Consider the following 57671-nt stretch of genomic DNA (forward strand, 5'->3'; position numbering starts at 1 on the left):
CAGCGACCTCGGCCACGCGATGGCCGCGCTCTACCACCTGCTTGACGGCTTCGATTTTGAATTCTTCAGTGTAGCGGGGATAGCTCATGGTTCCTCCTAGATACCTTTAGTATAAGGCCTGGAGGTGTCTACGAAACCTGGGGCGATTCAGTAATCATCTCAAAAACATCTAGTGGTGCCGTCCAGGGCTTCGAGCCGTTATAAAGCACCACTGGAAACACAGGTGGCAAGCCTTGGCTTGGGGTAATGACCTTCTGCTTGAGCAGCTCGCTGTAGAAACAGGCCACGTAATGCATTAATCGGATCGGCATCGTGCGATCTACCGAGGACTGAAACTCCAACAAGATATACAGATAGACCTCCTGGGTTACGCCTTCCCAAGTGACGTTAACCGACCACACCACGTCCTCGATCTTCTCTTCAAACATCGGGGTGATGTAGTAGCCGCTGTGTTGCTTCAACGTGGCGAACTCCATCAGCTGGGCAATCTCGGCGGGTGCAAAGCCTTCAATCAACTGCTGAACGAACTCCGGATAGCTGAACAACTCCTTGTAGCCGGTATCATGATGTTTGTGAGTAGTATCGGCCATGCACACTCCTGTCTTTATCGTCTAGTCCGGTTTTGAGCATTATTCCAACACACGTTATCTGCCTGCACCCACGACATTGATCAGGAGCTTGCCGCGACAAGACCGTTAAGGTTTTAGCTACGTCAGTCCAGCCTGAACCGTTTAACTTTCATTTCTCGCCCAAGCGCTGTCATCGCTCGAAGACAATGTCGACGTCGCAAATTACGGCATCACGAGTTACGTGAGAAGGCTTACCTCTAGTCTTCAATGATATTCACGCCGACTTGATGCTCAGCGGCAGCCTAACGGTCACTTATGCTGTAAATTTTGAATTTAATTTTGTGACAAAGATAAGCGTACGCAATTGAGCTTAAATTACCTAGCCAGCATTTTAAAAAAATCGCTGAAACCCTTTCCTTCGGCTATTTTCGGCAATTAAAAACAAATTATGAAACTCAAGGAAATCCAAATAAATCCGGCTCATAACCCGAAGGTCATCGGTTCAAATCCGGTCTTATCGCGGGCTTGCTTGCCATCTTTGCGCTTTAAGCCACAGGGTCAATGGCTATTGATTCGCTGAATATACCCTGCTGTCGGTGTGCGGCAGCGGGGCTCTTCCGAACACAATCCATGTGTCCAATGCGGGCCCTAGCTCCTTGACGACACGTAGCTGCTGGGGGTTCTGGGACTGTATTTCTAAAGCACAAATACCAGCGTCGTACTCTCCGTTCAACAGGCCTTGCGAGACGTTGACGATCGATGGCTTTTCAATAAGTACTTCGTAGTGCGATAGGTCTGTGTAAAAACGCGTAGCAGGCTGTAGGGCTAGCGTTTTGGGGGTATCGACACCTGCCCGCGCAACAATGGCCAGGGGTTTGCTGCCAGCAATGAATGCATCCACCGGGAAAGCGCGATGCATATAGCGACCCACGCAGTTTCCGTGCTCCGCGTGGGCAGAGCACTGCAACACATAGTCAACGCTGCTGGATAGCAGCGCCTCGAACGCGTCTTCAAACGCGGTATAGAGCATAATGCCGCCTTGTTGCGGAGCATGCCTATCAAGATAGCGGTTCGCTACCAGTTCATGGTTGCTACCTGTGGGGCCCTAGCGTTGCTATACGCACGTTATTTTCCTTATCTTTGTTAATTTAGGTAGTGAGTATTCCCACCCCTTCCAGGCCTTCTTCCAGTGTATCTCCGCCCCCCAATGGCCCTACTCATTAAGTGCTCCGGCCATAATAAGATCTCCTGACTGTAAGCGGAATAGGCATGACAGCTGGTCACTTACGCTTTCTTGGATCCTGGATTCATAGAGTAAGCACAGCACTTTGGATCACAAGGTAGCGGCAGGAGGACCAGCGCCGGCACCCTCTCTGCCTTACCTACCAAAGTGAAGCAAAATATGAGATACCGACAGCTAACCCAGGGCCAACGATACCCAGTTTTTGCCTATCTTGAGACAGGTATTAGCCAGCGCCAGATCGCTAAAAACGTTGGTGTTCACAGCAGCACCATTAGCCGCGAGATAAAGCGCAACGGGCGAGCCCGTGGCTATACTCACACAGGACGAACGGCAAGTAGTCAGCGACGACGTGCCGCCTAGAAAGTGACAAAGCGACTGCCCAGCCTGATTCGCTGGGTAACAGGCCAACTGATGGACGAATGGAGTCCTCAGCAAATCAGTGGCTTTATGGCCAATGCCAGCGGGGCTTACGTGAGCCATCAGTGGGTAATCTCCCGAAAAACCAAGGTCCTCAAAAGTAGGATTTTCTGTAAGCTAAACGCAGGAGGGAATCGGGTGAAACTGCCTGACTCAAATAAAAAAGTCTTCAGGATAACCGGGGCGGTTCAATACGAGAAAAACAGACAACGGAATTAAACGCCTGCCAGTGGCTCAAATCTCGTGTGCTTTTGCTTTTTCCTTGTTAAAAACAGCCATATAATAATATAAATTAAAATAATCGCTTAAGAGTCCCCCCAGCATGTTCCCACGCTCTACCAAACATTTGAACGATGCGCTCAAGCAGCACACAGCATGTATTTACTTTTCACCCGACGGTACTATTCAAGATGCTAGCCCACTCTTCCTCAAAACGGTGGGCTACTCGATAGAAGAAGTTCGCGGTAAGCACCATCGTATGTTTTGCTTTACAGAAGATATTCAGGACGTGGCCTATGCGTCTTTTTGGGAAGCACTAGCAAAAGGTGAAAGCCAGCAAGGCCGCTTTCGCCGTGTCAATGCACATGGTGAAGAAATATGGCTGGAAGCAACCTACTTACCTGTTAGAAACCGTCGTGGCAATGTGGTGCGTGTATTTAAAATCGCCAACGATGTCACGACAAAACATCAAAATGCGGCTCGTGAACGGGCCATCTTACAGGCACTTGATAACTCTATGGCAGTGATTGAATTCACTCCAGACGGTTATGTTATAGATGCCAATCGCAATTTTGAAAACACAATGGGCTACTCGCTTGTTGAGATTCGCGGCCAACATCATCGGCTGTTTTGCGATAATACCTTTTATCAGCAACACCCAAATTTTTGGGGAGAGCTTAGCAGTGGTGATTTTAAACAGGGCAAATTTCTCCGTTTAAATGCGCGTGGGCACGTTGTATGGCTTGAGGCCACGTACAACCCAATCATAGGACCCGATGGTAACGTGGAAAAAGTGATTAAGTTTGCAACGGACATCACTCAAGAAATGCTTGCCTCTGAAGCGGCCAAAACAACGGTAGGTAGTGCACGCACGTCGTCTAGCCAAACCGAACGTATTGCTCAAGAAGGCCTGGAGCATTTACAACAGGTTGTCTCCCACTTTCAACATGCTGATGACACCCTCAGTCAAGCACAAAGCCTGATTAATGCACTGAGCGCTCAGGCTGAACACATTAATAAAACAGCCAACACAATTGCTCAAATTGCCAGTCAAACTCATCTACTTTCCCTGAATGCTGCTGTGGAAGCGGCAAGAGCCGGAGAGCATGGGCGTGGATTTGCCGTCGTTGCTAATGAGGTTCGCCAGCTTGCCAAAGGCTCAGGCGAAGCGGTCAATGAAATTACCCGCGTGCTAAAAGAAAATAGCGCGTTGGTTAGCAATACTGCTAAAGCCATGCGACTCGTCGTTGAGCAAGGGCAAACCAGCCAAAAAAGCGTACAAGAAATTGAAGCGATTGTGACTGAGATTCTCCAGGGAGCACAGAGCGTCTCCAGCTCTATCGAACAACTAACACTGAGCCCGCCTCATTAATAAGCAGTCCAACACCTATAGGCTGGCCTTTACGTCACTTGCCTCATCAATGCATAGCTATCACCCTGCCTACCTTACTTATCGAAATTAAGTAGATGGCTTCACTAATTAGCGCAGCGCGTGTATACGAATAGCAGAAACACCATAACGATTCGTGTGGAGTAGGAAAAATGACCGAGCTGTCGCAACACTTTTTTTTGACAGACCCCAGCCAGGTAGCACTTTTGCACGGCCACCATAATCATGGCCTTATGGTGCTGTCGATCCTGATTGCGGCGGGTGCTGCTTATGTTGCGCTTGCGTTGGCTGACAGTGCTAAGAGCAGAAACATGCGCAATATGCGTCAGCTGCCCATTCTGTCTGGTGCTATAGCGCTCGGCGCAGGGGTATGGTCAATGCATTTTATAGGCATGATGGCCTTCCAGTTACCTATCCCTGTTAACTATGACTTCGCAGTCACTATTTTTTCCATGTTGCCAAGCTTCATTGCTGCTTGGTACACCCTCAACTTACTGTCGCGCGGAACCATTAACAGCACTCGCTTAATCCTGGGCGGAGTGGTGGTCGGATCTGGTATTGGCTTAATGCACTATAGCGGTATGGCCGCCATGATGATGGACGCCGAGCTTCGCTATAACCCATGGTGGTTTGCGCTTTCGATTATGGTGGCCATCGGGTTAGCGATGCTAGCACTATGGATTAGCTTTGGCTTGCGAGAGCGCTTGAAGTTGCGTTCTAACCAAGTTCGTCTGATCGCCGCAGCAGTAATGGGGCTGGCAATTAGTAGTATGCATTACACTGCCATGCATGCCGCCCTATTCGTGGGCTTCGTTCCAGACAATATATCCATAGATGGGCACGCGCAAAGCAACTTAGCGTTGCTGGTAGCGCTGGTTGCAATCGTCATCGGGTTATTGGTAGCAGGGTTAAATGCCCTAGTAGGCTACCGCCGACTCTACATGAAAAGCAGCGAAACAACGGCGCGACTTCAAGCGATTTTTGATACCGCCGTGGATGGTCTGATTACTATTTCTGAAGAGGGCATCATTCTCAGTTACAACAAAGCCGCTGAGCGCATCCTCGGCTATAAGGCGGAGCAGGTAGTCGGTTGTAATGTTAGCGTGCTTACCCCCGAACCACACCGAAGCCATCACGATAACTACTTGAAGCACTACCTGCACACGGGCGATGCCAAAATTATTGGTACTGGCCGGGAAGTAGAAGCTGTTCACCAAGATGGCCATATAGTGCCAATCCGGCTTGCTATCGGTGAGTCTAAGCTACATGGCCGTAGCACCTTTGTGGGGTTTATTACCGATATTTCTGAGCGCTATGCCATGGAAAAGGCCTTGCAGCAGCGCGAAGAGCAGTACCGCACGCTAATGGCCAATATACCAGGGAGCACCTTCCGTTGCCGTGACGATGCACACTGGTCTGTGGTGTTTGTTAGCGAGGCCATAGAGAAGTTAACTGGGTGGACAGCGCACGAATTTATGTCCGGCAAGGTCTCTTTTAGCGGTTTGATTCACCCTGATGACATACCGAACATTAAAGAAAACCTGCAACACGCCATGGACGAAAAGCGGTCGTACAGCATCGAATATCGCATGCGTAATAAAGAGGGCCAATATCGCTGGGTGTCAGAATCAGCCACTGGCGTCTGGGTAGAAGATGAGCTGCAGTTTATTGACGGTGTCTTACTGGACTTAACCGATCGTAAGCTGATGGAGCAGGATCTGGTAACGGCCAAGAATCGTGCCGAGCAAGCAGCTGAAGCCAAAAGTGCGTTCCTAGCCAATATGAGTCATGAAATTCGCACGCCGATGAACGCCATTATAGGCTTTACCGATCTGTTACTTGATAGCCAGTTGGAACGTGAACAAAAACAGCATCTAACAACCGTGCGAAGCTCTGCGCGCTCCTTATTGAGTTTGCTCAATGATATTTTAGATACCGCAAAACTGGAAAGCGGTGCCACCGAATTAGAAACAGCCGACTTCTCGCTGCGCTCCATCTGTGAACTTCTTACCTCTTCCTTTAAGATCACCGCAGATAAAAAAGGGCTGGAGCTGCACCTGGATTACCCTGATAGCGTGAGTGATTTCTTTCAAGGTGATGGGCTACGTGTTCAACAGATCATCACCAATTTATTATCCAACGCTGTTAAGTTCACCGAACAGGGAGAGGTACTGGTTAAGGTTCGCCACGATGAAAACATGGTACATATCAGCGTACATGACTCTGGTATTGGTATTTCAAAAGATCGGCTAGAGAAAATTTTTGACCCCTTCTCCCAAGCGGATGCCAGCATAACGCGCCGCTATGGCGGCACTGGGCTTGGCACTACGATCGCCCGGCAGTTGGCCGCACGCATGAAGGGGAGAATTGAGGTTGACAGTAAAGAGGGGCGCGGCTCGATTTTCACTGTTTCTTTACCACTTCCTATCGGCAAACCTGTCCAGCCACAACTTGATCAACAACCCGAACCAGATTTACCGCCATTGCATATCCTGGTCGCTGATGATGTGCCACAAAATGTACAGCTACTGCAGGGAATGCTGCAGCGCCGGGGCCACCAAGTCGATACGGCGACCGACGGTAAGCAAGCGCTGGAGCGGTCGACGGCAGAGCGCTACGATATTGTACTGATGGATGTCCATATGCCGAACATGGATGGTCACACAGCCACCAAAGCGATTCGTAGCTGGGAGCAAGAACAAGGACACCCGCGCCTACCCGTGATTGCTTTGACCGCCAGCATTATGGAACAAGATCGGGAACAAGCACATGCAGCTGGCATGGACGGTTTTGCGACCAAGCCCATCGATGCGTCGCTGCTGATGCAGGAAATCGCTCGAGTCATTGGCTTGCAGGCCGCACAGAAACCTGTGCCGCAAACACCAGTAGCAGACAGTAAGAAAACATTAATTGACTGGCAGCGCGGCACTCAGCTTTGGGGAGATGTGCAACAGCACTGGCAGGCCATCAAGACCTTTATTGCAGAACCTCGTAACCAGCCATCGGTGCTATTAGCGACTGGGCAACCAACCCTGGTCGATATCAAAAGTTATGGCCATCGACTGCGGGGAGGCGCTGCCAATTTGGCGCTGACCAAGCTGGTAGCTATCGCTACCGAGCTAGAGCAAGCAAACCTAGAAAAACATAAGCACTTCATCAAACAGATTGAGCAGTGTTTTGAGGAGATCGAACAGGCCTTACAACAGAACAGGCCAGACACTAGCGAATCGTCAGCGCCTGATGCTGCCACGCCTGCTTCTGCGACTGAGCTTGACGTGGAGCAACTGATTAAGCAATTGCAGCAGGGAGAAGCGCCCGCTCAGAAAATGCAAGCCCTAGAACAGCGGGTACCCGCAGAGCTTTACTCACGCTTGATTGAGGCCGTCAATAATTTTGAGCCAGAGCAAGCCGCTGCCTTGTTAGCCGAATACATGTCATCAAACGAGTAAGATGCTGAGCTTCAATTTTCTTTGGCACCGCTTAGTATGAACGGGATAGCAATGACTGAGTTAAAAACACTACTGTTAGTTGATGATGAGCCGATCAATCTACAGGTGCTTCAGAACATTCTGAACAGCAGCTATCGACTGCTATTCGCTAAAAATGGCGAGCGTGCGCTGCAATTGGCCCGTGAACAGCATCCAGACTTAATCCTATTGGATGTGATGATGCCAGGCCTAAGTGGACATCAGGTATGCCAGCAATTAAAAACCGAACCCCACACTGCAGATATACCGGTGATATTTGTCACTGCTTTGTCTGATCCGCAGGATGAAGCAAAAGGCCTTGAGCTCGGCGCAGTAGATTATGTGACTAAACCGGTTAGCGCTCCAGTAGTCAAAGCCAGAGTCAAGAATCATTTGTCGCTGGTACGGTTAGATGAGCTTAAACAAACCCGGCTCGCAGTGGTGCAAAGGCTAGGCCGTGCCGCAGAATATAAAGACAACGAAACTGGCCTGCATGTCATTCGCATGAGCCTTTACACTCAGTTACTAGCCCTACGCCTAGGGTTTAGTGAAGCTGCCGCAGAAGAACTTTTGAATGCCGCCCCTATGCATGACGTTGGAAAAATAGGTATTCCTGATGCCATTTTAAGAAAACCGGGACCGCTTGATGCTGATGAGTGGCGCGTTATGCAAAGTCACACCGCCATAGGCGCGGAAATTCTTGGTGATGACGATTCAACATTGATGACATTAGCCCGTAGCATTGCGCTTTATCATCATGAAAAGTGGGATGGCAGTGGCTACCCCAAGGGGATTAAGGGCGAAGACATTCCTATCGAAGCGCGCATTGTGGCATTGGCCGATGTATTCGATGCCCTGACGAGTGAGCGTCCTTATAAAAAAGCCTGGGCCGTAGAGGATGCAGTGGCATTAATCGAAAAAGAGCGCGGCCATCATTTTGACCCAGACATCGTCGATGCATTTCTACAAAGCTTGCCAGAGTTGCTAGCGATTAAAGATCAGTGGCAACAAGAAGCACCCAAAAGTTAAGGCAGTGCCATCAACAACGCATTACTGTGTCGCCACTCAATCAGAAAGTGGCGTCGTCCAACGCAGGATGGGCACATCAGTCTTTGATCTATGTGCCCCCGGACGTTAGTAGCATAGAGAGTGCAGAAACCTGGGGGCCATTACAACCCAGTATGGAACTCCAGCGCTTAACATCATAGACTCAGTATATTGAGGTGAAAAAGTATGGGATGCCCCTGACCAGCTCTTAAAGTGGTTAGGTTATAGCCAGAGGGAGTGCAATGAGCGATTCAAACAACCACAAAATGGAACAGCTACTCTCTGCATATAGAGAGCGCCTAATGCTCTATAAAACAGAACTTGAAGCCCTTTGGCAGACAGCCGATCATGACGTTAGAAGCGTTCAACATATAATGAGCATTGCCCATAAGCTGAACGGCTCTGGAAAAGCTTATGGCCTTGTGGAGCTGTCCCAGTTGGCACGCGAGCTAGAGCAAGCATGTGAGACTGCAAAGGCTCTCTCCCTCAGAGAGCTAAGGGCAAGCTTATCAATCCCGATACACGCTTTACTAGCGACTCTTGAGCGTGAAACGATTGCACGACACAGCAATCGCGCGCCAAATTGCCAGCCGAACAGTGCGCTTCAGGTAAACGATACTTCAAATACCATTGATATCTTATTGATAGATGACGACCCTGATTTTTCGAATCAGTTGAGCGAAGTACTTAGCCAATATGGCTATCAGGCTCATTGCCAAGATGATATTACGCAGTTAGATCAAGCTATCGCAGACTATGACCCCGTGGCTTTGATTGTTGATATGGACTTTTCCGGCCAGCGCTTTGCCGGTGCCAATCACGTCAGTAGCTGGCGTCAAAGCAGTGGCGCTCCATTACCTGTTTTTTTCGTGTCTGGGTATGACTCTTTTGAGCTACGCCTCGCATCAGTTAGGGCCGGAGGAACGCACTACCTTCGAAAGCCTCTGGACATACCTAAGCTGGTCTCGCTGCTCAATTCAGAATTAAACATTGCCCCAAGCGAGCCTTATCGCGTGATGTTAGTCGACGATGACAATGACTTACTCAAACTCTATGACGAGTTTTTAACTAACGCAGGTTATAACGTCACTATCGCCACCAGTGCTCAGGATGCATTAAGGCTATTAGAACAAAGCCACCCAGAACTGATATTAATAGACGTATATATGCCTGGCTGTAACGGCATTGAGCTCGGTAAAATCATCCGCCAGCATGAAGAGTTTGCAACTATACCGCTGTTATTCATGTCTGCGGCAGCGGATACCGATATGCAATTAGCCTGTGCTCGGTTAGCTAACGATGAGTTTATCAATAAGCCCATCGAGTTATGGCGTTTATTAATGGTCGTCAAGTCGAGAGTTAAGAAAGGGCGCCACCTGCGCTCCCACATAGGCACATTGACTGTCGCTGATGCACAAGCTGCTCATGACTCACTGACAGCGTTGCCCAAACTTGCTAGCTTGCTGCGTGATATTGAAAAAGCACTGCCAAGCCAAACGCCAGAAAACGTAATAGCGGTTGCGAAAATCGACATTCGTGACTTTCACACTATTAACAACCTCCACGGCTATTATTTTGGCGATGAAGTCTTACAGCGACTTACCTGGGAGTTAACCCAGCGTATAAACCCAGGCGATACGCTATATCGGGAAAGCGGAGATGAATTTCTGCTTCTAACCCAAGCGCATACAAACCAAGCATCTGTAGAGCGCTATATTAGCAGCCTTATAAAGGCTATCGAGGACGCTCAAATAGTGTCGAAGCACGGCATGATGGTTCTTACAGCAGACGTGGGCGTCGTGTTTTCTACAAAAAACAGCACCGCAGGAGAGCTACTCGACCATGCCGACATGGCGATTTTTAAAGCAAAGAAATCACCCACTGCAGAGGTCTGCTATTTTGATGAAGCTCTAAAGCAGGCTCAAAAGCAATGTTTCCTTTTAGAAAACGCAATTCAAAAAGGGCTTGCTAATGATCAGTTTATCGCCGTGTATCAACCAATTTACCAGGTAAACGACAATAAACTCGCTGGTTTTGAGGCCTTAGCCCGCTGGCAACACCCCGAGAGAGGGCTGCTTGGCCCAGGCGAATTTATTCCTTTGATGGAAGAGAAAGGCCTAATATCTCGTCTTACCTACCAGATGTTAACGCAGGCATTATCACAGTGCGCTACTTGGCATCGTAAGCACCCTCATTTGTTTATGTCGCTTAACCTGTCTGCTAGAGATATCCAGAAACCACTATTTTTAGATCATCTAACATCCTTATTGTCCCATTACCAGCTAAACCCATCTCGTATTGTGCTAGAGATAACAGAATCCCTACTGCTTTTCGACTGGCAACAGGCGAGTTACCTGCTTCGGCAACTCGGAGATTTAGGTGTTCAGCTAGCACTGGATGATTTTGGCACCGGATACAGTTCATTAAGCTACTTACAACGCATTGATGCCGCCAAGTTAAAAATAGACCGAAGCTTCATACATCAATGGTCTTTGACGGGCGATGCACGACTGTTACAAACCATGGTGCAGTTAGGCAAGACAATGAATATGTCTATCATCGCTGAGGGTGTAGAAAAAACAGAAGAGTTGTCATTTTTACGTCAGCTAGGCTGCGATCAGTACCAGGGCTTCTTGGCCGCTAAACCTATGATGGCAGAAGAAATAGAGCAAACGCACTGGGCCTAGCGAAATAACTGCCCTTTAAACCCTAACCATTGTGCAGCTAATGACATAATTCAAATGCGGCCTAGTGCACATCGCGCACACTAGGCCACTTTATAGCGGCTAGAAAAAATTAACTAAGTTTATCTCTCGACAGTCGCGTAGACCGAATGCGTGCTTTAATACCATCAATTAGCGTATCTGCCGATAGCCGAGATTTAAGTAAGACGGCCTCAACCTGCTCATGCTGCTGATGCGTCATATCGCTCCCTGATAAGATGACGATTTTGGCTTCAGGTTGGCTAGCACGAATTTCAGGGATTAGTGTCCAACCTGACCCATCAGGCAGCCCAATATCGAGCAATACCACGTCATACGCCTGCTCTTTCAAACGCGAGCGAGCACTCTCTAAGGTATAGGCTGCCTCAAACGTAAACGACTCACCGGCCATCGCCGCTACCACTTCATGTAAGTCGAGATCATCTTCAACATGCAGAACCCGTGGGTGATGCTCGCGATTAGCTGACAACTGTTGTTGAACCATGTCAATTAATCGAAGTTGATCGATGGGTTTAGCTAGCCAATCGATATTGGTTGCATCGCCATTGATCGCTAAGCGCCCTTGCTCTACTTTCGCTGAAACCACAACAATCGGTAAATCAGCGGTATCAGGGTGTCCACGCAAGGTACGGATAATCTCCAATCCGCTGGTGTCTGGGAGCATCAAGTCCAAACTCACAAGGTCATACTGCGTGTTTTGAAGCACGCTCAGTGCCTCTGCCCCATTAAAGGCAATATCGACCCGATACCCTGCATCGCTGAGCATCATGCTTAACAGAGTGGCCACATCCTTATCATCTTCAACCACCAAAATACGGGGCGCGTCACGGTTCTCAGCGTCCATCTCCAGCGGCTGAGAGGCTTTTACCGCCGTTTGCGCCAATGGTAATTCAAAGAAAAACCGCGAGCCTTCACCCTCTGTAGACTCAAAATCAATGCGCCCTCCCATATGCTCTATTAGTTCTCGCGTAATGGCGAGTCCAAGGCCGGTTCCCTCTTTAGCACGGGTATCCGAGGAGTCTGCTTGAGCAAAACGCTGAAACACTTTGCTACGAAACGAGTCAGCAATGCCTGGGCCACGATCAATCACGCTGACGACTGCGTTATGATTTGAGGTTTCAACAGTCAGCGTGACCTCCCCACCTTCGGGTGAGAATTTAATGGCATTGGATAACAAATTGGCCAGCACTTGCATCAACCGCGAAGGATCGACATTTACCATCAAATCAGGTGATTCATCAGCCAGCAGCAGTGTCACCCCATTCTCACTGCCATAATGGCGATTAGCCTCTAGGGCCTGCTCGATCAACGGGGCCAACGCATGCACTTGCATATCGAAATGCAACTTTCCTGCAGCGATTTTTTCGATATCTAGTAAATCATTGATTAAATGGGCTAAACGCTTACTATTACGATGAGCTGTCATTAACAGCTTTTGAGCTTTTTCTGGCATCTCACCAAATGCCCCTCCCACCATTAAACCGAGGGCGCCAGAAATAGACGTTAACGGCGTGCGAAGCTCATGGCTAACAGTGGAAATAAACTCACTCTTAAGCTTGTCTGCTTGCTTACGCGCTGTAATATCCTCCGCGATACCCAGGTAGCCGCTAATATTATCGGCGCTATCGCGCATGGGGGTCACGACTAGCGATACCGGTATACGACGGCCACTCTTATGAACGTATGTCCACTCTCGTGTCTCCGAGCCATCTCTCTCGGCGTGTTCTACAAATACCCTAAACCCTTCAACCGTTCGGTCTAGCTCAGCACTAAGCTGTTCTGAGCGCAGCTCTACTTCGTCTTTGAGGTGTAATATAGCCGGGGTTTGCTTACCTACCATGTCTGCCTTACTGTAACCCAGCATATTCTCGGCACCTTTGTTAAAGGCGGTAATCATGCCGTTCGTATCTGTCGCAATAATGGCTACTTCAGATGCCGCTTCTAGAATGTTAAATAAAAAACGTTCAGCGTTACGAACAGCAGTATCCGCCGCTTTCCGCTCATAAGCTAAACGGTTCATCGCCCGCGCGAGGGCTCGTGCCTCTGGCCCGCCCCTTTCACGGAAGTCATCATCAAAACGTGCGTGGTCGGCCATTTGCTCGATACGCCGTGTGATTCGTTCTATGGGGTGCGTTAAGCTTCGTGCAACCCAGGCCCCCACTAGAGCAACGAGCACCATGGCGAACAGTGCAATCCATAGAAACTGTCGAAAGGATGCTTTTACAGGTGCGATGGCTTTCTCATAAGGAATTGCTCTTAGTACGACCCAACCGAGAGAATCCAATTGTTGGCTGGCCGTAAGATATCGTTGCTGCTGATATTCAACGATGGTTCCCGGTGGGTTCAGTGCCAGAGCGGCATCGACAAATGCGTCAGCACCATCATCTGGTAACGACGCTACCGTATCGACACGCTCTAACATGGAGACGTACAAGCGGTGTCTCGGGTCAATGATTAGAGTCGTACTAGATTCAGCCTCCTCTAAGCTAAAATTATCGATAAGCGGCGTGCTGGAAAGATCTAAGACTCCGCCCACATACCCCATAAGACGATCGTCTGAAGACAGCATAGGCTGCAAATAGGAAATAAGCGGCAGCCCCGTTGCACGTCCAATAATGGGCTCAGAAATCACTGCATCTTTAGTTTGCCAGGCACGCTGGAAGTGAGGACGGTCGGCATAGTTGGTGCCTATACGCCCAGGAACGTGGCGGTTTTCTGCGATAGCCGTGCCATCCGCATCAAAAACCAGCAAACCATCAGGAAACAGGTCGCCAGCAACCGAAGGTTGCTCCAATAAGGTTTGTAGCTCTTGATCGCTACGTAATCTGCCATCGTCATTGAGTAAGCGCGTTGCAAAGGCTTCTAAACCAAGTTTTCGCTGCTGCTGGGATAGCTCCAGCTCAGAGGCTAATCGCCTGATCTCAGACGCCTCACGCTCCACCACAATAGACTCATAATCAGCAACCATGACTTGATACACGGTAACTAGAATCCCGCCAACGAGAATACCGCTGGTGGCAAATACGAGCAGAACAATACGCACACTCAGCGGGATTTTCAGCATTGGTGATACCTTGGTAAGGATATAAAGAAGTCAGCGCCCTCACCTACCGCATCACGGTAGCCAATGTCGCCCCTCATCTGTTGGCAAATTTCTTGGCTAATGGCTAAACCAAGGCCGGTTCCTGACAGCTTGCGCGTATTGCTGCCATCTGCTTGCGCGAAACGCTGGAACAAACTGGCACGAAACTCAGGGGCAACGCCAGCACCATAATCGCGCACGGAAATCTCGACAGTGTCTTGATGCAGCTTGACCGCTATCTCCACCGCTTTCCCCATGGGAGAAAACTTAATCGCATTGGATAATAAGTTATTAAGTGCTTGAATAAAGCGAGGGCCATCAACCTCAACCCAGACACTTGGCACAGCGTCCGAGAGCTGAATAAACACCTGATGTTGCTTACTGTAGCCATGCATGGCTTCGATGGCTTCGTGCAGTAAAGGGGCCAGGGGCTGCACGCTTACATTCATCGGCATTTTGCCAGCAACCAACTTTTCTATATCCAGCAAATCGTTAATCAGTGTTGTCAAACGTTTGGCATTGCGTTCCGCGGCATTGACGAGCGACTGCGCTTTTTCGGGTAACGCGCCTGCCGCCCCCCCTTTAAGTAATCCAAGTGAGCCTTGGATAGACGTGAGAGGCGTACGCAACTCATGACTGACAGTAGAAATAAACTGGTCTTTCATTTTATCCAGCTTACGGCGCTCTGTTATATCTTCAATCAGCGACCAAATTACCTGCTGGCCGTTCTGCTCTCGGCTTAGCATGCCTTGTAAGCGGACTGGATAACGACTGCCATCTTTACGAATATACTCTTTTTCGAAAGGACCATAGCGTCCCGTCGTTTTTAAACTTAAAAGCGCCTGCTCTTCTTCGGGCAGATACTCTTTTGGCGTAACGTCCCAATAGCTCAATGACACAAACTCATCGCGTGAATAGCCTGTTGGGTCGATCAGCGCATCATTCAAGTCAATAAACTGACCTGTTTCGAAATCATTGAGGGCAATACCAATAGGTGAAAAATCAAAGAGTCCTCTTAGTCGTGCTTCACTACTTTCCAGGGCCAAACGTGCCTGCTCTTGCTCATGAACATCTCGCAAATAACCGTGCCATAAGGTGCTGCCATCAGCGAGGCGCTCAGGTTTCGCCTGTCCCAATACCCAGCGATAACCGTGTTCATTAGACTGCACTCGGTATGTCGCCTGCCAGTCTCCCAGCGTATTCGCTGAATGCTCGATAGACACACTCACAGCATCCAAATCATCGGGATGAATTTTTGCCCACGCAGGCGTGGCATCGTGAGCGGCTTCTTCGGGGGTCAGCCCATATAGAGCTAGAATTTGAGGGGAGCTAAAAGGAAATGTGACGCGGCCATCGGCAAACCTGCGGAACTGATAGATAACGCCCGGTAGCTGGGCAGTCAACTTACTAAGACGCTCATGATGCAGGCTGCTCGCTAAAACACCGGATAGCCAACGCGCCAGTAAACGTATAAAAAGCTTCTCTCTATCATCGTAATCTTCTAATCGCGCATTTCCTGCGGAAAAATTGAGCGTTCCAAATGCACTACCCTCGACCTCAATGACAATACCAGTATAAGCGCCTAGCGGATGCTTCTCATAACAGGGATGGTGTTTTAATTCGCAGCTCTCGGCATTAGCAATAAACAGTTCGCGCGCTTGCTCCGAGTCTCCTGAAAAAACATGGTGGCACCAAGTATGCCCCAACGCGAAAGATTGACCTGCATATATCGCGGTACCTAAAACGGCATCCACCCAGCGTACCGTATAAACATCACCCTCGATTTGGCTAAGAATCGCCAAATCCATGTTCAGGTAGTGTCTTGCCTTTTTTAGCGCATAGTTGATTTTTTCATCGAGCGTCACGTGTGAAGAAAACGCGATTTCGTTGAGCAGCATCAATGCATCATGATGCTTGTTTAGCTGGCTTGCCGTATTCCGTTCACGGGTAACATCAACAATGAAGCCCTCAAGAATAACAGGATAGGTAGCATCATTTCGTATGCACTTCCCTCGCTCTTCTACCCAACGCCATGCGCCGTCCCGGTGCTTGATACGATACTCAAAATGCCACTCTGTATCGTCAGTCATTGCAGCGGCGACCGCCTTTTCCAATGCAGGCGCATCATCGGGATGAATTAAATCAGCGTAACAAATGCTTTGATTGCCAATTAACTCCTCGGCGGGATAACCACTTACCTGATCCACCTGCCCGCTGATATATAGCATTGTCCAGTGTTCATCAGGTAAGCAGCGGTAGGTCACGCCAGGCATATTATTGATAATAGAGGCCATTTGATCGTGGTGGTTGGCAACCAGTTCAGTTTCTAGTGCTGAACATGACTGATGACGGAGTTCATCAGCGTGTATTAACTCTTCAACCGTCGCGGCGAGGTCTTCAAGTATCGTGATTTGCTCCGGAGACAGTACTCTTGGTTGTGTATCGATCAGGCAAAAGGTTCCAATGCTGTGCCCACTACGGGTGTGCAACGGTATACCCGCATAAAAGCAGATATGAGGCGCGCCGATGACAAGAGGATTCTCAGAAAAACGAGCATCTTCTAATGCGTTTTCAACAATTAAGGGAACGTTGTCCAAAATCGTGTGGCCACAGAAAGAGATACTCCTTGGTGTTTCTTTGACGCCAAGTCCTTGGCATGATTTGAACCACTGCCGATCCTGATCAATTAATGAAACCAACGCAATGGGTACTGAAAACAGTTCTCGGGCGAGGCGTGTGATACGGTCAAAACGCTCTTCACACTCGCGATTCAGCAAACCTGTCTCAACCAGTGCACGCTGGCGCTCGGTTTCATTTTCAGGGATCGGTGGTGTCTTCATTATCAACCTCTGCTATCACATCCGGGGCGGTGCTCACCTGACGCTAAACAAACACGGTTACGGCCACTGTGTTTGGCCTGATATAGCGCTTGATCAGCTCGATTAAGCAGAGACTCAGCCGTATCGTCAGGAAAATGCTGGTTATCCACCACGCCTGCTGACAAGGTGCAGGAGAACGGTTCTCTGCCCCCAGTAAACTGGATCGCTGCAAAGTCTTCACGCAGACCGTTTACCATACTAATAGCATCATCGGCAGTACATTCGATCAATACCAACGTAAACTCTTCTCCACCGTACCGGCCTAGTTTATCGGTCCCCCGGAAACGTTGACGCAACAACGTACCCACAGCGGCAATCACCAGGTCACCGACCGCATGCCCATGGGTGTCGTTCACCGCCTTGAAATGATCAATATCAAGCATTACCACACTAAACGTTTGGGGCTTGCGTTGCGCGAGTAGCCACTGGTCTTGTAAAGCTTCTTTAATACTCGCGTGTTTAAGAAGCCCGGTGAGCGCGTCTCTATTTTTAGTATCCTCAAGCTTACGCAGTCGCATGACGCGGGATCGGCACAGCTTGATAAGCAGGTCGTTATCGATAGGCTTTTCGAGAAAAGCATCCCCTCCTCTCAATAACGCCTGGCCGCGCAACTCTGCATTAGATTCGCCAGAGAGGTAAATAATAGGAACTTGCGACCAGCGCTCCACTTGGCCCAGCAGAGCCGCTATTTCTGCCCCAGTGATTCCCGGGAGCCAAAGATCCATCAGGATTAGCTCTGGGTTAACATCACTAATCGACTCAAATAAGGCGTCAGGACGGTTAAACACACTGACCTGCATACCAGCCTCTTCAAGCACGCATTGAAGATGGAGGGCTAATTCGACGTCATCCTCCACAATCATGACACGCTCAGGCTGACTATCTTGCGTTTTGATTCGCTGCGCTATATGAGCGGCCAGTGATATCATGTCCAAAGGTTTGACAAAATAGTTTTGCCCGCCGCTGCGCAACGCATGGAGTCGCGCAGTAAAGCTTTCCTCAGTACCCGTAAAAAAAATTGGGCAGCTGTAATCTTTCAGATACTTTTGCCAAAAGGCTACCGGATTTTCCTTAATCGCTTCGCGCTGAGTGGCGCGATGGTCAATCAATAGCAAGTCTGGAGGCACCCCATTATCTTGGTGCAACGCTTCAGCATCTTTGAAATGCCGTACTTGGAAGCCAAAGCTGTAAAGCTGTTGAACCATATATTCCGCTAATATGGCATCTCGCTCTACCAGCCAGATAGAAGGGGCGCCATCAACATCTGCCAGGCGAGTGGTCTCCATGCCCACCACTGACTTTTGGCTTGTATCTACTTCAAGCGCGTTTTGTAGTTGCTTAATCCAACCCGACACAGGCAGTGATTGCTTGACATCTTGCTGTAGAACCTGCGTGACCTGCATTTCGTACTCTCGGGCTTGGCGCCCAAGACTTTCAAAGCCGAAAGTGCCTGCTGAACCTGCCAGGGAGTGAAGCGCTGAATTTAATTGCTGCAGGGTTTCATCGCATGAAGCATCTCTTTCAAGGCGCCCAGCAAGCTCGGTAAGCAGTTGAAACTCAGAGGAAAGACGCTTTAAGTAAGCTTTAGAAAGCGCCTGTAAGCGCTGAGAAACAGCCTTAGAGGAAGCAGTATCAGTCATGGAATTTTTTCCAAATAGCTCGAACGTCGTCAGCGAGCGTCATGGGGTCAAACGGCTTGGCGATTACATCTATCGCCCCGAGATCTTTATATCTTGCCACTTCCTCAGGGTGAACTTTAGCGGTCATAAAGGCGACCGCTGTTGTTGCGCTAACGTACCCATGCTGCCTCAGCGCCATCAGCGTGCTGGGCCCGTCCATACCCGGCATCATGACATCAAGCAAAATCATTTGTGGCGTAAATTCGCCTACTTCCTTTAATGCTTGCTCGCCAGACTCACAGATTTTAGCCGTTAACCCACCTACATCCTCTAAAGCCATACTTGCAATATCGCGGATATCAGGGTCATCTTCGACGTACATCACTTTTACAAGCGTATCCATATAGCACCCTCACAACTCTTTTAACCAGTAAATGATATTTCCACCGTATAACCTTTGTACTATGCCACTAGAGATGGCGACTATGAGCAGCTCGACACCCACTGCAATATTACCTCACCGTGAGAGCTACAATTCAGTATCATCACTGCTGCTTAGCTTAGCCACGTCTGCTTTTGCATGAAAAGATCCTATTTAGCCCTTAGCGACGTGATTACGTCCTAGGTGTTTTGCCTTATAAAGGGCCCGGTCGGCGCGAGCCATTAAGCTCTCGTTGGTATCATCGGCCAAGTAGCCTGTTACGCCAACACTGGCGGTAATAGGCACTGGTTGCCAAGTATGCGCTTCAATGGCTTGTCTTAAGCGCTCTAGAGCGTTGTAGGCTTCTTCAAGTGACGTTTCTGGCATTAGCAGTGCAAACTCCTCGCCGCCGATGCGGGCGGCCAGGTCACTGCCCCGCATCTGAGAGGCAAGCAATAGGGCAAGCTCTTGTAATACCTGGTCTCCTACGGCGTGCCCATGGGTGTCGTTAATGGGCTTAAAGTGGTCAATATCCAGAATGGCTACGCTAAACGCATCCGAGTGGCGGCTGACGAGTGCGCGGGCAAGACGCTCTTCTAAAGCGAGATCGAAATGGCGCCGGTTAGGCAAACCGGTGAGCGGGTCACTCCTAGCTTCGTGCCCAAGCTTTAAGGTAAGGCGTTGAAGTTCTTGGTTATGAGACTCCAGTTGGGTGCGCATCAACTCCAGTTCGTTAATCATCTTGCTCTTTTCTGCTAAAGCGCACTGAGCCGCTTGTCTCGCCTCTAGCAGGTCACGCTCTAGCTGGTCTTTGCGGGCAATTGGTAACATGGCAATGAGGGTTATGGGGGGGTCGGGCGAATCTATGCGGCGCGCGCTGCAGAGCACAGGGAACGGGTTGCCGTTTTCCACGTGCAGACTAAGGTGCACTTCATCTACAGCCCCCACATCGCTAAGCCTAAACACCAGCACCCCTTGGTAAAGTAGGCGTGCTTCTGCGGTAAACAGCTCGCTAGCGGGCCGGTTAAGCAGCTGTTTTTCCGTGCGGCCAATCCAGTCACTTAGCGTGTCGTTAACCTGAAGTATCCTTCCTTGCTCGTCTAATACGACTAGGCCCGAGGGGGCAAGCTGCCAACAATCGGAAAGATCCACGGGCTTTACTGGCATAAGTGTGAATTTCTCTGTTTTGCGAGGTTAGCCTGGAGTGCTTCAGCCAAAGTGTCTGGGTGTGTCATCTGGGGGTAATGGCCTCCCGCATCGAGGACCACTAACTCGCTCTCAAAGAGATGCTGTTGTAGGTACTCAGCAGCTTCAAGAGGCACAATAGCGTCGCGCGATGTTTGAAAAATGGAACTCGGTACCGTGACCTTAGGCAGGTAGTGGCGGGTATCGCCCAGAAAAATAGAGTGGGCGAAGGGCCGTAATACATCCGGTGCTATGTTCAAAAAACGCTGTTCCAGGTTGCGTTGGTGCGGCTCGGTAATGGCGTCTCCCAGTGCCACACGCGATATCGCACCTGCCCAATCCAGGTAGTTTTGCTCCATCAGTTGCATCAGGCCCTCAAGCTGCTCGTGAGTATAGCCGCCGTGATAGTCGGGCGGGTCGTCCAGGTAGCGCGCAGAGCTGCAGATCATCCCCAAGCGACTAAATGCGTTAGGGCGCAGAATAGACGCCAGCATTCCAATGGTGCCACCGATGGAGTGGCCTACCATAATGGCGTTTTCCAACTCCAATTCATCACATAGCGTGGCGATATCTTCGGCATGACCAGCGGGCGTTGTATGCCGCTGGTTATCGTAGAACTCAGGGGCAGCACCACCGAATCCCGCAAGATCGACGAAAATCAAGCGGTAGTCATTTTCCAGTGCAGGGATGAGACGCCGCCATACTGTCTGATCACACCCGAAGCCATGAATAAGCAGTAAGGGCGTGACGCCTTGGCCGTGCTCATTGACATTGAGAAAGTGGCGAAGTGAGGTCATAAAAGCTCTCTTTTATAATTATAACTAATACTATTACGTCAGTATGTGCTAAGGCGTTAAGCTGATCAACGCTATTGAATAAAGCAAAAAATGAATACTTCAGATTAGCTGTGGCATAAACCATTGAAGCATTACCGAATACTGACGTTTGGTATCGGCTAACCTTTGTGGTGGCTGATGGGGGTGGGACTGAATATCAAGGTCACCGCGCTTCTGAACCTGCTCAGTAACAGTGGCCACATCAGACCGCTCGACGGATGAAAACCGCGAGTTGTTTCATGCAACACAAGCACTTCGACAGCTGTGACTTTAAAGGTGGCACCTGCTCCGACCAAGTTATCGTTCTGCACTACCAGGGTAGCGAAAGGAGCCTACCCATATGTCGGGAACCCGCAGCATTTGAACTGATGCTCGATAGCACCGTCAGAAGGGTACGAGAAAAGGGTTGGCTTTCGCCGACAAGGTATTACTCTCCACTCTTGCAGTATGGGGACATAGCGGAGCATTTATGGACTACGAACATGCAATTGTGAAAGTCGAAGACGGCATTGTCACTCTGCTTTGCAACAACTGCGGCTCTGCCATTGCTAAGGGTGCTCAACACGAAGATAGGGAGCACTTTTGTACAATGTGTATGAGCGGTAATTGCAAAGCAAAATTCAAGACAGAAAAGTAACAAGTTGGGGCTGAGGCATAGCAGCGCCGGCGATGAGCGACAAATGTTGCGCAACGACATCGAGTCCACAGGACTTCGGATCGTCGCCCTAGGCCTCATCAACAATCATGCAACCCACCTCGAGAGACGGCTTCACGTCTCCAATGTTGAATGCGGTCAATTGCATGATGCTGGACATGAGGGCTACCGTAGGCGCTGCTTCAAACAGCATGTCATTCCTTGTTCGCAAACTCTTCTGTGTCGATATCGGCCTGCTGTGCCTCGTTATATCGAGCACCCGCGACCTCGCTAGGCAGCATCATCTGATTAAGCTGCACCAACGCCGCGTCATTTAACACTAGCTGCTCGGCCTTGAGGTTTTCCTGCATATGGTTAATAGAGCGCGACCCAGGAATGGGAATCACATGGCTACCCTGCGCCTTCACCCAAGCAAGCGCCAGCTGAGCGGGGGTGATGGCCAAATCTTTCGCCATGTTATTAAAGTGCGTTAGTAGCGTCAGGTTGTGGATGAGGTTATCGCCATTAAAACGCGGCATACCCCCGCGCATGTCGCCTTCTGCGAAGTCGGTATCGGCGTGGATAGCGCCAGAGAGAAACCCGCGACCCAACGGGCTGAAGGCCACCAGCGCTGTGCCCAGCTCTTTACACGCTTGGCTGAGGGCAATCTCGGGGTTACGCGTCCACAGTGAGTATTCCGACTGAACGGCCGATACCGGGTACTCAGCGTATGCTTTGCGCAGTGTGTCTGCGGAGATTTCCGATAACCCCACCGCGCGCAGCTTACCCTCTTCCACCAACCGGCCAAGGGCTCCAACGCTCTCTTCAATGGGCACCTGGCGATCCATGCGGTGGAGGTAGTAGAGATCCAAATGATCGGTTTTCAGGCGAGCCAAACTCTCCTCGCACTGACGTCGCAGCGTCTCAGGCCGTCCATCGATCACTCGCTTACCGCTCTCTGGGTCGATGGCCATCCCGCACTTGCTAGCCAGCAGCAGCTCTTGGCGCTTCGAGGCAAACGCTTTTCCCAGCAGCCGTTCGTTAGCGGTACCGCCGTAAAGCGTGGCCGTATCAAAATGGCGATAGCCCATTTCAAAGGCGTCGTTCAGCGCCTTAACGCCCTCCTCTTCTGGCACATACTGCCCATAGCCATGGGAAAGGTTCATACACCCCAAACCAATACGTGGCGACGCCACTTCTTTCAAACGATCATAAAACCCAGACATTGAAAACCTCGCTAAGGGTGGTGGGTTACGATGCGATCACCTGCGGGCGATGGGTCGCCGCTGCATCTGGCATCTGGGCGTTTAACCACGTAGGCAACCGATGTTCAAGATAGTAGCGTGGCCGCCAGGGGCTGCCTTCAATAAACCCCACGTGCCCGCCACTAGGGAAGAGTTCTAAAGCGACGCAACCCGGCAGCATGTCTGCCGTTGGTACGCTGTGGGGGTAGATAAAAGGGTCATCTTCAGCGTGCACAATAAGTGTTGGCACCTGAATAGCCTTAACAAAAAAAGCGCTACTGCAACGCTGGTAGTACGCATCGGCGCTATCAAAGCCATGTAACGGCGCCGTGACCCTGCCATCAAAGTCCCAAAACGTTTTCATGCCCTCCAGTGTTTCAAGCGCTCTTAACCTCGCCAGCTCCTCTTGACAGCCCTGCTGACGGAACGCACTCTGCTTGGATTCCACATAGCGGCGTAAATCGCGCAGAAAACGTGCCTGGTACACTCTAGAAAAGCCCTGGCTAATTCGATCAGCGCAGTGGTCTAAACGAAACGGCACCGAGACCGCCACGGCGCCCAGCAGCGGGTTATGACGCCCGGTTTCGCCGAGGTACTTGAGCAACACATTGCCGCCCAGCGAGTACCCCACCGCCGCTAGCGGCTTATCGGGGTATCGAGCCGCTAGCTGTTGGATAATATCGGCCAGGTCTTCGCTAGCACCAGAGTGATAGCCCCTGGCGCGATGGTTAGGCTCGCCGGAACAGCCTCGCCAATTGACCGCCACACTCTGCCACCCCTGCGCTGCCAGCGCCTGCTGCTGGCCCAAGATATACAGCGATTTTGAACTTCCCGTAAGCCCATGGAGCAGAATCGCGCAGCGCGTCTGTTCACCTTGCGGGCCGTACCAATCCAGATCAATAAAGTCGCCATCTTCCAGCGTGATGCGCTCACGTTGGCGCTGTAGTTTGGGCTTAGCGCGGAACAGCGGGCTAAATAGCGTTTGTAAATGCCCACCGGGTAGCCAACGCGTAGGGCGAAATGAAGAGTGAAGCGAACTCATGCTAGTGCGCACCCGCAAAGAAAACCGCTGGCTAGCTTAGCAAACTTTTCTCAACCGATAGCAGGCCTCCTAGCCCCTACGCAGAGCGCCTCGCCCCTACTGCTACCGTTCAGCCAAACCAAACGGGCATCTGAAACGTTATCCCTATAGTCGCGTTAGCGTCATTTGCGTTAGCGTCCGAACAGACGATTGAAACTATTAAGCCCTCATAGTGGTCGCTTGTAATGGCCTTTTGTAGTTGTCGATAGCTGGCCCGCTAGTTCACGGGGGCTTGCTGATTTATTCTTAATGCCGCATTCGCGTTCCATGACGGAAGGATAGCCATCTCTATGCTGGGATTCCTGCAAGGATTTTCCTATGGCCTATTTATGACCTGCCTGCCTTGGCTGCTGGTTGGTCTGTTTAATCCTGGTTTGGCGCTTCCGATAGCGGTTCCCAGCCGCTTACGGGTTATCGGCCGTTACTGCCTGGTGGTTCCCTCGATCAGCATGCTGCTGTGGCTGACCTCCCTGTGGGGTGGTTTTAGCCCTAGCTTGTTTGGCTGGCTCGCGGGCATTGTCGCCATTCCCGTGGCGCTGCCCGTTGAGCGGACGCTGCGCGGCTGGCTAGCCCGTCGCCGCATGCGGCGCCAGGAGGCCCAAAGAGAGGCCGAGGCACATCAGCGCCGTGCGCAGCAGGAGCGCAACGCCTATGAAGCGGGTGTGTTGGTGCTTGATCCGGCAAGGCCACCCGTGGGAGCCGACGACCTTGTGCTGGCCATGTGTCGGGCCAAGCAGAGCCTGCTCGATGTGCAACGCCCCGATCTGGCGATCCTCACAGACCGCCTCTATAGCCGCTACCGCCATGTGATGGACGTCCTGGGCGAGCGGTTCCACACGGGCGAGCTGACCTTTGAGCGCTCAAAAGGCTTGGTCACTCAAGTTTGTTATGGCGCGGTGGATACGCTAACGACCATGACGTCTCAAGCGCGAGGCGTGGTGAGCGTGGACGGCAATTACGTACGCGGCCGACTAGAGCGGGAGAGTAACCGATTGGGCGAAGAGGAACGCGCCGCCCTAGTGCGGCGCCTTGATCTTCTGGTGGAGACTGAACACCGGCTGAATAAGCTTTCTGCCCGTATCGAATCCGCCCTCACCGTGCTCGACGATACCGCTGTTTCCATGGCGCGTATTGAGACCGCTCGCCCCCAGGCGACGGTCACCACCGAAAAAGCGCTGGAGGATCTACGCCGCTTCGTCGAAGGTGCGGATCGTTATGCACGCAAGGATTAAGCTGGCAGTCAGTGCTACCTTGCAGTTTTAAAGCGATTTTATTTAATCGGTTCTATTTAACCGTTTTTTTAATAGCCCAGGAGTTATCTATGGCTCAGCAATCCGGTGACAAACGTCGTCTCTCCCTGCCGCCGGTAGACGAGATAGCCGACCAGCTAGGGGCTAGCCAATTAGGGGCGCGTCAGGCCGATTCGGACAATTTTGATGCCCGTGACATCGACCCTGAGCTTGAAGCGATGGCTGACAACTTTGTCGAAGATATCCTTGCCGAAGGTGACGAGACATCGGCAGCTCGCCAACGCCGAGCCGTGGACGAAATGGGCCTTGAACTACAGCAGCAAGCCGCCCATCGTAGTGCCATGCTACAGACCCCGCTGCGCCAGCTGGCCCACCAGGGCGACGAAGGCGGGCCGGTCGCCAAGGCACTCACTGATTTACGTGGGCGCATGGAAGGGCTGGACCCCGCCCGCCATCGCCTGGCGCCTACCACACTGGATCGCATTCTTTCGGTCATTCCCGGCCTCGACAGCCGCCTGCAGCGCTACTTCCGTAAGTTTGAGAATGCCCAGCAGGCGCTGGACGCCATCATTGAGGAGTTGGAAAGCGGACGCGACATGCTCCATCGCGACAACCTCACCCTCAGCGATGACCAGCAGGCCTTAACGAACATCCTTGCCGAGTTGAACCGTCAAGTTGCACTGGGCCGTATGATCGACCGCCGATTGTGCGACGAAATCGCCGCTCGCGACGGCGTTGATCCGCGGCGCCATTTCCTTGAGGAGGAGCTGCTCTTTCCCCTACGCCAGCGCATCCTCGACCTCCAGCAGCAGCTGGCGGTGAGCCAGCAAGGCATACTGGCGCTAGAGGTCATCATCCGCAACAACCGGGAATTGATGCGCGGCGTAGACAGGGCCATTAATGTCACCGTCTCTGCGCTCACCGTCGCGGTAACCGTGGCCATGGCAATGGCTAATCAGCGCCTAGTGCTAGACCGCATTGAAGCCCTCAACACCACCACGTCGCAAATGATCAGCGGAACCGCCAAGGCCCTGCGCCAGCAAGGCGTTGATATCCAGAAGCGGGCCTCCGGCGCGATGCTCGATATGCAAGTGCTTGAGGAGGCTTTCAGCGAGGTGATGGGCGCCATCGATGATCTTTCGAGCTATCGTCAGGAAGCCTTGCCCCGCCTGGATGAGCAGATCGAGCGCCTAGCGGCCTTGTCCAAGCAGGGCAATGCCTCCATCGAGCGCCTGCAAGAGGGTAACGCGTCGCAGCCACAGGACGACCGTGCCCCCCGCTAATCCCGCCCGCCTGCCGACGGGCTAATTATGCTCGGCGGCGCCTTCAGCACCCTCCACGGCCCTCTCTTGGGCCTCCTGTTGTTCCTCTGCTACAGCCTTTGACGCTGCATAATATCTGGCACGACAACTGCTGCTTTTAAAGCATCCCCACTGTCACACAAAGACCGTTCTTGGACTTGCAAAATGCGACATCCTGGCACATGCTGAAAAAATATTGACCAATCGGTCAAACCATTACAACCCATACTCCCCTTAACAAGATCAACAAGAGACACGGCGATGATCGACTTCCTGCTCAACGGGCAGCCCCGCCAGTGCGAGGCAGCCCCCGAAACCAGTGTGCTTGAACTGCTGCGCGAAACCCTTGGCACCACGGGCACTAAGGAGGGCTGCGCCTCTGGTGACTGCGGCGCCTGCACCGTCGCCATTGGCGAAACAGGGCCTGACGGCGAGCTGCGCTATCACAGCGCCAATGCCTGCATCACCCCGGCCTATCAATTGAATGGACGCCATCTGGTGACCGTGGATGGCCTCGCCGATGGCAACCAATTACACCCCGCCCAGGCCGCTATGGTTAAGTGCCATGGCAGTCAGTGTGGCTTCTGCACGCCGGGTATTGTGATGTCGCTGTTTACCCTTCACGAGCAGCAGCGTAGGGAACCCGACAAGGCCCTGGCCCCGCTGACGCCACAACGCCTTGAGGCCGCTCTAGGGGGCAACCTCTGCCGCTGCACCGGCTACCGCCCGATCCGCGACGCCGCGCTGAGCATGAACGAGCACCCCGAACATCGCCCGCTTTGGATGGACGCCGCCGCCCCTGAGCCGAAAGCCGCACCAGCCGCAGTTGAAAGCCTCTTTGCCCAGCCCACGACACTCGCCGAATTGGTCGAGTGCCTGGAACGCCACCCCGAAGCGCGGCTGGTTGCCGGGGCCACCGACCTGTGGCTAGAGAGCACCCAGCGACTAGCTCGCTTCGAGCGGCTTATCGATGTCACACGCGTCGCCGAGTTGAACGTGATCGAAGAGACCACCCTAGAAGATGGCCGACGCGGCTGGTGGATTGGCGCGGCCGTGACGTATAGCCAGATTGAACCGCTGCTTCAAGAACACTTTGACGCCTTTGCCCATCTGTTACACCGCTTAGGCTCCTCCCAGATTCGCAACCGGGGCACCCTGGGCGGCAACGTGGCCAATGCCTCGCCCATCGGCGACACCCCACCGGTACTGCTGGCCTTGGGCTCGCGTCTGCGCCTGGTTGGCCCCAAAGGTGAGCGCGAGCTGCCGCTTGATGACTTCTTCCTCGACTACAAGCGAACCGCCCTGCAGCAGGGTGAAGCGATCCGCGCTCTGTTCCTACCCCACCCCGTGGAGGGGGAAACGCTCAAAGTGTGGAAGCTTTCCAAACGGCGTGAGGACGATATTTCTGCGGTGCTCGGGGCCTTCGCTTGGCGTTTGGAGGATGGAGTGCTCCGCGACGTGCGCCTAGCCTTTGGCGGCATGGCCGGTATCCCCAAGCGTGCAGCCCAGGCCGAAGCAGCGCTTGAGGGCAAAGCGCCCTCATCAGCGGCCTTCCAAGCGGCACGGCAAGCGCTGTCTCAGGATTTCCAACCGATGTCCGATGTGCGCGGCAGCGCCCACTATCGCCAAGTTTCCGCCGCCAATCTGCTCGAACGCCTGCGCCTGGTGCTGAATACTGAAAACCAGTCCCAGGACGCCACCAACAGCCCTCGGGAGGTGATGCTCCATGCGTACGCTCACTAAGCTCTCTACAGCGCCGAATGCTAAGGCGCCCAGCGATGCTGCCGAAGACGTCAGCGCCGACTCCGCGGCTGCACGCCACGAACTCGATGGGCGCATCAAAGGTGCTGGCCCCCTGGCCCGCGACACGCTTCCCTATACCAATACTCACCCGCACTCCCAGGCCCATGAGAGCGCGGTGAAGCATGTCACCGGGCGGGCCGCCTATATTGACGACCTGAGCGTCCCGGCCGATACGCTGCACGTGGCCCTAGGCCTCTCTCCCGTCGCCCATGGCCGCTTGACCCGCCTCGACCTGGACAAGGTCCGCGCCATGCCCGGCGTGGTGGATGTGATTGCCGTGGATGATGTCCCCGGCCATACCGATATCGGCCCGGTCTTCCCCGGTGACCCGATCTTCGTGTCGGATACGATCAGCTACGTCGGTCAGGTTATTTTTGCCGTGGCCGCCGAGAGTCATCGCGCTGCCCGCGAGGCCGTTCAGGCCGCCGTCATAGAGATTGATGAGCAGCCAGCCTGCCTGGATCCCGTCGCCGCCGCTGAGCGGGAAGAGTTCGTGCGCCCCAGTCATGTTCAGCAGAGCGGTGACTGGGAGCAGGCGCTGAAGAACGCCGCCCTGGTGGTGGAAGATGAGCAGTTTGTCGGCGGCCAGGAGCACTTCTACCTGGAAGGCCAGGCCTGCCTGGTGCAGCCCACCGAAGATGAGGGCGTGGTGGTCTTTACCTCCAACCAGCACCCCAGCGAAACCCAAAAGCTGGTAGCCGAGGTGCTGGGCATTCCGTTTCATGCGGTGACCGTAGAGGTACGCCGCATGGGCGGCGGCTTCGGCGGCAAGGAGACCCAAGCGTCACCCTGGGCCTGCATCGCCGCGCTTTTCGCCCGGCGTACCGGACGCACCACCCGGGCGCGCCTACCGCGTGGCGACGATATGCGTGCCACCGGCAAGCGCCACCCCTTCCATAACCGCTACCGGCTGGGCGTCGACGAACAGGGCGTGATTCAGGGCGGCGAGATCACCTTGATTGGCGACTGCGGCTATTCGCCGGATCTCTCAGACGCCATTGTCGACCGCGCCATGTTCCACAGCGACAACGCCTACTCCTTGGGCGATGCCCGCGTGACCGGCCACCGTGCCCGTACCCATACTGCTTCCAACACCGCCTTTCGCGGCTTCGGCGGCCCCCAGGGCATGATGGTGATCGAGGCGGCCATGGACGACATCGCCCGACGCATCGGCGAGGACCCTCTGACAGTACGCAAGCGCAACTTCTACCGCGCCGACAGCCAAACGACCCGTCGTGATATTACTCACTACGGCCAGCAGGTCGATCAGATCGGCCTGTTGCATGATCTGGTCGAGCAGCTTGAGACCAGCAGCGACTACTGGGAGCGGCGCCGTGCGATCACCGAATTCAACGCCGAGAGCCCGATCATCAAGCGTGGCCTAGCGCTGACGCCGGTGAAGTTCGGCATCTCCTTCACCGCGAAGCACCTCAATCAGGCCGGCGCGCTGCTGCATGTTTATACCGACGGCAGCGTGATGATCAACCATGGCGGCACCGAGATGGGCCAGGGCCTGCACACCAAGATCTGTCAGGTGGCCGCCCGTGAACTGGGGCTGGATACCGAGCAAGTCCGCATTAGCGCCACGCGCACCGATAAGGTGCCCAACACCTCGCCCACCGCCGCCTCCAGTGGCACCGACCTTAACGGCCAAGCGGCACGAGATGCCTGCACGAAGCTCAAGCAGCGGCTGTTCGATTTTGCCCATGAGCACCTCTATCAGGATCAGGGGCTTGACCGCGAAGACATGCGCTTGGAAGACGGACACCTGATTGCCGGCCACGGCGAGAGCGAACGCCGCATTCCCTGGGGCGAATTGATTCAGGCAGCCTATCTGAATCGCATCTCGCTCTCGGAGAAAGGCTTCTACGCCACCCCGCTGATCCACTACGACCGCAACGTCGGCCAGGGGCGCCCTTTCTACTATTACGCCTTCGGCGCTGCGGTGGCAGAAGTCAGCGTGGATATCCTCAGCGGCGAGTACCAGGTTGACCGGGTCGATATTCTTCAAGACGTAGGAGACTCGCTGAACCCTGCCATCGACATCGGCCAGGTGGAGGGCGGTTTCTTCCAGGGCATGGGCTGGCTCACCAGCGAAGAACTGAAGTGGAACGATGCCGGACGGCTGATCTCCGACGGCCCAGCCACCTACAAAATCCCCACCTATGGTGATCTACCGCCGGTGTTCAACGTCAAGCTGCTGGAGGGACACCCCAACTCCATGGCCAGCATCTATCGCTCCAAGGCCGTGGGGGAGCCGCCCTTTATGCTCGGCATGGCGGTGTGGTCCGCGCTGCGGGATGCCCTGGCAAGCCTTACCAACTACGTCGAGGCGCCGCGGCTCGATACCCCGGCCACGCCCGAGCGCGTGCTGATGGCGGCTGAGGCTCTACGCGCCCAATACGGTTCCCAGCACGACGCCCTGTACAACAAACGGCCGCTGGAAAAAGGTGACGAGTGATGAACACCCAGCGCCCCGAAAGCTGGCATGAGGCCCTGCACCGCCTGCAGCGGGACGGCCTACCCCATGCGCTAGCCACCGTGGTGACCAGCGCCGGTTCCACCCCCCGGGAGCCAGGCGCTCGCATGGTGATCACGGCGGATGCCGTCCACGACACCCTGGGCGGCGGCACCTTCGAGTTTCAGGTGATCGACGCGGCCCGGGAGCGGCTGGCGAGCGCTGAAACCGGCATGAGCCTTGAAGCCTTCTCCCTGGGTGGGCGCAGCGGGCAGTGTTGCGGCGGCTTCGTCAACGTACTGTTGGAGGTCTTCCCCGGCAGTGCGGCGACCCTGGCCCTCTTCGGCGCCGGCCATGTCGGTACCGAGCTGGTACGCCTGGCCGCTCCGCTGCCCTGGCGAGTGCTTTGGCACGACAGCCGCGACGCTGTTTTTCCCGCCTGGGCTGAGGCGCAGCCGCGCCTAACCTGTCACCACGCAACTGACCTACGTGCCGCCGTCGCGGCGCTGCCTGCGAACAGCCACGCGCTAGTGCTGACCCACGACCACGCCGAAGACCGCGAGCTGGTGGATGCCCTGCTGCTGCGTGACGACATGGCCTCAATCGGCCTGATCGGATCACACAGTAAGTGGGCTAGCTTCCGCTCGCGGCTGACCGATGCCGGTCATGACGAAGTGGCGCTAACCAGGGTGCGCTGCCCCATCGGTATGGCAAGTGGTGGCACCGGCGGCGACAAGACGCCCTATGCCATTGCGCTAGCCACACTGGCCGAGCTGCTGCCCCTGGTGGGCGCCCATGAGCGGGCCGACCAACGCGGCCTCGCCCCAGGCGAACTACGTGCTCTCATCGACTAGCACACTTCTTAAACATGCGCCGTCGCACTTCATAAACATTCGAAAAAAAGAGCCCCTATCATGACGACAAACGACTCGCGCGTGATACGCGCTGAACTGCTGAGCTTCGATGCCGACCCCGGCGAGGGCGACACCCCTGCCGAAGGCAGCGTTTGCCATATCGAAGACGCTGCCCTGTGGATCGAGAATGGCCGCATCCGCGCCATCGATGACTATGCGCGACTCGAACCCACCCTGCCCCCCGGAATCGAGGTGATCGACCACCGTGGCAAGTTACTGATGCCCGGCTTCATCGACAGCCACGTGCACTACGTCCAGCTTGAAATCATGGCCTCCTACGGGCGGCAGCTACTGGATTGGCTCAACGACTACACCTTTCCTGAAGAGTGTCGTTTCGCTCAGTACGAGCATGCCTTGGCGCTCTCTGATGCGTTTCTTGATGAGATGCTGCGGGTGGGTACCACCACGGCCCAGGTGTTCTGCTCCAGCCACCCCAGTTCGGTGGATGCCTTCTTCACCGCCAGCCGCAAGCGCGACCTGCGCATGCTGGCGGGCAAGGTGCATATGAATCGTCACGCCCCTGAGGCGCTCTGCGACGACACCCATGGTGGCATTCGCGACGCCGAGCGGCTAATCAGCGAATGGCACGGCACAGCGCGGCTCGGCTACAGTTTGACGCCCCGCTTTGCCCCCACCTCAACCCGCGAACAGCTAGACGCGACGGGCGGGCTGTTGCGGAATGACCCGAGCCTGTGGCTACAGACTCACCTGTCCGAAAACACCGGCGAGCTGGACTGGGTGGCCGAGCTATTCCCCGAGAGCCGCGACTACCTTGAGGTCTACGAGCAGTCGGGCTTGGTAGGGCCACGCAGCACCTTTGCCCATGGCATCCATCTTGACCAGGGGATGCGCCGCCGACTGGCGGATCGTGGCGCCAACCTGGCCTTCTGCCCCAGTTCTAATCTGTTCCTTGGCAGCGGACTGTTCGACCGCCACGCCGCACGCGATGTCGGGCTCAACGTGACCTATGCCAGCGACGTTGGTGGGGGAACCGACCTTTCCGGGCTAGCGACCCTCAAAGCCGCTTATCAAGTCGGGCAATTGCGGGGGCAGCCCCTAACCGCCTGGCAAGGGTTCTACGGCCTGACACTAGGCAATGCGCGCTCCCTGTCACTGGATAGCAACATTGGCCGCTTAGCCCCCGGCATGGAAGCCGACTTCGTGGTACTCGACCCTGATGCCACACCGCTGCTGTCAAGACGTCAGGCACGCTGTCGCACCCTTAGCGAGCGCCTATTTGCGCTGATGATGCTGGGTGATGATCGCAGCGTACTGGAAACCTGGGCGGGCGGAAGGCGCCAGCACGCACGGGATTGACCACTGGGCCCACCAGGCGATCAACGACGACTTTTAACAACGATCTCCAACAACAATCTCCAACAACAATAGGATCACCTATATGGAACCGAACTCCTCCTCCCTTGCCGAGAAGAGCACCGCTCGGCCTGCTAACTGGCTGGACCACTATTTTGGCGTGACCCGGCGCGGCTCATCGATGCGCACTGAAGTTCTCGCCGGGATCGCGACTTTCCTGGCGTCCATGTACATCATTGTGGTCAACCCAGCCATTCTCAGCGATGCGGGTATCCCCTTCTCCGCCGCGCTCTCGGCCACGGTGCTGATCAGCTTCATGAGCAGCCTGGCCATGGGGCTTTATGCCCGCAACCCCATTCTGGTCGCCCCGGGCATGGGCATGAACGCCCTGTTTACCTATACCCTGGTACAAGGTGCAGGGCTCTCCTGGGAAGTGGCGCTGGGCTGCGTGTTCTGGTCCGGGGTGCTATTCGCCGTACTGGCCATGTTCAACGTCCGCAAAGCGATCATTGAAGCCATTCCCCCTTCGCTGCGCTACGCGATCACCTGCGGCATTGGTCTGTTTATCACCTTCATCGGCTTCAAGAATGCGGGCTTCATTGTCGGCAGCGACGCGACGCTGGTGACGCTAGGCGCTATGGATGCCAGCATGGTCACCTTCTTCATCGGCATGATGGCGACAGCGATTCTGGTTATCCTGCGCTTCAACGGTGCGCTGATTCTGGGTATCGCCCTGACCACCCTGCTAGCATCACCCATGGGCCGACTGTGGGGCGGTGACGTGGTCGTGGAGTGGAGCGGCCTGGCGGCCTGGCCTGACTTCAGCGCGGTGATGCAGGTGGATATTTGGGGAGCGCTGAAGGTTGCTTACCTGCCGTTCATCTTCGTCATGCTGTTCACCAACTTCTTTGATGCCTTATCCTGCTTCATGGCCCTTTCTGAGTCGGCCAACCTTAAAGACAAAGATGGCAACCCGCGCAACCTGAAACGCTCCATGACCGTCGACGCCTTCGCCTCGATGATCGCGGCGCCGTTGGGTACCAGTGCGGCTCAGACCTTCATCGAGTCTGGCGCTGGCGTGGCCCAGGGCGGCCGAACCGGCCTGGTGGCGGTGGTCATCGCTCTGCTGTTCTTGCCTTTCCTCTTCCTCTCTCCGCTGCTTTCACTGGTGCCCGGTATTGCCACGGCGCCTGCCCTGGTGCTGGTGGGGCTGTTCATGCTGGCGCCGATCAGCAAAATCGAGTGGACGGAGTTCGACCAGGCTTTTCCGTCTTTTCTGGCCATCATCTTGATGCCGCTGACCTACTCGATCACCCTGGGTATCGCCTTTGGCTTCCTCAGCTTCGTCCTGATCAAACTTTTCACCGGCAACATCCAAGCGATCAAACCGGCCATGTGGGTCTCAGCTGCTCTTAGCGTGGTGATGCTAGTGACCACGCACTAACCCCTCTTTTTCATATGTTGAAAGTGGCCGCCTTTCGCGCTTGCGGTCACGCTACTGGCGTGAGCGCTTCGTCGGGGTGAACCAATGCTTGCCAGGCTTCAAAGGTGGTAAAAAACACCTGCCCGGTAAGTTCGCGATAAAGGTCGGTCCCTTTTAGGCGGTCCATAACGGGGCCTTTCACTTCGGCTAAGTGCAGCGTAGCGCCAGCATCTTTTAGCCGTCCGTTAATGGCTTCTAGGCTTTCTAATGCGGAAGCATCAATGATGTTGACGGCCTGGCAGGTCAGCACAATGTGTTTCAGCGACGGGGAGCGGGCGGCCAGCGCCATCACGGTGTCTTCCAGGTAGCGAGCGTTGGCGAAGTAGAGGCTTTCATCAATTCGCAGCATCGCCACATGCTCATCCGTCTCAACCTTATGCCGCTGCACGTTACGAAAGTGCTCAGTGCCCGGGACCCGGCCCACAACAGCACTGTGCGGCTGGCTGGTTCGGTAAAGGTGCAGCACCAGCGAGAGCACCACGCCACCTACAATGCCCACTTCCACGCTATGAAGTAGCGTTAACAGCAAGGTCGCCACCATGGCCATGCCATCGCTGCGGGAGTACTGCCATGTTCGCTTAACCGCGGGTAAATCAATCAACGTGCTTACCGCCACGATAATCGTAGCCGCCAGCGTCGCGGTAGGTAAAAACGCCAACAAGTCTGTTAACAACAGCGTCGCCAGCACAATCCCTAAGGCCGTGAATGCACCTGCCAGCGGCGTTGCGGCTCCTGCTTCAAAATTAACTACCGAACGGGAAAACCCACCCGACACCGGCGAACCACCGCTAACGCCAGCGCCCAAGTTCGCCATTCCCAGGGCAATCAATTCTTGGTTAGGGTCGATCCGCTGACGGCGTTTCGCCGCAAGGGTTTGCGCCACAGAAACCGACTCCACAAACCCAACTAGACTGATTAGCAGCGCCGCCGGCAACAACCCCACCCACAGCGATTGATCAAGGCTTGGCAGCGCAATAGCTGGCAAACCGCTGGGCACAAAGCCCACCACATCAACGCCGTGTTGATCCAAGCTGAAGCCCCAGGCCAGCAGCGTCGTAACCATTACCGCTGAGATTGGCGCGGCTTTCACGACGATACCGGAAACGCTGACAGAAGCCCCCAGCGCTATCAGCCACTGCTGTAGGTGTTTACGACAGACCAGCAAATAGCCCCACACGCCTAAACCAATCATTAACGTGATGACGTTCACCTGCTGCCACTGGCCGAACAGCGCCGCTAATAACTCAATTACGTTATGACCGGACGCCTCAACCCCTAAAATATGCTTGAGCTGACTAATGGCAATTAAAATACCTGAGGCGGTGATAAACCCTGAAATAACGGGATGGCTTAAAAAATTCACTAAAAAACCCAGCCGCAGTACGCCCATGGCAATCAAAATAAGCCCTGAAAGCGCCGCCAGCACCAGCGCGGCCCCAATGTATTCCGGGCTACCAGGTGTCGCAAAACCGCTTAACGCAGACGCTGTCATTAGCGCAGCAACGGCCACTGGCCCCACCGCTAAACTCGCGCTGGTACCAAAAATGGCATACAGCACTAGCGGCAGCATGCTGGCGTATAACCCCATTTCCGGGGGCAGCCCTGCCAACAACGCATAGGCCAGCGCTTGAGGCACTAGCATAAGCGTTACTATCACCGCTGCCAGCGCATCCCGAGAGAACTGCGCTTGCTGGTAGCGACGTAGCCAGCCGACTAATGGCACCCAACGCTCAAGTCTCATCTTGCGCACTCACGTAGTCACTCGCCCACCGCACACTCCGCGGCGATGTTCTATTCATTAGGCTGATTTTCTAACCCCTCGCGGTGCTCTTCCAAATCAAACCCTGCGGCTTTTGCAGCAGAGAAAAGCACGGCTAGGTCGCACTGTTCGGTATGGCGTTTGGCATACGCCCAAAGATGCGTTGCACGCTTTCCAGAGCGGCAAAACGCTAAAATAGGTCGGGGTAACTGCTGCATGGCCTGTGCAAATGCCTCTACATCCGCGGGGCGATAGTCACCGGGTGCTACCGGAATATGTACCCAGTGCAGGCCTATCGCTTCTGCTTTTTGGCGGTAGGCCGCTTCATCTGGAAACTCGTCACTTTCCCCAGCCTTGCAGTTGCAGATAACTGTTTTGAAGCCTTTGGCTTTAACGTCCTCTAATGCTTCAACGGTGAGTGACGACGTAATCTCGACACCCTTTTCTAACGGCTGTGTTTGCATAGCACTTCCCCTTTTTCATAGCTCTTGTTAAACACTTAATCCCACGCGGCGCCTGCTAAAGCATCCAGTGGAAACTTTACATAACGCTTAACGTTAGCTTCTGGCGACGGTAACCGCCCACCACGCGCATTGACCTGTAGTGCAGGTTACTCGTGCGCTGTTCAGCCACCGTACTTCCCCACTGCGGCTCGCGGCCATCAGGCGTATAGTAGTGCCCCGTAAACAGCCGGGCGGTATCGGGAAGCATCGGGAAGTAGCGTTGAGCATTATGCGTTCCTACGGGCTTCGGCATTAACAGGAATAACGATAGCTCATTTTGTTATATAATGCGAACCGTCATGCTCTATTATTCCAGTAGCAACGCTCAGCCTGCCATGAGGTGTACGGCTAGCGCGAAGCCAGCCAAGGCTAAAGCCTAGCTAGACCGCGCCAGCTTGTGTTGGAAGTAGCTGCAATGCTCAAAATACACGCACAAAAAATTCGTTTTTGGCTGGGATAGCGGCGGGCAAATGCACGTTCTGCACTCAGGGGGCTGCAGTTATTTTACGAATCAGGGTGAGAGCTCACCAATACAGGCTTGGAGATTCATCCGTTTATCCACATCTAGCAGGTTATCAAGGCGGTTAACGCACTCCATCCCAATCGTTTGCATAAGGTGACTGACAGATAAGTCGCTACGAACAGGAACACCCCCTTTGATTCAAGCTTAGTCGCGAATAGCGAAGAGCAACTCCTCCATGTTCATATTAAGAAATAGATGCGGAGTAGCCTTGGAAATCATACGGTCCGCGAGTAGCGATTTTCCTTCGGCGTTAGGTAGGCATCAAACGCCATGGCCAGGTTACGGATCATTAACCGACCCGAAGGCAGCACTTCGATTGCATCGTCGCGAAGGGCGATCAAGCCGTCAACAGCCATCTCTTCCAGGCTCGCTAGAGCACGGGCAAAGTAGCTGCGAAACTCGATCCCGTGGCGGGCCTCAATAGCAGCAAACTCAAGACGCCCATGACACATCAGGGTATTAATGACATCGCGGCGCAGGCGGTCATCATCGCTGAGCTGATAGCCACGAAAGACAGGTAAACGCCCCTCCTCCATGCGGTGCTGGTACTGTGCTGTCTCCTTGACGTTCTGACTGTAGGTGTCGCCCACCTTGCCGATGGAGGTAGTGCCCAACCCGATCATGTCGCAGTCAGCATGGGTGGAGTAGCCCTGGAAGTTGCGCTGCAGCGTGCCGTTTTCACGGGCGAGGCTCAGCTCGTCATCTGGCAGGGCGAAGTGATCCATACCAATGTAAACGTAACCGGCGGCGGTCAGGCGATTGATCGTGAGCTCAAGCAGCTCTATCTTCCGCTCTGGCGGCGGCATATCCTCAGGGCGAATCAACCGCTGAGCCTTGAACAGGTCGGGTAGATGGGCGTAGCTGTATGCGGCAATGCGGTCCGGTTTCAGGTCAATAATTTTGGCCAGGGTGGTATCGAAACTCGCTACCGTCTGCAGCGGTAGGCCGTAGATTAAGTCCACACTGACCGATTCAAAGCCGGCATCGCGAGCCGCTTGAACCAGCAAGACCACCTGCTCTTCGCTTTGAACGCGATTCACCGCTTGCTGCACCTCGTGATCAAAATCCTGCACGCCAAAGCTCAACCGATTGAACCCCAGCGCGTACAGTTCATACACCTGCGCTGGGGTTACGGTGCGCGGGTCTACCTCTAGCGAGAATTCTCGCTCTGCAGGTGCCGCAAAATGGAAGGCTTCGTCCAGCGCAGCCATTAGCTCGCCTAGCTGGGCGTTACTCAGGTAGGTTGGTGTGCCGCCTCCCAGGTGTAGCTGGGTCATCCGCCGGGTGCTATCGAATAGTGCCCCCTGAACGCGAATCTCCTGTTTTAGCCACTGGAGATACTCAGCCGCACGCTCGGTGTTGTGGGTGATGATCTTGTTGCAGGCGCAGTAGTAGCACAGGCTTTTGCAGAACGGGATATGCACGTAAACCGATAGTGGCTTTGGTTCTTCAGCCTGATTACTGCGCTGGGCAGCGCTACGGTAGTCGTCCTCAGCAAACGCCGCATGAAACTGCGGAGCGGTAGGATAGGAGGTGTAGCGGGGACCCGGCCGGTCATACTTTTCTACCAGGGGGCGGTTGAACAACTGCTCATCTAGCATAATAGGAAAAGGTCTCTGAAAAGGGTCCTTGAAAAAAGATCTTTAAAAAAGGTCTCTAGAAGTGAACGCAGCAAACGCTGGTTAATATTCATACAGTATACGTTTTAAAAGCCCCCCTGCACTTACCCTCACCTGCTCTCGATGCTTGCCAGTTACTCAACCATGACCTGAGTCAAAGAGCGGCAACAAATAGGCGACTCAAACACTCAGGCATGCACTGTAATATCGACGAGATCAGTCATACTCACCCATGTTCTCATTGCAACCTACTGAACATTCATACAACATGCTTTTTATGACTGGCTGACTTATAGCTTGATTACCCACGGAGCAACGCCAACTCCATGCATCTCACCCGATTCACTGATTATTCGATACGCGTATTGATCTTTCTTGCTGCCAAGGGAGAGGAGCGCTCTACTATTCATGAGATTGCCGAGACCTTTAATATATCGCGCAATCATTTGATGAAAATCGTTCAGGCACTTAGCCAGAAACAATACGTTACCGCTATTCGCGGCAAGAATGGCGGCTTACTGCTGACCCGCGACCCCGCAACCATTGTGTTAGGCGAGCTGGTACGGGAGATGGAGCATGACATGGCGTTAGTGGAGTGTTTTCATAGTGATAACGCCTGCACCATCACGCCAGCCTGTCGACTTCAATCGATTCTTAAGGATGCGTTGTCCGCATTTCTAGACGAACTAGATAGCTACACACTGGCTGACTTGTTGGGCAATCAACAACCTCAGCTGGCGCAACTTATGCGCATTCCTACCGTCAGTGCTTAGCACTCTCTAACCTCCTGCCCGTCGACGCGCGCCTGCATTAATGGCAACGTGTAGTGCACGAGAAATATAACGTAGGCCAAGCACCAGAAGATGATGCTTAGCGTGTAGGCCCAGTGGGTGATCTGGGGAAATAGCGCCAACATGGCTGAACGCATGACGGCTGCTATTAACATCAGCCCCAGCGCTACGCCGATTCCCGGCAGGGCGCGTATTGGTCGACCGGTGTGGCCTAGTGACACCCGAGCCATCATCGCTAACATCATAACGCCCATTCTCCCAATACTTAGCGCGTGAATTGCAAGCTCAGTGCGCATTAGCCTCATAAGCGCTAATACCCACATGACGAGGCCTAAAGGAATGAAGGCGTAGCTGCCATGCAACCCCCATAGCAATGGTTCGCGCCAGCTGTGCAGCCCACCCCAGCGTGCCATGCGAAGTGTGTTGGCCAATGCCGCTAAAACCATCGCCCCACCCATTAACATCGTAGGAACGGCAACGCCCAGCATGATGGCCAACTGCAATAATACGACGCCCGCCGTACTCGCCAGCGTAACACCTTCCAGTACGGGAATCGGCGCTGGCTTGGGCCGCCCTAAACGGTTGGCGGTAAACATAGCAATCACCCGCCCGCCTACGACGGTCATTAAAAGCGTGATCAACAGCACAGCTAAGTAGGCCGCTTGGCGAATCAACTCGGCATTGCCATTCATCAACCCCAAGTGCATCGCCAGATTAGCCATCGCAAATAGCGCCAGCACAGGGATGAAGATCAAATTGCGCCAACGCTTCGCGGTGATCACTAATTTCGCCATCACGATGGCAACCACCGGCAGAAACGCAAGGTCGACCATCAGTACTAGCCAGCCCGGCAACGCCATGGGAAAGGCCATTAGCAGCCGCCCTAACAGCCATAACCCTACTAGCGCCAACAGCGGCCCGCCGCTTAAGCTTGGCAATCCAGTCCAGTTGCGCACCGCCGTTAGTAAAAACCCCGCAACCACCGCCGCCGCAAAGCCGAATAACATTTCATGCTGATGCCAAAAAATTAGGCCGCCATAGGGGCGCAAAAGGGTATTGCCGTGCCAGAACGCTAACCACACCAACATCGATGCCACGCTGAACAGCGCAGCCAGTAGGAAGAAAGGCCTAAAAGCTAGGCGCACAAATGGCAGATGCTTAAGCGTGGAGGCGGGCTGGGATGAGGCGGTCGTTGGCATGGCATAATCACGACTAATTTACTTGGAAATATCATTGTGCGCCTCGCAACCATCGAAAACTATGACAAGCATCAAAAATACATCTTATAGTTTTTAAATGCGCTAGCCGCCCCTAATGGCGGTCGCCGCTTCAATATTGCCAGTACCCAGCAGGCGAGTGTCTTAATTCGCTCTTTTATTCTGGAACCCAAGGATGGCGACACAGCGGCCGATCATGAGCTTGGTCAATATATCGGCGTGCGTCTCACGATTTTCGCGTACCGATAAGCCTTTTATAGCGTTGCCATAGCGCTCCATAACTACCTGCCACATATTAAAAATTAGCGTTCTGAGGCAGTATGACGAAACAAGTTTTTTAGGGCTAGGTAGCTTTGGGGCATGCTCTCACCTCGCCCAACTCCTTTTAATACTCCTTGATGATTAATTATCTCATTCTTAAAACAAGGAAAAACGCCATCAACAATTCGTCCAAAGCAACTAAATTAAACATTATTAACCTTTTTTGATTGCCATTCTTTAGGCTTAATTACATGATGCTAATCGTGGTTTCCGCAGCCAGCATCTATAACAATGAAAATCATTAGATTTTAAATACCCGGGGCATTTTATGTACCACGAATATCCCTTACTCGAAGCTCAACAGGAAATCCACGATCTCGCCGCTGCGGGCGCTCCTCTTACTAAAACATTGGCAGCTGTAGCCGAATGGGCAGAACGTATGCTGCCCCAAGCGCTGGTTTCTATCATGCGCTTTGACCCGGCTAACAATACCTTAAGTTTGGTTGCTAACCGCCACTTCTCACCCGCCTACACTGCCCACATGCAAGCGCTTATGATTGGTCCAGCGGTGGGGACATGCGGAAGAGCTGCTTTTGAAAAACAGCTAGTGGTGACTGAAGATATTGACCTAGAACCCCACTGGACAGCCTTTAAGGAAGTAGCCTTAGCAGAGGGGCTTCGAGCCTGCTGGTCAGTGCCTATTCTCTCGACTCAGGGGGAGTTACTCGGCACCTTCGCCACTTATTACAGGCACCCTGCCTCACCCACGCAAGAAGAGCAGAACCATCTTGCCCACAGCGCCAGTCTCGCGGCCCTTGTGTTACTGCGCCACCGCGATAAACAGCAGCACCGCATGCAATCAGAATGGCACCGCTCACTGTTTGTTAACCACCCTGACGGTGTGTATGAATTCAACCTTGAGGGTCATTTTCAACGTTGTAATACCGCGCTTGAGCGCATTACGGGCTACGCTACATCCGAGCTTATCGGCTTACACTTTAGCCAATTCATCGCGCCCAATTTTCGCGAATCAACCCAACAAGCGTTTAACACCGCTTGCCGTGGCGAGGCCATCACCTACGAAACCCTGGGAAGGCATGCCAATGGGCACTACTACTCGCTGGAAATCACTAATTTCCCAGTGATTATTGATGACATTATTGTAGGTGTTTATGGCGTATGCAGAGACGTTACTACCCGAAATAAGCAAACCGATGAACTAAGACTGCTAAAAAGAGGCATGGAAGCTAGCCCCAGCGGCATTATCATGGTGGATGCGCAGCAAAACGGCATGCCTATCGTCTTCGCTAATCCCGCTTTCTATCGTATTACCGGCTACACACCTGACGAGGTTATCGGCAACAATAGCCGTTTTCTACGCGGCCCTGATACCGGGCCCGAAGCGACTGAAGCCATACGAGACGCGATGCGCGAAAAGCGCGATATCAGTATTACCCTGCTCCATTACCGTAAAAATGGGCAGCCCTTCTGGAACCATCTTGTCGTTAGCCCCGTCTTCGACCCTGGGGGCAAATGCACGCACTACATCGGCATCCACCAGGACATTACGCACGAGAAAAAGCAGGAAGCAAAACTGGCCTACCAGGCCACGCATGATTTGCTCACCGACTTGCCCAATTATTCAGCGTTTACCGAGCAGCTATCTACCGTATTTGAGCAACACCAGCGGGGAAACCACGGCACCTTAGCAGTTCTACATCTTAATCTGGACGGATTTAAAGCCATTAACGATGGGCTGGGACACCTAGTTGCTAATCAAGTATTAGTAACGGTTGCCCGCCGCCTTGAAGGGATGATTAGCCACCCAGATATGCTGGCTCGCCTGGTAGGGGACGAATTTGCCATTCTTCTAGCAGTTAAAAAAGGCCACACCGCTGCAATTGTTAGCTTAGCTGAGCGTATTTTAACCACCCTGGCAGAACCCGTTGCCTTGGAAGGAGAGCTGATACATATCAGCGCCAGCATTGGCATTGCTTGCCATACGCCTTCTATTCAAGAGCCTTACAGCTTGCTACAACACGCCGACTTAGCACTAGAGCAAGCCAAACGGCAGGGGCGAAACACGTGGCAGTGGTACCGGGGTCGTAAAGCCGAAAACGTTAAGTACAATGTGGCCATGCGTCACGAGCTGCATACCGCACTCTCAGCTGGGGATTTTGTACTTTACTACCAACCTATAGTGGATGCCGTCAGCGGATGCATACGCAGCATCGAAGCCCTAGTTCGTTGGCAACACCCGAGCCTGGGCTTGGTATCCCCAGGTGAGTTTATACCCCTAAGAGCAAACCGGGCAGATCATTCCCCTGGGGCGCTGGGTGCTCCTGCAAGCCTGCCGGGATATAGCAGCGCTCAATGCCCAGAGTGAGCGCATACTCCCCGTTGCCGTTAATATTTCTTCATTACAGTTTTGCCGGGAAGGCTTTCTTAATGAAGTGAAACACGCCTTGCACATATCTGGATTACAGGCGGAGCAGCTTGAGCTTGAGGTAACAGAGAGCGTACTACTAGACGGAACAGGCCCCATTATTGCACTGATGGAAACCCTTACTTCCATGGGCGTACGTATAGCTTTAGATGACTTTGGCACCGGCTTTTCAAGCCTAAGTTACTTATGCGATTTGCCCACTCATAAAGTCAAACTAGATCGCAGATTTGTACAAGAGGCTCAAAAAAACCGCCGCATGGCGGCGATTGTACAAGGCGTTATCACCATGGCGCATCATATGGATATGATAGTGGTCGCCGAAGGCATTGAAACGGCAGAACAGCAGCAAGATTTATCACGCAGGCACTGCGACCTGCTTCAAGGGTACTTATTTGCACGCCCCATGCCGCTACATGAACTGCAGCAGCTTCCGGATCTATTAATGAGCGCGCCCCTACACCTCTCTTAAACGCTTATATCGCCCGCGAGCGTCACTCCAACCAACATGAGGTTTACGCTGCATATTGAACCAGGGGCGTACTGCAACGCGCCGCGCTCTTTTAGTTTAGTTTTTACCTGGTTGCGCTAGCGTAACGGCTGTGGACGGGTAAAATGCCAACGTTACCTGCTACTCAATGCTTATAAGCACCTGCATCTTATGAATAATTATGCGTCACCCGTTCACCTGTACGACGTCGTGTACATTATTATCCCCCGGTTGCACCGGGCGCAAAAACTAGTTAATAACACGCTAGATGCGTTGATTGATACGGCTAAGAACCCTAACGATTTACATACCCGTTTAGAACAGCGTCGAGCATTCACGCTGGAACTGCAGGCCACCCTCACCAATCTGGAACACCTTCTGGAGCGCTACCGCGCCGATGTTCAGACGCTACTTAAAAGTAACGGAAGCAGTGGCAACCGAGCTATCACCACCGATGAGATGGAACAAGACGCGATTGAACGAGCGAAAGATATTTATCAAAAGGTAGTGGCGTTTCAAACCGGGCGCCGCAGCGTGCCTTGGTAAGCGTGTGTTAAGAGGGTATAAGCTTTTCGCCTGTCCTATTTTTAAGGAATTGCTATGTTATCGGAGTGGTTGTCCCAAGTAGTGCTTCCCTGGGTATTGGCCGGTGTGATGATGACCATGGGCCTGAATCTGACTAAAAACGACTTTCTACACACCTGTCGCCACCCGGGCCGCTTAATGCTAGGCACCAGCCTACAGATACTGGCATTGCCGTTGCTCGCATGGGGCATAGTAGCCTTGCTACCGCTTTCGCCGTTAGCCGCGGCTGGATTGTTGCTGGTATCGCTGGTGCCTGGGGGCGCAACTTCAAACATGTTCAGCTATCTCGTACAGGGAGATTTAGCGTTATCCGTCAGTTTAACCGCCATTGCGGCGGTACTTGCCCCCTTTACGCTGCCGTTGATTATGGGCTGGAACCTAGAGTTTCTCGGCTTAAGCAGTGCCGGACTAAGCCTCCCCTACTGGCCAACCGTAGGCAAGCTGCTGCTAGTGACCCTGGTGCCTGTGCTCGCGGGCATGCTCCTGCGATGCTTACTAAAGGAAACACTGCTGAACTGGCTACTGCCCAAAATAAAGATGTTAACTGGCGTGGCGATGATTGGGGTGGTGGTCGCGCTGTTCGTTAGCCATGCTCAGCGCCTACCCCCGCTGCTCAGCGTTGAAACATTGGCGGTGCTGCTACTGTGCGTGTTGAGCATGGCGTTGGGCCACCAAGTGGCACGCCGCTTACGCCTACCACATGCCAGTGCCCGCGCCATTACTGTTGAGGTTGGCGTGCAAAATGCGGGGGTAGCTATGATGGTCGCTTTTGCGCTGCTTCAGCAGCCCGGCATCGGTTTGGTTCCCCTGCTTTATGGGCTATTAATGAACGTACCGGTGTTTTTATGGATGTTCGCCTGCCTATGGCGAGACCGCCAGCGCACCGCGTCTATACGCTCAGCGAACAACACGTAGATTAGCCGCTGCGCTATACGCAAAAGGCTCCCCCTAGGGGAAGAGCCTTGTGATTAATGGCCGCATGCTACTCGCTGACGGCTACTAAAACGTTAGATAAACCGACCCAGCCCTACCGCTGAACGCAAACGATCCATCGTCACTGCTGCTTCTTCTCGGGCACGCTCGGCCCCTTTCTGAAGCACAGCTTCAATATGAGCGGGGTCTTCCATCAGTGCGTTATACCGCTCACGAGGTGCACTTAAATGCGCGTTTAGGTACTCAAATACGTGGTTTTTGGCATCACCCCAACCGATCCCTTCTGCATACTGCCCGCGCATAGCGGCTACTTCTTCAGTGCTAGCAAAGGCAGAGAATATTTGAAATAGAGTGCAGGTATCCGGGTCTTTGGGTTCGCCGGGCTCCAGCGAGTTGGTTTTAATTTTACGCACTAGCTTTTGTAGCTTTTTCTCGGCAGAGAAAAGCGGAATGGTGTTGTTGTAGCTTTTGGACATTTTGCGCCCGTCCAGCCCTTTTAACACTTCCACTTTTTCATCGACTACAGCTTCAGGCTGCACAAAATATTGGCCTTTAAACAAATGATTAAAGCGATTGCCAATATCGCGCGCCATTTCAATATGCTGAATTTGGTCACGCCCTACCGGTACTTTATTGGCGTTAAACATGAGGATATCAGCCGCCATTAGCACGGGGTAACTAAACAGCCCCATCGTGATGCCTTTATCGGCGTCTTGATCACCGGCCGCTTCATTCTCAGCAACCGCCGCTTTATAGGCGTGGGCACGGTTCATCAACCCCTTGGCAGAGACACAAGAGAGCATCCACATCAGCTCAGGGATTTCTAAAATATCCGACTGCCGATAAAAAATAGCATTGTCGGTATCCAGCCCCAACGCCAGCCACGTCGCGGCGATCTCCAGGCGAGACTCCTGCACGCGCTTAGGGTCTTGGCACTTGATCAGCGCATGGTAATCAGCAAGGAAATAGAACGACTGAACATTCGGGTCTTGGCTGGCCTCAATGGCAGGCTTAATCGCCCCCACATAGTTACCAAGATGCGGCGTTCCTGTCGTGGTAATCCCGGTCAGCACGCGGGTTTTGGCTGTCTGACTCATAATGTGGATCCGGCTAAATAAAGGTCAAAAAAGGTACGTCATTGTACACTTAATGCCAAATCACCGTCGCGTTTGTTGGTGGAGTGATTACTTCCTCATTTGATTCAATCTCTTCAAGGCGAATAAAGATAGGTAGACTTTGTGCTAGCAGTGCTTCAGCACCACTTTCAGTTATTTGTATAACTGCACCGAGAGCCATTACCCATGGCTGGCCTTCGCGCTCAACGGGAATTAATAAGCAGGACTTCTGCGGACAGCCACTATCTAGAATAGTAGTTGCACTGTGAGAGGCATAATCTTCCCAATGTATGCTTCGTTCGTTACTAACTAGGGGTGGATCATCCCATGCAAGGCTATTGAAGCGTGTTATTGCTTGAGAAGCGGCTATTTCAGCCCGCATTTGCGCTAGCGTTGCAGCGCGATAATTACTGGCTAAACGTTCGTCAACCAAAGCCGTCTGCATACTGACCACGCCTATCATCAATGCACTCGCTAATAGTGCCATCACTACCACTAGCGCAGCGCCCTGCTGTTGGCTCTCCATGCCTGAGGCCTCCCTTGATCACCCTAATTTAGTATGCTGTTGCGGTGAGTAATATGGAAGTAGATATCACGCCCTTCCGGCCCCAGGGGTAGAGTCACGACGCTCATTACGCTATTACTCGGCTCAGCAATCCCTAGTGATTGTGTTCTTTCACACTGGCCTCCACCTAATTTAACAAACGTCACTAGCGGCTCTGCTGCCTGCATATCTTGAACGGTACAGCGGCAAAGGGGCTCGACAGTATCGCACTGCAGGCGAAACAGCGCTTCTTCATCATTTTCAATAGCATGATGACTTCTTAAGGTGTCCGCTATCGTAGCAGCGGTATAAATCAGGGCCTCTTGTTGGCGACCCAGCGTATCTATCTGCCTAAAAACGTGGAAAGTTGATAAGCATAGTTGGCCAGCGCCAAGAATAACCACGCTGCTAATCACCATGGCTACCAGTAACTCTGTTAGCGTAAAACCGCGCTGCACATCCATGAGCACGCCACCTTACGATTGGGAGGGTAAACTAAAGTTATAAACTAATTCACCAGCATCATCATTCGCCGCCGTTAACAAATAAACGGTGATAGTAAACTGACACCCAAGGCCAGATAGCTGACTGCGTGATGCATCTGCATGAGTAAGCACCGCCGTTTCTGGATGAGTGAACCAGTGATTTTTCCAGGCGGACTCTACGGTACTAAGAGGGATATCGCTGCATGCACCGCTACCCGCAAAAGCCGCCCAAATTCTTTCCTGGGCATCAATAGCAGCCACATTAGCCAACGCATGCTGATAACCCGAGTGGGCACTTTGTAGCGCTTTAAGCTGCATAGCCGCCACACTGATCAGTCCAACGGAAAGAATCACCAGCGCAACAAGCGACTCCACCAGTGAGAAGCCTTGTTGACGACTCATTTACCAACACGCCTCAGGCAAACGCTCACCCAGTGCGTTTAATGTAATATCGCTAGCACAACCATCAGAGCGTGAAGCGGTAGCGGTAATTAGAAAACCACCGTCATTAACGCTGCCAGAGTCTGCCGAAATCGTGTAATTACCGTCTGGTGAGGTGGGCGTAATAGTACAGTCTGTATAGGTATATTGGCGCGAGTAGCAACGCTCCAGCTCGGAAGCGGCTTGCAACAAGCCTGCTTTACCATCGGTGCGTAACGAGCTTTCCACGTAGCGCATATAGCTTGGATAGCCTATGCCAGCGATGATGCTAATAATCGCAACCGTAATAAGCATTTCAATCAGTGTAAAACCGCGCTGATGATTTTTATGATTTTTTCTTTGATGACCAGCGTAACGAATAAAAAGATAGAGCACTGAAGTTTTCCTGAATCGGCTAAATCATACTTCGAGTATGTCGTAAACCGATACCGTTTGCATCACCCGCTTACAATCACTTGCTCACGCAGCTCTTTAGGCATAGAAAAAGTAATATTTTCCTCACGCCCCTGGAGTTCAACAGGTACCTCTGCGCCAAGCGTTTGCAGCTTATCAATGACGCCTTTCACCAATACTTCTGGCGCGCTGGCACCCGCTGTTACGCCAATACGGCTAACGCCCTCAAGCCATGCTGGCTCAATTTGGTCAGCATTATCGATTAAATAGGCAGGCGTGCCCATACGCTCAGAAAGTTCGCGCAGGCGATTGGAGTTGGAGCTATTGGGGCTGCCAACGACCAAGACCAAGTCGCTATCCGCCGCTAATTCGCGCACTGCATCCTGGCGGTTTTGAGTGGCATAACAGATATCATCTTTGCGCGGCCCCTGAATCTCTGGGAATTTCTCCCGTAGCGCGTCGATCACTTTAGCAGTGTCGTCCATCGAGAGCGTGGTTTGGGTCACAAACGCCAGCGTAGAAGGGTCGTTGACCCCTAGCTTCGCCACATCCTGCTCATCTTCAACCAAGTAGATCTGGCCACCGTGGGAGGTATCGTAACGCCCCATGGTACCTTCGACTTCCGGATGGCCTTCGTGACCAATCAAAATGCACTCCTGTCCACGCTTGGCGTAGCGCAGCACTTCCAAATGCACTTTGGTAACCAACGGGCAGGTCGCATCGAAGACTTTAAGGCCGCGCTGCTCAGCCTCCTGTTGTACGGCACGAGAAACACCGTGGGCCGAGAAAATCACGATCACGTCATCGGGCACTTCATGGAGTTCTTCGACAAACACGGCCCCCCGCTCGCGTAAGGTTTCAACCACAAAGCGGTTATGAACCACCTCGTGGCGCACATAAATGGGCGGGCCAAAGACATCAAGCGCGCGGTTGACGATGTCGATCGCACGATCCACGCCAGCGCAAAACCCGCGTGGGTTCGCCAGCTTAATCTGTATTGGCTGAGAGGACTCTGATGACTGCATAAAAGCGCCTTGATGCAACCTGCATCGCCGGTTAAGTGAAAACTCGTTATTACAATCAGTGTTTGGTGATGGGCGTAACGTTTAGCACATCCACTTCAAACGTCAACGTACGCCCCGCCAATGGGTGATTAAAATCAACCTCTACTCGGTCACCGTCAATGGTTTTGACCACGCCAGGCAACTCCGTTCCCGCTTTATCGGCAAAGGACATCACCATGCCAATCTCTGGCTCTTCATCACCAAAATCAGCACGCTTCAGGGTTTGGATATTTTGCGGATTATGCTGCCCAAAAGAGTGCTCAGGGGTAATCTGAAACGACCCGCTCTGACCAGCGGCCATGCCTTTAATCGGGTGCTCAAAGCCGGGCGGCAAGTTGCCATCGCCATACTGGAAGGTGGCAGGGGTTTTCTCTTTGGTGGAATCGACTACCGTGCCGTCTTCCAGCTTCAGCGTGAAGTGCAGGGTAATTTCCATACCGTCGTCGATCAGGTAATCCATAACGTTCCTCACGGTCGTATGCAAAGATTGTATCAGCGATATAGATAGGCGCCGTTACGCCGCTTTTTTGCGGCGTCGATCACCCATTATCGACTCCCAAATTAACCCTATTGCCCCCAGCGTAATACCGATGTCCGCCACATTAAAGGCAGGGTAATACCAGCCAGCAGCGTGGAACGATAAAAAGTCCACCACGTAGCCGTGTACTAAGCGGTCATAGAGGTTACCCAGGGCACCGCCAATAATCAGCGGCAGGGCAATCGCTAACAGTTTTTCATCGGCCCTCAGGCGGGAAAGCCAGATGGTCAAACCAATGCTGGCACCTACGGCAACCGTGGCAAAAAACCAGCGCTGCCAGCCGGGGTGGTCTGCCAAAAAGCTAAACGCAGCACCTGGATTATGCAGTAGCGTCAGGTTAAAAAATGGCAGCACCTCAACGGGCTGGGCGTAGTTTAAAAAGTGACTAGCCATATATTTGGTCAGCAAGTCCAACACGATGACTGCCACGGCCAGCCAAAGCCAGCGCAGCGGGCGCCCCATGGGCGGCCGCTGCTGTTGATCGTTCATCGTTGATGCGGCATTAGGCATAGTAACGAATCTCGCCGCTACCTTCAGGCAGGTTGCTGATGCAGCGACCGCATAGATCCGGATGCTCAGTATGAGTGCCTACATCAGCACGGTGGTGCCAGCAGCGCTCGCACTTCTGGTGTTCGCTTCCGCTAACCGCCACTTTCAAACCTTCAAGCTCGGTGCTTTCAGCATTGGCGGCATCCGCTAGCGGTGCGAGATGTACTTCACTGGTGAGCATAACGAAGCGCAACTCGTCGCCCAGCTTGGCAAGCGTGGCGTTCAGTTCATCGCTGACGTAAAGCGTGACTTCCGCCGCTAGGCTACCTTTGATGACTTTGGCATTACGGGCATCTTCCAGGCACTTGTTCACCGAGTGCTTCACTTCCAGCACTTGCTCCCAGAAAGCACGGCCTAACTCAGCACTATCATCTAAGGTTCCAAGACCGGTGTAGTAGGTTTCCAGCAGGACGCTGTCGCCACGCTCGCCGGGAATATGCTCGTAAATCTCTTCGGCGGTAAACGACAGAATTGGGGCAACCCAGCGGCTTAGCGCTTCGACCACATGATAAAGCGCCGTTTGCGCGCTGCGGCGGGCCAGCGAATCCGTTTGGGTGGTGTACTGGCGGTCTTTGATGACATCCAGGTAGAAACCGCCTAACTCGCGTGCACAGAAGCCATGCACCTGCTGGTACACATCCAAGAAACGGTACTCTTCATAGGCTTTTTCGATGCGCCCCTGTAGTTGTGCCGCGCGGTCGACTACCCACTGATCCAACGCCAGCATATCGCCAAAGGCCACTTGATCTTTCGCCGGATCAAAACCGTTCAGGTTAGAAAGCAAGAAGCGTGCGGTGTTACGGATGCGGCGGTACACATCGGCGGTGCGCTTCAAGATTTCATCAGACACCGCCATTTCACCGGAGTAGTCGGTCGAGGCAGTCCACAGGCGCAGAATGTCTGCGCCCAGCTTATCCATTACGGTTTGCGGCGCAACCACATTGCCAATCGACTTCGACATCTTGCGACCCTGGGCATCGACCGTGAAACCGTGGGTCAGCAGCTGACGGTACGGCGCATGGCCGTCAATCGCTGCGCCGGTCAGTAGCGACGAATGGAACCAGCCACGGTGCTGATCCGACCCTTCCAGGTACAGGTCAGCACGCGGACCGCTTTCATGGCCATGGGGGTGCGAGCCGCGCAGTACATGACGGTGCGTGGTACCAGAGTCAAACCAGACATCCAAGGTATCGGTGACTTTGTCGTACTCATCCGCTTCAGCACCCAAGAGCTCAGCAGGGTCGAGCTTAAACCACGCCTCAATACCCTCTTGCTCTACGCGCTTGGCCGCCTCTTCCATCAGTTCAACTGTATTGGGGTGCAGCTCGCCGGTTTGCTTATGCAGGAAGAACGGAATCGGCACGCCCCAGTTGCGTTGGCGAGAGATGCACCAGTCCGGACGATTGGCAATCATGCTATGCAAACGCGCCTGCCCCCATGCAGGGGTAAACGCGGTGGCCTCAATGCCTTCCAATGCCCGTTCGCGTAGGGTTTTGCCATCTTTCCCTTTGATATCCATGCCCACAAACCACTGGGCGGTAGCACGGTAAATCACCGGTGATTTATGGCGCCAGCAGTGCATATAGCTGTGCTTGATGGGCGTATGCGCCATCAGCGCGTTCACTTCGCTCAGCTTCTCGACGATATGCGGGTTGGCTTTCCAGATCATCTGTCCGCCGAAGAACGGCAGGTCATCCGCATACACGCCATTACCCTGCACCGGGTTGAGCATGTCGTCAAAGCTCATGCCATGCTCGCGGCAGGTGATGAAGTCATCCATACCGTAGGACGGCGCGGAGTGAACGATGCCCGTGCTGCCTACCTCAGACTCAACGTAGTCCGCTAGATACACCGGCGAAAGACGATCGTAAAACGGGTGACGGAAGTTAATCAGGTCCAGCGCCTTACCTTGGGCAGTAGCGATAACGCTACCGGTCAGCCCAAAACGCTCTAAACAGCTTTCCACCAACTCTTCTGCGAGCAGTAGCAGACGTTCGCCAGTGTCGACTAGCGCGTAGGTAAACTCAGGGTGAACGTTCAGCGCCTGGTTAGCGGGAATTGTCCAAGGCGTGGTGGTCCAGATGACCACTGCCGCAGGCTTGGGCAATTCGTTTAGGCCAAAGGCCGCTGCCAGTTTGTCGGCATCTTCTACGGGGAAAGCCACGTCGATAGCGTCCGATTTTTTATCGGCGTATTCAACTTCCGCCTCTGCCAAGGCCGAGCCGCAATCAAAGCACCAGTTAACCGGCTTTAAGCCTTTGAACACGTAGCCCGCATCGACCATATCCGCCAGCGCACGAATTTCGCCTGCTTCGTTGGCGTAATCCATCGAGCGATACGGATGATGCCAGTCACCGATAATCCCCAGGCGCACAAAGTCAGCTAGCTGGGTTTCGATCTGGGCACCGGCGTAGTCACGGCACAACTCGCGGGCTTTATCCGCAGCTAAGTGCTTACCGTGGGTGGTTTCTACCTTGTGCTCAATGGGCAGACCGTGGCAATCCCAGCCCGGCACGTAAGGTGCGTCGAAACCTGCCAGGTTCTTGGATTTAACAATAATGTCTTTGAGGATTTTATTAACGGCGTGACCGATATGAATGCTGCCGTTGGCGTAAGGAGGGCCATCGTGCAGAACAAACAGCGGCGCGCCTGCCCGAGTGTCGCGCAGGCGCTGATATAGGTCCATATCCTGCCATTTTGAAACGCGCCCTGGCTCCTGCTTCGGCAGCATGCCGCGCATGGGAAAGTCGGTTTCTGGCAAGTTTAGCGTGTGCTTATAATCCATAGTCCGGTCAGCCGTCGTTAGCATCGGCGGGGTCATCCGCCGAAGAGAAATCAGAAGAAATCGTATTTGAAGACATCGACTCACGCCCAAGCGGGGCCGAGGCCAGCGGAAGAGAATTCATGCAACCAGCATCCGCTGCCGCGAAATAGCGGCGCGCTCTGGCCTGATCGTGTTCAATTTGCGTTTTTAGCGCGTCAAAACTGTCAAACTTCGCTTCCCCGCGTAACTTTGCACAGGGGTAAACCGTCAACCGCTGGCCGTAAAGATCGCCGGAGTAGTCCAACAGGTGCACTTCCAGCGTGGGCCGTTCAGCCCCCACCGTCGGCCTAAGCCCGACATTCGCCACCGCGGGGTAGCGCTGTCCATTAGCCAGCTCGGCCACCACAGCAAACACGCCACGCAGCGTTAACGGCAGAGGCATCAGCGGCAGGTTAGCGGTGGGCACACCAATAGTGCGCCCTAACTGCTGATCGCGTACCACACGACCATGCAGCGAATAAGGCCTGCCTAGTAGACGCGCGACCGCGTCAAAGTTTCCGCTTGCCAGCAAGGTACGTACTCGCGTGCTGGAGACCCGTTCGTCATCGACTTTAAAGGTACGTGTATGCTCAACGCCAAACCCTGCCACTTGCCCGACCGTTTCAAGCAGGTTGAAATCACCTTTGCGGTCACAGCCAAAGCGGAAGTCGTCGCCGACCACTAAGTGCTTAACCCCTAAGCCTTCAATCAGCACCTGATCGATAAACTCACGTCCGGTTAGGCTGCGCAGCGTATCGTTAAACGGCAAACACAACACCTGTTCGGCGCCGTGGTCACGCAGTAAGCGTACTTTCTCACGCAGGCGGGTGAGCCGTGGCGGGGCTTGGTCTCCGGCAAAGAACTCCCGCGGCTGAGGCTCAAACACCACGACGGTCAGCGGCACATTCAGGCGTGCAGCATGCTCACGACACTGTTCCAGGATCGCCTGATGGCCGCGATGCACCCCATCGAAATTACCGATAGTCGCAACGCAGCCACGTTGAGCCGCTGTCAGATTGTGCAGTCCTCTAATGACGCGCATGGCACCTCTTGCCGTTTTAAAAGCGTTTGCCGTTTAAAAGCGTTTGATTATAACGAAGGCGCTGATTAGGTGCAGGCGAAGATTACCTTCACTCTCATCTTAACCACTCTTTTTTCGCCTTAGCTATTCATCTTAAAGTGACGCAGCCGCAGGCCAAGCGCTGTCAGCCATACAAAATAGAGCCCGCCCCCGAGAACCACTAACCCCGCTACCCAGCGAATACGCTGCCACAGTTCAAAATCAAGCCAAGCCTGCCAATCGGGGGCTGCAAGATAAAGGGCAATACTCATCAGTGCGCTACCACCTACCAGCTGGACTGCGTAACGCCCCCACCCCGGCTGGAAGACAAGCACCTTTTGGCGGTAAAGCAGGTAACCTAACATGCCGGCGTTTAAAAACGCTGACAGCGCGGTGGCCAGGGCCAAGCCAGCGTGGGCTAATGGCCAAACCAGTATCAGGTTAAACACCATGTTGGCCACCATGGCGATAATGCCTACCTTCACCGGGGTTTTCGTATCCTGACGGGCAAAAAAGCCCGGCGCTAACACCTTAATCAGCATAAAGGCCACCAACCCAAAGGCGTAGGCCCGCAGGCTCATGGCGGCCATTTGAATATCGTGGTCGGTCATCGCCCCATAGTGGAACAGCGTTATCAAAAACGGCTCGGCTAATACGGCCAGCGCCAAGGCGGCAGGCATGCCCAGTAGCAGCACCACCCGAATGGCCCAGTCCAGCATCGCCGAGAAGTGTTCGGTGGATTTATCCGCGTGGCGCTTAGAGAGCGCGGGCAAAATAATCGTGCCAATCGCCACACCGAAAACCCCCAGCGGCAGCTCAACCAGCCTATCCGAGTAGTAGAGCCAGGACACGCTACCTGCCACCAGTAACGACGCCAAGATAGTATCTAGCAGTAGATTTATCTGCGATACCGAAACGCCAAACAGCGCGGGAGCCATGAGCTTTAAAATACGCTTCACACCGTCATGGGCAAAATTGGGCCATGGCGTAGGCAAAAGCCCCAACCGGAGCAAAAACGGCACTTGAAACGCCAACTGGGCAGCACCTGCGATGAGCACCCCCCAAGCAAGCGCCATGGCGGGCTCTTTCATCAGCGGCATTAAAAACAGTGCTGCGCCAATCAACGAAAGGTTGAGCAGCACCGGGGTAAAGGCAGGCACCGCAAAGCGGTTCCAGGTATTCAGCACACTTCCCGAGAACGCCGTTAACGAGATAAGCAGTAAATAGGGAAACGTCAGGCGCAGCATATCGGCGGTCATCGCCAACTTTTCTGGGTCGCGGCCAAAGCCAGGGGCAAACACCCACACCAGCCAAGGCGCCGCTAACATCGCAAAGGCGGTTATTAGCGCCAGCATAGCCGTTAAACTGCCCGCCACCGCATTTAGCAGCTCGCGGATCTCCTGCTTACTGCGCTGGGTGGAGTACTCGGAAAGCACCGGCACAAAGGCTTGGTTAAACGCTCCTTCGGCAAACAAGCGGCGCAAAAAATTGGGAATCTTAAACGCCACAAAAAACGCATCAGCACCGTTTCCCGCGCCTAGAAAGGTGGCCACCACCACATCGCGTACCAAGCCCATCACCCGCGAGAGCATTGTCATGGCGCTAACCACTAACCCCGAGCGCATTAGCCCTCGGCGCTGGGGAGGCATGTTAGCTTGGGGTGGCGTGTTCGCGGTCATCACTCAATCCATAGAGACACAGGGTTGCCTTGGGCGGTGCTTTAGACACAAAAAAACCGGCCGCAGCCGGTTTTTTATAGGGCGTCTGCCGACTTACGCCGCCAGAGCCTTAATGCGCTTGTTCAAGCGACTTTTCAGACGTGCTGCTTTCTTTTTAGAAAGAACGTCTTTGTCAGCGATACGGTCAACAACCGGCTGCATGACTTTGAACTCTTCCATTGCTTTGCCATGGTCGCCGGTGTTGATCGCTTTGATCACACGCTTAATGTAGGTGCGGACCATGCTGCGCTGGCTAGCTTTCAGGACGCGACGAGTCTCGGCCTGGCGGGCGCGCTTGCGTGCTTGCTTGCTGTTCGCCACAGGTATCTCCTTGGAGAATAAAGGTTGCCGCCAATAAACGGCAACGGATTAACTATGTGTTTGTCGGCTAGGCATTTGCCAAAGCGCGACGTTTCCGTAACAACCAATTGATTTGAAAGGATTTTAAGCGCTTCCAAATAGTGTAACGAGCAGTCTAAAGGCTGCCCGTTCACGGGTCTTGTCTGAGAGGATGGCATAGTCTATCACGCGCAAAGCGGCCTTACTAGCAACTGTCAATACCTTTTAGAAGCTATACACCGGAATAGCGGGGTCACGCATCATCTCTGCGATTTCGCCCGGCGCGGCAACGCCCACTCCGTCAAGCAGATCCTCTTGGGTGTAATCGGTGTTGGGCAAATAGATCGCGCATACGTCCACAGTCACCCCTTCACCCATCAACATTTGCAGCATACCTTCTGGTTTAACCTCTCCAGCAGGGTTGCTTGGCGGGGTCTTTACCGCCTCGTCACTGGAGAAACCTTCTACCGCCAAATCGCCAGCAGCATCGCATAGCAGGATGTGTAAGTCAGCGCCCTGTTGACGCATGGCATTGCCTAAAATCATCGCCATCGTTTGTGTTTGCACGGCGTCACTGGTCAGCACCATCAGTGCCTGATCACCCTGCTCACCATGTTGATCTGCTACTGCCAATGCCGGTAATGCCAGCGCCAGTGAACCTGCTATAAATGTCAGCTTACGCATCGTCTCTTCCTTTCATTAATCATAAAAAAGCGTGTTTTAACGCGTTGTCGTTACTGCGATTCATACCATGCAACGTCCGGGTCAATTTCATAGCTCCAGGGCAACCCTGAATTACGCCAGCCATCCCGCGCCCGCACACCCTTGGAGTCACCTTCAGAAAGCGTGCCACCTTCAAAACCGTCACTTACAGAATAGACTTCTGAGAACCCCATCTCGGCAATGGCGTCCGCCGCAG

46 protein-coding genes and 1 pseudogene (1 of these 47 running past the window's edge) are annotated in these 57671 nt (G+C 53.5%); 17 read left to right on the forward strand and 30 right to left on the reverse strand.

Annotated features, from left to right (window positions below; translation table 11 throughout):
- From MOY_RS06590 to MOY_RS06600, 3 genes are all read right to left on the reverse strand, one after another.
- A partial coding sequence (locus tag MOY_RS06590) for an IS3 family transposase (protein WP_009097882.1) occupies positions 1 to 88 on the reverse strand: 88 nt, incomplete at its 3' end.
- A 40-nt stretch (positions 89 to 128) separates the two neighbouring features.
- On the reverse strand, positions 129 to 590 hold the full coding sequence (locus MOY_RS06595; RefSeq protein WP_009097884.1) for an Rpn family recombination-promoting nuclease/putative transposase: 462 nt from the start codon (positions 588 to 590) through the stop codon (positions 129 to 131).
- Between the two features lie 544 nt (positions 591 to 1134).
- Positions 1135 to 1599: a hypothetical protein gene (locus tag MOY_RS06600; RefSeq protein WP_009097886.1), complete on the reverse strand. Its 465-nt coding sequence runs from the start codon at positions 1597 to 1599 to the stop codon at positions 1135 to 1137.
- Between the two features lie 372 nt (positions 1600 to 1971).
- On the opposite strand from MOY_RS06600, the pseudogene MOY_RS17765 reads away from it, so the two are divergent.
- From MOY_RS17765 to MOY_RS06625, 5 genes and pseudogenes are all read left to right on the forward strand, one after another.
- Positions 1972 to 2301: pseudogene (locus MOY_RS17765) on the forward strand (transposase); the annotation flags it as partial.
- Between the two features lie 250 nt (positions 2302 to 2551).
- Entirely contained in the window at positions 2552 to 3820 is a 1269-nt protein-coding gene (locus MOY_RS06610) for a methyl-accepting chemotaxis protein (protein WP_009097890.1), read from the forward strand.
- A gap of 170 nt (positions 3821 to 3990) precedes the next feature.
- The gene (locus MOY_RS06615; RefSeq protein ID WP_009097893.1) at positions 3991 to 7287 is read left to right on the forward strand and encodes a PAS domain S-box protein; all 3297 of its coding nucleotides are present in this window, start codon (positions 3991 to 3993) and stop codon (positions 7285 to 7287) included.
- 51 nt (positions 7288 to 7338) lie between these two features.
- A complete protein-coding gene (locus tag MOY_RS06620; RefSeq protein WP_009097894.1) occupies positions 7339 to 8334 on the forward strand; it encodes a response regulator in 996 nt (331 codons plus the stop codon).
- Between the two features lie 260 nt (positions 8335 to 8594).
- Positions 8595 to 11039, forward strand: coding sequence for an EAL domain-containing protein (locus MOY_RS06625; RefSeq protein ID WP_035540296.1), 2445 nt, complete (start codon positions 8595 to 8597; stop codon positions 11037 to 11039).
- 109 nt (positions 11040 to 11148) lie between these two features.
- Here MOY_RS06625 and MOY_RS06630 read toward each other — a convergent pair whose 3' ends face one another.
- From MOY_RS06630 to MOY_RS06665, 8 genes are all read right to left on the reverse strand, one after another.
- On the reverse strand, positions 11149 to 14139 hold the full coding sequence (locus tag MOY_RS06630) for a response regulator (RefSeq protein WP_009097899.1): 2991 nt from the start codon (positions 14137 to 14139) through the stop codon (positions 11149 to 11151).
- Positions 14133 to 16997, reverse strand: a complete 2865-nt coding sequence (locus tag MOY_RS06635; RefSeq protein ID WP_009097902.1) for a PAS domain-containing protein — start codon at positions 16995 to 16997, stop codon at positions 14133 to 14135. Before MOY_RS06635 ends, MOY_RS06630 begins: the two co-directional genes overlap by 7 nt.
- 2 nt (positions 16998 to 16999) lie before the next feature.
- Positions 17000 to 18676, reverse strand: coding sequence for a diguanylate cyclase (locus MOY_RS06640; RefSeq protein WP_009097904.1), 1677 nt, complete (start codon positions 18674 to 18676; stop codon positions 17000 to 17002).
- Positions 18669 to 19058, reverse strand: a complete 390-nt coding sequence (locus tag MOY_RS06645; RefSeq protein ID WP_009097906.1) for a response regulator — start codon at positions 19056 to 19058, stop codon at positions 18669 to 18671. The genes MOY_RS06640 and MOY_RS06645 overlap by 8 nt, the downstream gene beginning before the upstream one ends.
- 192 nt (positions 19059 to 19250) lie before the next feature.
- Positions 19251 to 20243 carry a GGDEF domain-containing protein gene (locus MOY_RS06650; RefSeq protein WP_009097907.1) on the reverse strand — a complete coding sequence of 331 codons (993 nt, stop codon included), beginning with the start codon at positions 20241 to 20243 and terminating at the stop codon, positions 19251 to 19253.
- Positions 20234 to 21058: an alpha/beta fold hydrolase gene (locus MOY_RS06655; RefSeq protein WP_009097909.1), complete on the reverse strand. Its 825-nt coding sequence runs from the start codon at positions 21056 to 21058 to the stop codon at positions 20234 to 20236. The genes MOY_RS06650 and MOY_RS06655 overlap by 10 nt, the downstream gene beginning before the upstream one ends.
- Before the next feature lie 888 nt (positions 21059 to 21946).
- Positions 21947 to 22957: an aldo/keto reductase gene (locus MOY_RS06660; protein WP_009097914.1), complete on the reverse strand. Its 1011-nt coding sequence runs from the start codon at positions 22955 to 22957 to the stop codon at positions 21947 to 21949.
- Positions 22958 to 22982: 25 nt separating this feature from the next.
- Positions 22983 to 24017, reverse strand: coding sequence for a hydrolase (locus MOY_RS06665; RefSeq protein ID WP_009097915.1), 1035 nt, complete (start codon positions 24015 to 24017; stop codon positions 22983 to 22985).
- Between the two features lie 329 nt (positions 24018 to 24346).
- Between MOY_RS06665 and MOY_RS06670 the strand changes: the two genes are divergently transcribed.
- The 7 genes from MOY_RS06670 (at position 24347) to MOY_RS06700 (ending at position 34540) form a co-directional block, all read left to right on the forward strand.
- Positions 24347 to 25288 carry a hypothetical protein gene (locus tag MOY_RS06670; protein WP_009097917.1) on the forward strand — a complete coding sequence of 314 codons (942 nt, stop codon included), beginning with the start codon at positions 24347 to 24349 and terminating at the stop codon, positions 25286 to 25288.
- Positions 25289 to 25377: 89 nt separating this feature from the next.
- On the forward strand, positions 25378 to 26589 hold the full coding sequence (locus tag MOY_RS06675; protein WP_009097920.1) for a toxic anion resistance protein: 1212 nt from the start codon (positions 25378 to 25380) through the stop codon (positions 26587 to 26589).
- Positions 26590 to 26868: 279 nt separating this feature from the next.
- Complete coding sequence (xdhA, locus tag MOY_RS06680; protein WP_009097924.1) at positions 26869 to 28350, forward strand: xanthine dehydrogenase small subunit; 1482 nt, start codon at positions 26869 to 26871, stop codon at positions 28348 to 28350.
- Entirely contained in the window at positions 28334 to 30871 is a 2538-nt protein-coding gene (xdhB, locus tag MOY_RS06685) for a xanthine dehydrogenase molybdopterin binding subunit (protein WP_009097926.1), read from the forward strand. Before xdhA ends, xdhB begins: the two co-directional genes overlap by 17 nt.
- On the forward strand, positions 30871 to 31722 hold the full coding sequence (gene xdhC, locus MOY_RS06690; protein WP_009097929.1) for a xanthine dehydrogenase accessory protein XdhC: 852 nt from the start codon (positions 30871 to 30873) through the stop codon (positions 31720 to 31722). The genes xdhB and xdhC overlap by 1 nt, the downstream gene beginning before the upstream one ends.
- A 60-nt stretch (positions 31723 to 31782) precedes the next feature.
- Positions 31783 to 33099 (forward strand): guanine deaminase, encoded by a 1317-nt coding sequence (gene guaD / locus MOY_RS06695; protein ID WP_009097931.1) that lies wholly within the window; start codon positions 31783 to 31785, stop codon positions 33097 to 33099.
- A gap of 82 nt (positions 33100 to 33181) precedes the next feature.
- Positions 33182 to 34540, forward strand: a complete 1359-nt coding sequence (locus MOY_RS06700; protein ID WP_009097934.1) for an NCS2 family permease — start codon at positions 33182 to 33184, stop codon at positions 34538 to 34540.
- Between the two features lie 46 nt (positions 34541 to 34586).
- Here the strand turns inward: MOY_RS06700 and MOY_RS06705 are convergent, their stop codons facing one another.
- The 4 genes from MOY_RS06705 to hemN form a co-directional block, all read right to left on the reverse strand.
- Positions 34587 to 36320 carry a SulP family inorganic anion transporter gene (locus tag MOY_RS06705; protein ID WP_009097936.1) on the reverse strand — a complete coding sequence of 578 codons (1734 nt, stop codon included), beginning with the start codon at positions 36318 to 36320 and terminating at the stop codon, positions 34587 to 34589.
- Between the two features lie 50 nt (positions 36321 to 36370).
- A complete protein-coding gene (locus MOY_RS06710) occupies positions 36371 to 36802 on the reverse strand; it encodes a TIGR01244 family sulfur transferase (protein WP_009097939.1) in 432 nt (143 codons plus the stop codon).
- A 76-nt stretch (positions 36803 to 36878) separates the two neighbouring features.
- Positions 36879 to 37094 (reverse strand): hypothetical protein, encoded by a 216-nt coding sequence (locus tag MOY_RS16895; protein WP_009097940.1) that lies wholly within the window; start codon positions 37092 to 37094, stop codon positions 36879 to 36881.
- A 485-nt stretch (positions 37095 to 37579) separates the two neighbouring features.
- Positions 37580 to 38965, reverse strand: a complete 1386-nt coding sequence (gene hemN / locus MOY_RS06715) for an oxygen-independent coproporphyrinogen III oxidase (protein ID WP_009097942.1) — start codon at positions 38963 to 38965, stop codon at positions 37580 to 37582.
- Positions 38966 to 39309: 344 nt separating this feature from the next.
- On the opposite strand from hemN, the gene MOY_RS06720 reads away from it, so the two are divergent.
- Entirely contained in the window at positions 39310 to 39756 is a 447-nt protein-coding gene (locus MOY_RS06720) for an Rrf2 family transcriptional regulator (protein ID WP_009097944.1), read from the forward strand.
- Here the strand turns inward: MOY_RS06720 and MOY_RS06725 are convergent.
- Positions 39753 to 40973, reverse strand: a complete 1221-nt coding sequence (locus MOY_RS06725; RefSeq protein ID WP_009097946.1) for an NnrS family protein — start codon at positions 40971 to 40973, stop codon at positions 39753 to 39755. The genes MOY_RS06720 and MOY_RS06725 overlap by 4 nt on opposite strands.
- A gap of 607 nt (positions 40974 to 41580) precedes the next feature.
- On the opposite strand from MOY_RS06725, the gene MOY_RS06730 reads away from it, so the two are divergent.
- The 4 genes from MOY_RS06730 (at position 41581) to MOY_RS06740 (ending at position 45685) form a co-directional block, all read left to right on the forward strand.
- Positions 41581 to 43638, forward strand: a complete 2058-nt coding sequence (locus MOY_RS06730; RefSeq protein ID WP_250645361.1) for a sensor domain-containing diguanylate cyclase — start codon at positions 41581 to 41583, stop codon at positions 43636 to 43638.
- Entirely contained in the window at positions 43589 to 44167 is a 579-nt protein-coding gene (locus MOY_RS17660) for an EAL domain-containing protein (RefSeq protein WP_250645362.1), read from the forward strand. Before MOY_RS06730 ends, MOY_RS17660 begins: the two co-directional genes overlap by 50 nt.
- Before the next feature lie 189 nt (positions 44168 to 44356).
- Positions 44357 to 44731, forward strand: a complete 375-nt coding sequence (locus MOY_RS06735; protein WP_009097948.1) for a hypothetical protein — start codon at positions 44357 to 44359, stop codon at positions 44729 to 44731.
- A 54-nt stretch (positions 44732 to 44785) separates the two neighbouring features.
- Positions 44786 to 45685: a bile acid:sodium symporter family protein gene (locus MOY_RS06740; protein ID WP_009097950.1), complete on the forward strand. Its 900-nt coding sequence runs from the start codon at positions 44786 to 44788 to the stop codon at positions 45683 to 45685.
- Between the two features lie 92 nt (positions 45686 to 45777).
- Here the strand turns inward: MOY_RS06740 and MOY_RS06745 are convergent, their stop codons facing one another.
- From MOY_RS06745 to MOY_RS06810, 14 genes are all read right to left on the reverse strand, one after another.
- Complete coding sequence (locus MOY_RS06745) at positions 45778 to 46800, reverse strand: tryptophan--tRNA ligase (protein WP_009097952.1); 1023 nt, start codon at positions 46798 to 46800, stop codon at positions 45778 to 45780.
- Between the two features lie 49 nt (positions 46801 to 46849).
- Complete coding sequence (locus MOY_RS06750) at positions 46850 to 47344, reverse strand: pilus assembly PilX family protein (protein ID WP_009097953.1); 495 nt, start codon at positions 47342 to 47344, stop codon at positions 46850 to 46852.
- A 23-nt stretch (positions 47345 to 47367) separates the two neighbouring features.
- Positions 47368 to 47826 carry a PilW family protein gene (locus tag MOY_RS06755; protein WP_009097955.1) on the reverse strand — a complete coding sequence of 153 codons (459 nt, stop codon included), beginning with the start codon at positions 47824 to 47826 and terminating at the stop codon, positions 47368 to 47370.
- A 12-nt stretch (positions 47827 to 47838) separates the two neighbouring features.
- A complete protein-coding gene (locus tag MOY_RS06760) occupies positions 47839 to 48249 on the reverse strand; it encodes a type IV pilus modification PilV family protein (protein WP_009097957.1) in 411 nt (136 codons plus the stop codon).
- A complete protein-coding gene (locus MOY_RS06765; protein ID WP_009097958.1) occupies positions 48250 to 48663 on the reverse strand; it encodes a type IV pilin protein in 414 nt (137 codons plus the stop codon).
- A gap of 62 nt (positions 48664 to 48725) precedes the next feature.
- Positions 48726 to 49706, reverse strand: coding sequence for a 4-hydroxy-3-methylbut-2-enyl diphosphate reductase (gene ispH, locus MOY_RS06770; protein WP_009097961.1), 981 nt, complete (start codon positions 49704 to 49706; stop codon positions 48726 to 48728).
- A 55-nt stretch (positions 49707 to 49761) separates the two neighbouring features.
- Positions 49762 to 50205 (reverse strand): FKBP-type peptidyl-prolyl cis-trans isomerase, encoded by a 444-nt coding sequence (gene fkpB, locus MOY_RS06775; RefSeq protein WP_009097963.1) that lies wholly within the window; start codon positions 50203 to 50205, stop codon positions 49762 to 49764.
- Between the two features lie 54 nt (positions 50206 to 50259).
- The gene (gene lspA, locus MOY_RS06780; protein WP_009097964.1) at positions 50260 to 50793 is read right to left on the reverse strand and encodes a signal peptidase II; all 534 of its coding nucleotides are present in this window, start codon (positions 50791 to 50793) and stop codon (positions 50260 to 50262) included.
- The gene (ileS, locus tag MOY_RS06785) at positions 50786 to 53617 is read right to left on the reverse strand and encodes an isoleucine--tRNA ligase (RefSeq protein WP_193391957.1); all 2832 of its coding nucleotides are present in this window, start codon (positions 53615 to 53617) and stop codon (positions 50786 to 50788) included. Before ileS ends, lspA begins: the two co-directional genes overlap by 8 nt.
- A 7-nt stretch (positions 53618 to 53624) precedes the next feature.
- Complete coding sequence (gene ribF / locus MOY_RS06790) at positions 53625 to 54677, reverse strand: bifunctional riboflavin kinase/FAD synthetase (RefSeq protein ID WP_035540299.1); 1053 nt, start codon at positions 54675 to 54677, stop codon at positions 53625 to 53627.
- Positions 54678 to 54796: 119 nt separating this feature from the next.
- Positions 54797 to 56374 carry a murein biosynthesis integral membrane protein MurJ gene (murJ, locus tag MOY_RS06795; RefSeq protein WP_009097972.1) on the reverse strand — a complete coding sequence of 526 codons (1578 nt, stop codon included), beginning with the start codon at positions 56372 to 56374 and terminating at the stop codon, positions 54797 to 54799.
- Between the two features lie 93 nt (positions 56375 to 56467).
- Complete coding sequence (gene rpsT, locus MOY_RS06800) at positions 56468 to 56734, reverse strand: 30S ribosomal protein S20 (RefSeq protein ID WP_009097974.1); 267 nt, start codon at positions 56732 to 56734, stop codon at positions 56468 to 56470.
- 243 nt (positions 56735 to 56977) lie between these two features.
- On the reverse strand, positions 56978 to 57436 hold the full coding sequence (locus tag MOY_RS06805) for a DsrE family protein (RefSeq protein ID WP_009097976.1): 459 nt from the start codon (positions 57434 to 57436) through the stop codon (positions 56978 to 56980).
- 50 nt (positions 57437 to 57486) lie between these two features.
- Positions 57487 to 57671, reverse strand: partial view of a rhodanese-like domain-containing protein gene (locus MOY_RS06810; RefSeq protein ID WP_009097977.1) — the 3' end only. 463 nt of this gene lie beyond the right edge of the window; only the last 185 of its 648 coding nucleotides appear in the window; its start codon lies off the right edge, out of view; its stop codon occupies positions 57487 to 57489.

It is taken from the genome of Halomonas sp. GFAJ-1 (genome assembly GCF_000236625.2).
Taxonomy (GTDB): Bacteria; Pseudomonadota; Gammaproteobacteria; order Pseudomonadales; family Halomonadaceae; genus Vreelandella.

Coding starts and splice junctions, on each gene's coding strand:
- MOY_RS06595 (WP_009097884.1), bottom strand. CDS start 590: ATGGCCGATACTACTCACAAACATCATGATACCGGCTACAAGGAGTTG.
- MOY_RS06600 (WP_009097886.1), bottom strand. CDS start 1,599: ATGCTCTATACCGCGTTTGAAGACGCGTTCGAGGCGCTGCTATCCAGC.
- MOY_RS06610 (WP_009097890.1), top strand. CDS start 2,552: ATGTTCCCACGCTCTACCAAACATTTGAACGATGCGCTCAAGCAGCAC.
- MOY_RS06615 (WP_009097893.1), top strand. CDS start 3,991: ATGACCGAGCTGTCGCAACACTTTTTTTTGACAGACCCCAGCCAGGTA.
- MOY_RS06620 (WP_009097894.1), top strand. CDS start 7,339: ATGACTGAGTTAAAAACACTACTGTTAGTTGATGATGAGCCGATCAAT.
- MOY_RS06625 (WP_035540296.1), top strand. CDS start 8,595: ATGAGCGATTCAAACAACCACAAAATGGAACAGCTACTCTCTGCATAT.
- MOY_RS06630 (WP_009097899.1), bottom strand. CDS start 14,139: ATGCTGAAAATCCCGCTGAGTGTGCGTATTGTTCTGCTCGTATTTGCC.
- MOY_RS06635 (WP_009097902.1), bottom strand. CDS start 16,997: ATGAAGACACCACCGATCCCTGAAAATGAAACCGAGCGCCAGCGTGCA.
- MOY_RS06640 (WP_009097904.1), bottom strand. CDS start 18,676: ATGACTGATACTGCTTCCTCTAAGGCTGTTTCTCAGCGCTTACAGGCG.
- MOY_RS06645 (WP_009097906.1), bottom strand. CDS start 19,058: ATGGATACGCTTGTAAAAGTGATGTACGTCGAAGATGACCCTGATATC.
- MOY_RS06650 (WP_009097907.1), bottom strand. CDS start 20,243: ATGCCAGTAAAGCCCGTGGATCTTTCCGATTGTTGGCAGCTTGCCCCC.
- MOY_RS06655 (WP_009097909.1), bottom strand. CDS start 21,058: ATGACCTCACTTCGCCACTTTCTCAATGTCAATGAGCACGGCCAAGGC.
- MOY_RS06660 (WP_009097914.1), bottom strand. CDS start 22,957: ATGTCTGGGTTTTATGATCGTTTGAAAGAAGTGGCGTCGCCACGTATT.
- MOY_RS06665 (WP_009097915.1), bottom strand. CDS start 24,017: ATGAGTTCGCTTCACTCTTCATTTCGCCCTACGCGTTGGCTACCCGGT.
- MOY_RS06670 (WP_009097917.1), top strand. CDS start 24,347: ATGCTGGGATTCCTGCAAGGATTTTCCTATGGCCTATTTATGACCTGC.
- MOY_RS06675 (WP_009097920.1), top strand. CDS start 25,378: ATGGCTCAGCAATCCGGTGACAAACGTCGTCTCTCCCTGCCGCCGGTA.
- xdhA (WP_009097924.1), top strand. CDS start 26,869: ATGATCGACTTCCTGCTCAACGGGCAGCCCCGCCAGTGCGAGGCAGCC.
- xdhB (WP_009097926.1), top strand. CDS start 28,334: ATGCGTACGCTCACTAAGCTCTCTACAGCGCCGAATGCTAAGGCGCCC.
- xdhC (WP_009097929.1), top strand. CDS start 30,871: ATGAACACCCAGCGCCCCGAAAGCTGGCATGAGGCCCTGCACCGCCTG.
- guaD (WP_009097931.1), top strand. CDS start 31,783: ATGACGACAAACGACTCGCGCGTGATACGCGCTGAACTGCTGAGCTTC.
- MOY_RS06700 (WP_009097934.1), top strand. CDS start 33,182: ATGGAACCGAACTCCTCCTCCCTTGCCGAGAAGAGCACCGCTCGGCCT.
- MOY_RS06705 (WP_009097936.1), bottom strand. CDS start 36,320: ATGAGACTTGAGCGTTGGGTGCCATTAGTCGGCTGGCTACGTCGCTAC.
- MOY_RS06710 (WP_009097939.1), bottom strand. CDS start 36,802: ATGCAAACACAGCCGTTAGAAAAGGGTGTCGAGATTACGTCGTCACTC.
- MOY_RS16895 (WP_009097940.1), bottom strand. CDS start 37,094: ATGCCGAAGCCCGTAGGAACGCATAATGCTCAACGCTACTTCCCGATG.
- hemN (WP_009097942.1), bottom strand. CDS start 38,965: ATGCTAGATGAGCAGTTGTTCAACCGCCCCCTGGTAGAAAAGTATGAC.
- MOY_RS06720 (WP_009097944.1), top strand. CDS start 39,310: ATGCATCTCACCCGATTCACTGATTATTCGATACGCGTATTGATCTTT.
- MOY_RS06725 (WP_009097946.1), bottom strand. CDS start 40,973: ATGCCAACGACCGCCTCATCCCAGCCCGCCTCCACGCTTAAGCATCTG.
- MOY_RS06730 (WP_250645361.1), top strand. CDS start 41,581: ATGTACCACGAATATCCCTTACTCGAAGCTCAACAGGAAATCCACGAT.
- MOY_RS06735 (WP_009097948.1), top strand. CDS start 44,357: ATGAATAATTATGCGTCACCCGTTCACCTGTACGACGTCGTGTACATT.
- MOY_RS06740 (WP_009097950.1), top strand. CDS start 44,786: ATGTTATCGGAGTGGTTGTCCCAAGTAGTGCTTCCCTGGGTATTGGCC.
- MOY_RS06745 (WP_009097952.1), bottom strand. CDS start 46,800: ATGAGTCAGACAGCCAAAACCCGCGTGCTGACCGGGATTACCACGACA.
- MOY_RS06750 (WP_009097953.1), bottom strand. CDS start 47,344: ATGGAGAGCCAACAGCAGGGCGCTGCGCTAGTGGTAGTGATGGCACTA.
- MOY_RS06755 (WP_009097955.1), bottom strand. CDS start 47,826: ATGGATGTGCAGCGCGGTTTTACGCTAACAGAGTTACTGGTAGCCATG.
- MOY_RS06760 (WP_009097957.1), bottom strand. CDS start 48,249: ATGAGTCGTCAACAAGGCTTCTCACTGGTGGAGTCGCTTGTTGCGCTG.
- ispH (WP_009097961.1), bottom strand. CDS start 49,706: ATGCAGTCATCAGAGTCCTCTCAGCCAATACAGATTAAGCTGGCGAAC.
- fkpB (WP_009097963.1), bottom strand. CDS start 50,205: ATGGATTACCTGATCGACGACGGTATGGAAATTACCCTGCACTTCACG.
- lspA (WP_009097964.1), bottom strand. CDS start 50,793: ATGCCTAATGCCGCATCAACGATGAACGATCAACAGCAGCGGCCGCCC.
- ileS (WP_193391957.1), bottom strand. CDS start 53,617: ATGGATTATAAGCACACGCTAAACTTGCCAGAAACCGACTTTCCCATG.
- ribF (WP_035540299.1), bottom strand. CDS start 54,677: ATGCGCGTCATTAGAGGACTGCACAATCTGACAGCGGCTCAACGTGGC.
- murJ (WP_009097972.1), bottom strand. CDS start 56,374: ATGACCGCGAACACGCCACCCCAAGCTAACATGCCTCCCCAGCGCCGA.
- MOY_RS06805 (WP_009097976.1), bottom strand. CDS start 57,436: ATGCGTAAGCTGACATTTATAGCAGGTTCACTGGCGCTGGCATTACCG.